This is a genomic window from Streptomyces sp. NPDC058092 (assembly GCF_042884935.1).
Classification (GTDB): Bacteria; Actinomycetota; Actinomycetes; order Streptomycetales; family Streptomycetaceae; genus Streptomyces.
Window position 1 is genome coordinate 1 of record NZ_JBHVSY010000022.1, and the last position, 57,671, is coordinate 57,671.

48 protein-coding genes and 1 pseudogene (1 of these 49 running past the window's edge) are annotated in these 57,671 nt (G+C 70.7%); 13 read left to right on the plus strand and 36 right to left on the minus strand.

All coding sequences use genetic code 11. The annotated features are described in order from the left end of the window. The 9 genes from ACFVV1_RS29685 to ACFVV1_RS29725 form a co-directional block, all read left to right on the plus strand. Nucleotides 1–1,713 (plus strand): peptidase C14 (locus tag ACFVV1_RS29685; protein WP_389995382.1); only part of this gene is annotated, 1,713 nt, incomplete at its 5' end. A 234-nt stretch (nucleotides 1,714–1,947) separates the two neighbouring features. Further along, entirely contained in the window at nucleotides 1,948–3,204 is a 1,257-nt protein-coding gene (locus tag ACFVV1_RS29690) for a Gfo/Idh/MocA family protein (RefSeq protein WP_389995385.1), read from the plus strand. A gap of 47 nt (nucleotides 3,205–3,251) precedes the next feature. Beyond that, nucleotides 3,252–4,508 carry an extracellular solute-binding protein gene (locus ACFVV1_RS29695; RefSeq protein ID WP_389995388.1) on the plus strand — a complete coding sequence of 419 codons (1,257 nt, stop codon included), beginning with the start codon at nucleotides 3,252–3,254 and terminating at the stop codon, nucleotides 4,506–4,508. Nucleotides 4,509–4,613: 105 nt separating this feature from the next. Further along, nucleotides 4,614–5,522 (plus strand): carbohydrate ABC transporter permease, encoded by a 909-nt coding sequence (locus ACFVV1_RS29700; RefSeq protein ID WP_389995391.1) that lies wholly within the window; start codon nucleotides 4,614–4,616, stop codon nucleotides 5,520–5,522. A gap of 2 nt (nucleotides 5,523–5,524) precedes the next feature. Next, nucleotides 5,525–6,472 (plus strand): carbohydrate ABC transporter permease, encoded by a 948-nt coding sequence (locus ACFVV1_RS29705; protein ID WP_389995394.1) that lies wholly within the window; start codon nucleotides 5,525–5,527, stop codon nucleotides 6,470–6,472. Nucleotides 6,473–6,478: 6 nt separating this feature from the next. Continuing rightward, entirely contained in the window at nucleotides 6,479–7,507 is a 1,029-nt protein-coding gene (locus tag ACFVV1_RS29710; protein ID WP_389995397.1) for an NAD-dependent epimerase/dehydratase family protein, read from the plus strand. 8 nt (nucleotides 7,508–7,515) lie between these two features. Further along, nucleotides 7,516–8,583: a dihydrodipicolinate synthase family protein gene (locus tag ACFVV1_RS29715; RefSeq protein ID WP_389995400.1), complete on the plus strand. Its 1,068-nt coding sequence runs from the start codon at nucleotides 7,516–7,518 to the stop codon at nucleotides 8,581–8,583. Beyond that, entirely contained in the window at nucleotides 8,567–9,589 is a 1,023-nt protein-coding gene (locus ACFVV1_RS29720) for a hydroxyacid dehydrogenase (protein ID WP_389995403.1), read from the plus strand. The genes ACFVV1_RS29715 and ACFVV1_RS29720 overlap by 17 nt, the downstream gene beginning before the upstream one ends. A gap of 213 nt (nucleotides 9,590–9,802) precedes the next feature. Continuing rightward, entirely contained in the window at nucleotides 9,803–10,651 is an 849-nt protein-coding gene (locus ACFVV1_RS29725) for a fumarylacetoacetate hydrolase family protein (protein WP_389995406.1), read from the plus strand. 13 nt (nucleotides 10,652–10,664) lie between these two features. Here ACFVV1_RS29725 and ACFVV1_RS29730 read toward each other — a convergent pair whose 3' ends face one another. The 5 genes from ACFVV1_RS29730 to ACFVV1_RS29750 form a co-directional block, all read right to left on the minus strand. Next, entirely contained in the window at nucleotides 10,665–12,371 is a 1,707-nt protein-coding gene (locus ACFVV1_RS29730) for a flavin monoamine oxidase family protein (protein ID WP_389995408.1), read from the minus strand. Between the two features lie 46 nt (nucleotides 12,372–12,417). Beyond that, nucleotides 12,418–13,215: a carbon-nitrogen hydrolase family protein gene (locus ACFVV1_RS29735; RefSeq protein ID WP_389995411.1), complete on the minus strand. Its 798-nt coding sequence runs from the start codon at nucleotides 13,213–13,215 to the stop codon at nucleotides 12,418–12,420. A gap of 313 nt (nucleotides 13,216–13,528) precedes the next feature. Further along, nucleotides 13,529–13,984: an Lrp/AsnC family transcriptional regulator gene (locus ACFVV1_RS29740; RefSeq protein WP_384456719.1), complete on the minus strand. Its 456-nt coding sequence runs from the start codon at nucleotides 13,982–13,984 to the stop codon at nucleotides 13,529–13,531. A gap of 111 nt (nucleotides 13,985–14,095) precedes the next feature. After that, entirely contained in the window at nucleotides 14,096–15,553 is a 1,458-nt protein-coding gene (locus ACFVV1_RS29745; RefSeq protein WP_389995415.1) for an aldehyde dehydrogenase family protein, read from the minus strand. 197 nt (nucleotides 15,554–15,750) lie between these two features. Further along, the gene (locus tag ACFVV1_RS29750; protein WP_389995418.1) at nucleotides 15,751–17,217 is read right to left on the minus strand and encodes a GuaB1 family IMP dehydrogenase-related protein; all 1,467 of its coding nucleotides are present in this window, start codon (nucleotides 17,215–17,217) and stop codon (nucleotides 15,751–15,753) included. Between the two features lie 307 nt (nucleotides 17,218–17,524). On the opposite strand from ACFVV1_RS29750, the pseudogene ACFVV1_RS29755 reads away from it, so the two are divergent. Then, a pseudogene (locus tag ACFVV1_RS29755) lies at nucleotides 17,525–18,546 on the plus strand (terpene cyclase). A 143-nt stretch (nucleotides 18,547–18,689) separates the two neighbouring features. On the opposite strand, the gene ACFVV1_RS29760 reads toward ACFVV1_RS29755, so the two are convergent. The 4 genes from ACFVV1_RS29760 to fmt all read right to left on the minus strand — a co-directional run bounded on the left by ACFVV1_RS29760 (nucleotide 18,690) and on the right by fmt (nucleotide 23,150). Further along, the gene (locus ACFVV1_RS29760; RefSeq protein ID WP_389995710.1) at nucleotides 18,690–19,730 is read right to left on the minus strand and encodes a sugar-binding transcriptional regulator; all 1,041 of its coding nucleotides are present in this window, start codon (nucleotides 19,728–19,730) and stop codon (nucleotides 18,690–18,692) included. A gap of 164 nt (nucleotides 19,731–19,894) precedes the next feature. Further along, entirely contained in the window at nucleotides 19,895–20,578 is a 684-nt protein-coding gene (rpe, locus tag ACFVV1_RS29765; protein ID WP_389995420.1) for a ribulose-phosphate 3-epimerase, read from the minus strand. Between the two features lie 133 nt (nucleotides 20,579–20,711). After that, a complete protein-coding gene (locus ACFVV1_RS29770) occupies nucleotides 20,712–22,145 on the minus strand; it encodes an RsmB/NOP family class I SAM-dependent RNA methyltransferase (protein WP_389995423.1) in 1,434 nt (477 codons plus the stop codon). 72 nt (nucleotides 22,146–22,217) lie between these two features. Next, complete coding sequence (gene fmt / locus ACFVV1_RS29775; RefSeq protein ID WP_389995426.1) at nucleotides 22,218–23,150, minus strand: methionyl-tRNA formyltransferase; 933 nt, start codon at nucleotides 23,148–23,150, stop codon at nucleotides 22,218–22,220. A gap of 387 nt (nucleotides 23,151–23,537) precedes the next feature. Between fmt and ACFVV1_RS29780 the strand changes: the two genes are divergently transcribed. After that, nucleotides 23,538–24,092, plus strand: a complete 555-nt coding sequence (locus tag ACFVV1_RS29780; protein ID WP_389995429.1) for a hypothetical protein — start codon at nucleotides 23,538–23,540, stop codon at nucleotides 24,090–24,092. 82 nt (nucleotides 24,093–24,174) lie between these two features. On the opposite strand, the gene ACFVV1_RS29785 is transcribed toward ACFVV1_RS29780, so the two are convergent. The 14 genes from ACFVV1_RS29785 to pyrR all read right to left on the minus strand — a co-directional run bounded on the left by ACFVV1_RS29785 (nucleotide 24,175) and on the right by pyrR (nucleotide 40,885). Then, nucleotides 24,175–26,319, minus strand: a complete 2,145-nt coding sequence (locus tag ACFVV1_RS29785) for a primosomal protein N' (protein WP_389995432.1) — start codon at nucleotides 26,317–26,319, stop codon at nucleotides 24,175–24,177. A 176-nt stretch (nucleotides 26,320–26,495) separates the two neighbouring features. After that, nucleotides 26,496–27,704 carry a methionine adenosyltransferase gene (gene metK, locus ACFVV1_RS29790; RefSeq protein WP_389995435.1) on the minus strand — a complete coding sequence of 403 codons (1,209 nt, stop codon included), beginning with the start codon at nucleotides 27,702–27,704 and terminating at the stop codon, nucleotides 26,496–26,498. A 242-nt stretch (nucleotides 27,705–27,946) separates the two neighbouring features. After that, a complete protein-coding gene (coaBC, locus tag ACFVV1_RS29795) occupies nucleotides 27,947–29,149 on the minus strand; it encodes a bifunctional phosphopantothenoylcysteine decarboxylase/phosphopantothenate--cysteine ligase CoaBC (protein WP_389995438.1) in 1,203 nt (400 codons plus the stop codon). A gap of 152 nt (nucleotides 29,150–29,301) precedes the next feature. Continuing rightward, nucleotides 29,302–29,574 carry a DNA-directed RNA polymerase subunit omega gene (gene rpoZ / locus ACFVV1_RS29800; RefSeq protein WP_003970369.1) on the minus strand — a complete coding sequence of 91 codons (273 nt, stop codon included), beginning with the start codon at nucleotides 29,572–29,574 and terminating at the stop codon, nucleotides 29,302–29,304. Between the two features lie 77 nt (nucleotides 29,575–29,651). After that, complete coding sequence (gene gmk, locus ACFVV1_RS29805) at nucleotides 29,652–30,269, minus strand: guanylate kinase (RefSeq protein WP_389995442.1); 618 nt, start codon at nucleotides 30,267–30,269, stop codon at nucleotides 29,652–29,654. A gap of 38 nt (nucleotides 30,270–30,307) precedes the next feature. After that, a complete protein-coding gene (locus ACFVV1_RS29810) occupies nucleotides 30,308–30,631 on the minus strand; it encodes an integration host factor (RefSeq protein WP_266702292.1) in 324 nt (107 codons plus the stop codon). A gap of 244 nt (nucleotides 30,632–30,875) precedes the next feature. Further along, nucleotides 30,876–31,715: an orotidine-5'-phosphate decarboxylase gene (pyrF, locus tag ACFVV1_RS29815; RefSeq protein WP_389995445.1), complete on the minus strand. Its 840-nt coding sequence runs from the start codon at nucleotides 31,713–31,715 to the stop codon at nucleotides 30,876–30,878. Further along, complete coding sequence (locus ACFVV1_RS29820; RefSeq protein ID WP_389995448.1) at nucleotides 31,712–32,821, minus strand: quinone-dependent dihydroorotate dehydrogenase; 1,110 nt, start codon at nucleotides 32,819–32,821, stop codon at nucleotides 31,712–31,714. Before ACFVV1_RS29820 ends, pyrF begins: the two co-directional genes overlap by 4 nt. Before the next feature lie 56 nt (nucleotides 32,822–32,877). Further along, nucleotides 32,878–36,186, minus strand: a complete 3,309-nt coding sequence (gene carB, locus ACFVV1_RS29825) for a carbamoyl-phosphate synthase large subunit (protein WP_389995450.1) — start codon at nucleotides 36,184–36,186, stop codon at nucleotides 32,878–32,880. Beyond that, nucleotides 36,179–37,321, minus strand: a complete 1,143-nt coding sequence (gene carA / locus ACFVV1_RS29830) for a glutamine-hydrolyzing carbamoyl-phosphate synthase small subunit (RefSeq protein ID WP_389995453.1) — start codon at nucleotides 37,319–37,321, stop codon at nucleotides 36,179–36,181. The genes carB and carA overlap by 8 nt, the downstream gene beginning before the upstream one ends. Further along, entirely contained in the window at nucleotides 37,318–37,899 is a 582-nt protein-coding gene (locus ACFVV1_RS29835) for a hypothetical protein (RefSeq protein WP_389995456.1), read from the minus strand. Before ACFVV1_RS29835 ends, carA begins: the two co-directional genes overlap by 4 nt. Next, complete coding sequence (locus tag ACFVV1_RS29840) at nucleotides 37,896–39,209, minus strand: dihydroorotase (RefSeq protein WP_389995459.1); 1,314 nt, start codon at nucleotides 39,207–39,209, stop codon at nucleotides 37,896–37,898. Before ACFVV1_RS29840 ends, ACFVV1_RS29835 begins: the two co-directional genes overlap by 4 nt. Nucleotides 39,210–39,211: 2 nt before the next feature. After that, a complete protein-coding gene (locus ACFVV1_RS29845; protein WP_389995462.1) occupies nucleotides 39,212–40,207 on the minus strand; it encodes an aspartate carbamoyltransferase catalytic subunit in 996 nt (331 codons plus the stop codon). 93 nt (nucleotides 40,208–40,300) lie between these two features. Next, the gene (gene pyrR, locus ACFVV1_RS29850; RefSeq protein WP_383753413.1) at nucleotides 40,301–40,885 is read right to left on the minus strand and encodes a bifunctional pyr operon transcriptional regulator/uracil phosphoribosyltransferase PyrR; all 585 of its coding nucleotides are present in this window, start codon (nucleotides 40,883–40,885) and stop codon (nucleotides 40,301–40,303) included. A gap of 221 nt (nucleotides 40,886–41,106) precedes the next feature. Here pyrR and bldD point away from each other — a divergent pair, with 221 nt between their 5' ends. Next, nucleotides 41,107–41,607, plus strand: a complete 501-nt coding sequence (gene bldD, locus ACFVV1_RS29855) for a transcriptional regulator BldD (protein ID WP_014157378.1) — start codon at nucleotides 41,107–41,109, stop codon at nucleotides 41,605–41,607. Between the two features lie 169 nt (nucleotides 41,608–41,776). Here the strand turns inward: bldD and nusB are convergent, their stop codons facing one another. From nusB to ACFVV1_RS29920, 13 genes are all read right to left on the minus strand, one after another. Further along, nucleotides 41,777–42,208, minus strand: coding sequence for a transcription antitermination factor NusB (gene nusB / locus ACFVV1_RS29860; protein ID WP_266745094.1), 432 nt, complete (start codon nucleotides 42,206–42,208; stop codon nucleotides 41,777–41,779). A gap of 2 nt (nucleotides 42,209–42,210) precedes the next feature. Continuing rightward, nucleotides 42,211–42,777 (minus strand): elongation factor P, encoded by a 567-nt coding sequence (efp, locus tag ACFVV1_RS29865; protein WP_389995467.1) that lies wholly within the window; start codon nucleotides 42,775–42,777, stop codon nucleotides 42,211–42,213. Between the two features lie 50 nt (nucleotides 42,778–42,827). Then, nucleotides 42,828–43,934: an aminopeptidase P family protein gene (locus ACFVV1_RS29870; protein WP_389995470.1), complete on the minus strand. Its 1,107-nt coding sequence runs from the start codon at nucleotides 43,932–43,934 to the stop codon at nucleotides 42,828–42,830. A gap of 102 nt (nucleotides 43,935–44,036) precedes the next feature. Next, nucleotides 44,037–44,852: a Pro-rich N-terminal domain-containing protein gene (locus tag ACFVV1_RS29875; protein WP_389995474.1), complete on the minus strand. Its 816-nt coding sequence runs from the start codon at nucleotides 44,850–44,852 to the stop codon at nucleotides 44,037–44,039. A 351-nt stretch (nucleotides 44,853–45,203) separates the two neighbouring features. Next, complete coding sequence (gene aroQ, locus ACFVV1_RS29880; RefSeq protein WP_389995477.1) at nucleotides 45,204–45,644, minus strand: type II 3-dehydroquinate dehydratase; 441 nt, start codon at nucleotides 45,642–45,644, stop codon at nucleotides 45,204–45,206. Beyond that, the gene (gene aroB / locus ACFVV1_RS29885) at nucleotides 45,641–47,287 is read right to left on the minus strand and encodes a 3-dehydroquinate synthase (protein ID WP_389995480.1); all 1,647 of its coding nucleotides are present in this window, start codon (nucleotides 47,285–47,287) and stop codon (nucleotides 45,641–45,643) included. Before aroB ends, aroQ begins: the two co-directional genes overlap by 4 nt. After that, nucleotides 47,284–48,468: a chorismate synthase gene (gene aroC / locus ACFVV1_RS29890; protein WP_389995484.1), complete on the minus strand. Its 1,185-nt coding sequence runs from the start codon at nucleotides 48,466–48,468 to the stop codon at nucleotides 47,284–47,286. The genes aroB and aroC overlap by 4 nt, the downstream gene beginning before the upstream one ends. A 147-nt stretch (nucleotides 48,469–48,615) precedes the next feature. Further along, nucleotides 48,616–49,443 carry a shikimate dehydrogenase gene (locus ACFVV1_RS29895; protein WP_389995486.1) on the minus strand — a complete coding sequence of 276 codons (828 nt, stop codon included), beginning with the start codon at nucleotides 49,441–49,443 and terminating at the stop codon, nucleotides 48,616–48,618. Continuing rightward, entirely contained in the window at nucleotides 49,440–51,212 is a 1,773-nt protein-coding gene (gene mltG, locus ACFVV1_RS29900; protein WP_389995489.1) for an endolytic transglycosylase MltG, read from the minus strand. Before mltG ends, ACFVV1_RS29895 begins: the two co-directional genes overlap by 4 nt. Before the next feature lie 95 nt (nucleotides 51,213–51,307). Beyond that, a complete protein-coding gene (ruvX, locus tag ACFVV1_RS29905) occupies nucleotides 51,308–51,781 on the minus strand; it encodes a Holliday junction resolvase RuvX (RefSeq protein WP_389995713.1) in 474 nt (157 codons plus the stop codon). 8 nt (nucleotides 51,782–51,789) lie between these two features. After that, nucleotides 51,790–54,459 (minus strand): alanine--tRNA ligase, encoded by a 2,670-nt coding sequence (alaS, locus tag ACFVV1_RS29910; protein WP_389995492.1) that lies wholly within the window; start codon nucleotides 54,457–54,459, stop codon nucleotides 51,790–51,792. Next, nucleotides 54,459–54,821 carry a DUF6167 family protein gene (locus ACFVV1_RS29915; RefSeq protein WP_389995495.1) on the minus strand — a complete coding sequence of 121 codons (363 nt, stop codon included), beginning with the start codon at nucleotides 54,819–54,821 and terminating at the stop codon, nucleotides 54,459–54,461. Before ACFVV1_RS29915 ends, alaS begins: the two co-directional genes overlap by 1 nt. 7 nt (nucleotides 54,822–54,828) lie before the next feature. Beyond that, nucleotides 54,829–55,278, minus strand: a complete 450-nt coding sequence (locus tag ACFVV1_RS29920; protein WP_389995716.1) for a DUF948 domain-containing protein — start codon at nucleotides 55,276–55,278, stop codon at nucleotides 54,829–54,831. A gap of 219 nt (nucleotides 55,279–55,497) precedes the next feature. Here ACFVV1_RS29920 and ACFVV1_RS29925 point away from each other — a divergent pair, with 219 nt between their 5' ends. Next, nucleotides 55,498–57,671: the 5' portion of an ATP-binding protein gene (locus ACFVV1_RS29925; RefSeq protein WP_389995497.1), read on the plus strand. The gene runs 31 nt beyond the window's last position; the window shows 2,174 of its 2,205 coding nt (coding positions 1–2,174); its start codon is at nucleotides 55,498–55,500; its stop codon lies off the right edge, out of view.

Below are 57,671 nucleotides of genomic sequence, written 5' to 3' on the forward strand. Positions count from 1 at the left end.
ATTCACCGCATCGAAGCCCACACCGACCTCCTCTTCACCAAACGCCACCTCTTCAACCGCTCGAACATCGAACTCGACTTCGGCGGCCACCGCATACGCACCGAAGGCATCGAGAAGAACACCCACGACAACCCCTTCGGCGCCGTCCTCTCCTTCCGCGGCACCGTCACCGACACCACCGTCGAACACGCGCTGAGCGCGGCGATGCCGGATCTCTCGGATCTCTTCGAGGTCGGCGACTCGGCGAAGTTCTCCGTCGGCCAGTGGTGGGCCGTGGAGATCAACGCCCTGTCGGGGAAGTACGAGAAGGAGATCCAGCGTCTCGTCCAGGTCACCGATGTCGTCGACGCGACGCACATCCGGGTCAACTACCAGATCGGCTGGGACCTGGCCGCCGGCCGCACCCTCACCTGGACCCGCGTCGAGCCCGTCGACCGCGCCCATGTCCGCAACCTCGTCTTCGAGGGCTGGGGCGAGGACGAGATGACCGGCTCGCACCCGGTCGCGTACGAGTACGCGGTGCGCTGCGACGTCTCCGGGATCGAGGCCATCGGCACCTTCTGGCCGGTGGTAATGCGCCGCTGGTGCACGTACTACCGCACCGAGCAGTGCTCGCTGACCAACCCCAAGTCCGTCACGTACGGCGGCGCGGGCTATCTCACCCAGCAGATCTACTGCCTGTACGGGCACGTCGAGGACTGTCACACCTCCAACGCCCGTCATCTCAACGACTTCACGGCCTCCGCCTACTGCTACGTCACCAACTGCCACGGCGACGGTGACGACGAGGGCCCGTTCGTGACGCACGGACAGTTCGAGCACGACCTCGTCTACACCGGCAACTCCGGCCTGATGACGTTCGCCAACTCCGGTGCCGCCTGGGGCGGCAGGGCCAAGCGGATCACTGTTCGCAGGCACGCCTGCTCCTGGTTCGTGGCCCGCGTCAAGATCACCGATCTGACGCTGGAGGACGTCCTGGTCATCGGCAAGAAGTCCCTGGCCGGCTCCGGCATGCTCTGGGTCAACGCCGACGGGGTGCAGATGCGCGGCTGTACGGCCACCGGTCCGCTGATCGTCTCCCGGGCCTCGGACCTGTCCGCCCGCCCCAATGTGATCGCCGACTCCTCGTTCGCCTTCGCGGCGGGCGCGGAGATAACCCAGGCCAATGTGACCGTCCCCCTCACCCTCCAGCGCAACACGCTGAAGGGCGTCGACGGCGCGGTCTTCAACGGCACCGGGCCGCTCGTCATCGACCAGTGCACGCTGACCGGCTCCAAGGACACCGCCCCGGTCTCGCTCGCACACGCCGACGTCACCGTCCTCGGCGGCGAACTCCGCGACACCGGACTGAAGCTGACCTCGGCGAAGGACCAGCGGCTGCGCATCGACGGCACACGTCTGTCCGGCACCAACAAGGACGGCGCCCTGCTCGCCCGTACCGGCTCCGCACGGACCGTCGACTGGCAGCTCACCGGCCTCGACTCGACCGCGCCCAAGGGCACCGCCCATGTGCTGGTCGCCGAGGGCCCCAACCGCTACCGGGCCACCGGCTCCACCTTCACCGGCGGCCGGCTCGAACTGCGGCCCGCGGCGTTCGGCGGCACCGCCAGCCATCTGCTGCACACCGGCTGCGTCGAGGACGGCACCGAGCGCACCGCGCTGCCGGACGAGGGCGACCGCGTCGCCCACACCGCCGCCACGCTGCGCTTCTGACCACCTTGGGACCTCTCGTTCGGATCATGCCGGGCTCGCGGGGTCCGGCACGCACGCTCGCGGCGTTGTCGTCGGTCGTCATGGCTCCTTCCCCAAGCTCTCGGCTCCGCTCGGGCAGGGGAGGCCCCATCTGACTGCCTCCTCCGCCTTGCGATCGCACGCACCAGACCCCGCTCTCCGATCCGGCCTGATCCGAACGAAAGGCCCCAACCCATCGAGCACCAGGGATTCCCCGTGTCCACGCATACCCCGATCACCGGCCGGCCCGTACGGGTCGCGCTCGTCGGCGCCGGCAACCGCGGTCTGACGTACGCCGAGTGGATCAAGGCGCACCCCGAGCGCGCCGAACTCGTCGCCGTCGCCGATCCGCGCCCCGCGGCGCGGGCCGCCGCCGGTGCGCCCGTCGAGTTCGACGACTGGCGTCCGCTCGTCGACAACCGCATCGCCGACGCCGTCGTCGTCGCCACCCAGGACCGTTTCCACGTGGAGCCGGTGCTGGCCCTGGCCGAGGCCGGATACGCGATCCTCGCCGAGAAGCCCCTCGCCCCGACCGAGGACGAGACCCGGCGGATCGTCGAGGGTGTGGAGCGGGCCGGAGTCCTCTTCGCGGTGTGCCACGTCATGCGGTACACCCGGTACACCGACCTGGTGAAGGAGGTCGTGGACTCCGGCGTGCTCGGTCAGCTGGTCTCCCTCGATCATCTGGAGCCGGTCGGCTGGTGGCACTACGCCCACAGTTATGTGCGCGGGCCGTGGCGCAGCGAGAAGGACTCCTCCCCGATGCTGCTCGCCAAGTCCTGCCACGACCTGGACTGGATCACGTACGTCTTGGGCGGCCGGATCGAACAGGTCACGAGCTTCGGCGGGCTGAAGCACTTCCGGCCGGAGAACGCCCCGGCCGGGTCGGCCGACCGCTGCCTCGACTGTGCGGCCGAGTCCGGCTGCCCGTACAGCGCGCTGAAGCTGTACATGCCGACGCTGCGCGAGAAGGGTGCGGTCTGGCCGGTCACCCATGTCACGGAGGCGACCGACGAGGCCGGGCTGGTGCAGGCGCTGCGCGAGGGGCCGTACGGGGTCTGCGCGTACCGCAGCGACAACGACGTGGTCGACCACCAGGTCCTCGCGATGCAGCTGACGGACGGGGTGACCGCGACCTTCCAGATGGTGGCGTTCACCGAGCAGACGCACCGGCAGACCCGGATCTTCGGCTCGCACGGCTGGCTCATCGGTGACGGTGAGCGGGTCACCGTGCAGGACTTCCGGACCGGTGAGTCCACCGTCCATGAACTCGGCGCGTCCGGTTCGAACGCGGCCGACGGGCACGGCGGCGGGGACGCCGCGCTCGTCGAGGCGTTCGTCACCGCCGTCGCCACCGGCGACGCCGGGGCCGTCCGCTCCGGTCCCGCCACCTCGCTCGGCAGTCATCTCGCGGCGTTCGCCGCCGAACGTGCCCGGCACACCGGCACCGTGCAGACGGTCCCGGCCCAGTGACACCCCCCTTTCCCGGCCCCACCCTCACGTCCTCGGAGGACCACCTCATGTCCCGTCTTCTCACCCGCCGTTCCAGAGTCCGTGCCGTCGCCGCGCCCGTCCTGGCCACCGCGCTCGCCGCCGGTGTGCTGGCCGGCTGTTCCGGCAGCGGCAGCGACGACAACACCGTGACCATGTGGACCTACCCGGTCATCTTCGACGAGGCCAAGAACAAGGCGTACTGGGACGGTCTCATCAAGGCGTTCGAGAAGGAGCACTCGGGCGTCAAGGTGAAGGTGGAGACCTTCCCGTGGGCCAACCGCGACACCGCGCTGGCCACCGCGATCGCCTCCGGCAAGGGTCCCGACGCGGTCTACCTGATCCCGGACCAGCTGCCGAAGTACGCCAAGAGCACCATCCCGGCCGACGACTACATGCCCGCGGACGCCACGTCGGACTACACGGACTTCGCGCTGAAGTCCGTCACGGTCGACGGCAAGGCCCTCGCCACCCCGATCCTGACCAGCGCCAACCCGCTGATCTGCGACAAGCGGGTGTTCGCCGCGATCGGTGAGAAGAGCTACCCGACGAGCTGGGCGGACCTTCAGGCGCTGGCCCCGAAGCTGAAGAAGAAGGGCTACCACGCCACCACCTACTACGGCGACACCCAGCAGACGCTCAACATGACCTTCTACCCGCTGCTGTGGCAGGCCGGCGGCGACGTCTTCTCCGAGGACGGCAAGAACGTCACCTTCAACGACGCGGCCGGCGTCAAGGCCCTGACGTACCTGAAGACTCTCGTCGACGGCGGCTACACCGACAAGGACCTGGTCACCACCACGCCCAAGCTGGAGCAGACCCCGACCGCCAAGGGCAAGATCGCCTGCACCTGGCAGAACACCCCGGCCGACGTCGAGCCGTTCTGGGGCAAGGAGAACATCGTCGTCCAGCCGCCGCTGAAGGACGTCAAGTCGGTCGGCTACGGCACCGTGGGCGCCCTGTCGATGCTGAAGGGCGCCGACAAGAAGAACACCGGCGACTGGCTGAACTTCGTCGCCGAGTCGAAGAACGCGGCCGGTCTGCAGAAGGCCGCGGGCTACTTCCCGGCCCGCAAGTCCGGTGGCGACCTGTACCCGGGCGACGCGCTGCAGACGGCCGTCGGCGCGACGCTGCCGAGCATGACCGTGGGCCCGCTCCAGGACAAGGCCCGTGAGGTCCAGGGCGTGCTCGCACCGGAGATCCAGGCGGCGCTGCTGGGCAAGAAGAGCCCGCAGGAGGCGTTGAACGCCGCGCAGAAGGCCGCGCAGGCGATGCTCGGCCGCTGATCACGTGCGGGGCCGGGGTCCGGCCGCACCCGGACCCCGGCCCCGCACCCCTGGGGGGATTCCCCCCGACCTCCCGCAATTCCCCCGTACCGCAAGGAGATCCCCGTGGCAGTCGTCGCGGAACCCACCCGCCGCCGGGGCCGTCGCAGCGGGCCGCAGGCGCGCCGCGAAGCCCGGATCGGCCTGCTCTTCGTCCTTCCGTGTTTCCTGCTCTTCCTGGCCTTCCGGTTCGGCCCGGGTCTCGCCGGTGTGCTGATGAGCTTCACCGACTACTCCCTGACCGGCGGCGGCAGCTTCGTCGGACTGGACAACTTCACCCGCCTGTGGGACGACCCGCTGTTCTGGCAGGCGCTGAAGGTCACGGTCCTCTACACCGTGCTCGCCGTGCCGGGCACGCTCATCGCGTCGGTGTCCCTGGCGCTGATCACCCGCCGCGCGTTCCGCGGCGCGAAGTTCTTCCGCTCGGTGTTCTTCCTGCCGGTCGTCACCTCGCTGGTGCTGGCCGCGACCGTCTTCGTCTGGATCTTCTCGACCGGCGGCCCGTGGTCCACGCTGATGGGCTGGTTCGGCATGTCCGAGGGCTCCTGGCTCTCGGACGACGTGCTGGTGCTGCCGGCGCTCGCGATCGTCGGCGTGTGGTCCCGCTTCGGGTACGGGATGCTCATCCTGCTGGCCCGGATGCAGGACATCCCGCGGGAGCTGGAGGAGGCGGCGCTCACCGACGGCGCGGGCCCCTGGCAGCGGTTCCGGTACATCGTGCTGCCGCAGCTCAAGCCGGCCCTGTTCTTCCTCGCGGTGATCGAGACGACGGCCTCGTTCCAGGTCTTCGACGCCGTCTACACGATGACCGGCGGCGGCCCCGCAAACGCCAGTTACACGCTCGTCTTCCAGCTCTACGACGCGGGCTTCAAGTACTTCGACCTGGGTTACGCCTCCGCCATCGGTGTCGCGCTCTTCGTGCTGACCGTGGTCGTCGCCATGATCCAGCGGCTCGTGATCGGGAAGGACCAGTGACCATGACCGCAGCACCCGTAGAGACCGAGACCCCTGCGGCGAGCAAGGCTTCCGCGGCGCCCGACCGGGCCGCGCGCCGGGCCGAACGCAAGCTGCGCAAGCTCTCGGAGCAGGACACCGTGCCGCACGGCATGCGCGCCACCCCGGCCGGCCGGATCGCGCGCGCCGCGCTGCTGACGGTGGCCGCGATCGTGACGATCTTCCCGTTCTACGCGATGGTCGTGCTCTCGCTGAAGCCGTCCGCGGCGGTCGAGTTCCCCGGCAGTCTGCTGCCGTGGCCGCTGACCGGCGAGGCGTACGGCACCGTCATGAACTCCCAGGACGTGCCGCGCTGGCTGGTCAACACCCTGCTCTACTCGGTCGTCTCGGTCGTCGGCGTGCTGCTGCTCGCCTCGCTCGCCGGGTACGCCTTCGCCAAGAAGCGCTTCCCGGGCCGGGAGACGATGTTCTGGTCGTTCCTGTCGATGGTGATGGTCCCGTACCACGTCACGATGATCCCGACGTTCGCGATGATCGCGAAGCTGGGCGGCGTGGACACGTACTGGGGTCTGATCGTGCCGACCCTGGCCAACGCCCAGGCGGTTTTCCTGATGCGCCAGTTCATCCAGGGGCTGCCGGACGAACTCTTCGAGGCGGCCCGGCTCGACGGCTGCAACGAGTGGCAGATCTTCTACCGGATCGTGCTGCCGCTGCTGAAGCCGATCCTCGCCACGCTCGGCGTCTTCGTCTTCCTGTGGCACTGGAACGACTTCCTGTGGCCGCTGGTCATCGGCCAGTCCACCGACATGCGCACCCTCACTGTCGGCATCGCCTCGCTCCAGCAGCAGAACGTGCCGCTCAATGTGGTGCTCTCCGGCTCCGTCATCGCGTTCGTGCCCATCTTCGCCGCGTACATGGTGGGCCAGCGCTACTTCACCGAGGGCGTCACCGCGTCCGGAATCAAGGGATAGCAACGAATGTTCACCGATGAGGCCGCTCTCGAAGAGCGGCTCGCCACCCCCTCCCCCGCGCTCGTCGCCGACCTCGGCCGGCTCGAAGGCGATCTGCTGGTGCTCGGCGCGGGCGGCAAGATGGGCCCCAGCCTGTGCCGGCTGGCCCGCCGGGCGCTGGACGCCGCGGGCCGTACGGATGTGACCGTGTACGCGGTCTCCCGCTGGTCCGACAGGTCCGCAGCCGACGAGCTGGAGACCGCCGGGGTCTCCACCGTCGCCTTCGACCTGATGGACCCGGCCGCCGATCCGGCCGAACTGCCGGACGCCGGGAACGTGATCTTCATGGTCGGCGCCAAGTTCGGTTCCGCCGGGGCGCCTTCGCACGCCTGGGCCGTGAACGCCGCGCTGCCGGACCGGGTGGCGCGCCGCTGGCCGGATTCGCGGATCGCCGCGTTCTCCACCGGCAATGTGTACCCGCTGGTGCCGGTCTCCTCCGGCGGCTGCACCGAGTCCGACCCGGTCGGCCCGGTCGGCGAGTACGCCATGTCGTGCCTGGGCCGGGAGCGGATCTTCGGCCACGCGGCGCTGACCCGTGGCACCAGGGTCGCCAACATCCGCCTCAACTACGCGGTCGACCTGCGCTACGGCGTCCTCGCCGACATCGCCTACCGCGTACAGGCGGGCGAGCCCGTCGATGTGACGACCGGTCATGCCAATGTGGTGTGGCAGGGGTACGCCAACGAGGTCGCCCTGCGCTCGCTGCTGCACGCCACCGACGGCGAGGCGTTCACCCTCAACCTCACCGGCCCGGAGACCGCCTCGGTGCGCCGCATCGCCCAGTGGTTCGGCGAGGAGTTCGGCAAGGAGCCCGTCTTCGAGGGCGAGGAGGCGCCGACCGCGCTGCTCTCCGACGCGAGCCGCTGCCATGCTCTCTTCGGGTACCCGGATGTCGCTCTGCGCACCCTCGTCGAGTGGCAGGCCGACTGGCTGCGCCGCGGGCTGCCGCTGTCCGGCAAGCCCACCAGGTTCCAGGTCCGTGACGGAAGGTTCTGATCCACCCCATGTCCACTCCCTCCCTCCCGTCCGCCCCCGCCCGGTCCGGCGCGCTGGACGCACTCGCCCACGGTGCCGTGATCCCCGCGCACCCGCTGGCCCTGCACGCCGACGGCTCCTTCGACGAGCGCCGGCAGCGTGCGCTGACCCGCTACTACCTCGCCTCGGGCGCGGGCGGGGTCGCCGTCGCCGTACACACCACCCAGTTCGAGATCCGTGAGCCGGAGGTCGGACTGTTCCGGCCGGTTCTGGAGCTCGCCGCCGAGACGATCGACGCCGAGGCCGGCCGCCCGTTCATCAAGGTCGCCGGGGCCTGCGGATACACGGCGCAGGCCGTCGCCGAGGCCGAGACCGCCGCCGGGCTCGGCTACGACGCGGTGCTGCTCAGCCCGGCCGTGCCCGGTGCGGACGAGAAGGGTCTGCTGGAACGGGCCCGGGCGGTCGGCGAGGTGCTGCCGGTGATCGGCTTCTATCTCCAGGAGGCCGTCGGCGGACGGTACTTGTCGCCGGGCTTCTGGTCCGCGTTCACCGATCTGCCGAACACGGTCGCGGTGAAGATCGCCCCGTTCGACCGGTACCGCACCGCCGATGTCGTACGGGCGGTGGCCGCCGCGGACCGCGCCGACGAGGTGGCGCTGTACACGGGCAACGACGACGACATCATCGGTGATCTGCTCACCCCGTACGAGACGGCGGGCGGCACACCGCGCTGGTTCGCGGGCGGCCTCCTCGGCCAGTGGGCCGTGTGGACGAGCTCCGCGGTGACCCTCCTCGACGACGTCCGCAAGGCGCGCGGCGGGGACCACCAGGCGATGGTGCGCTGCCTGGCGCGCCGCTCCGAGCTGACCGATGCCAACAGCGCGGTCTTCGATGTGCGCGGCGCGTTCCGCGGCTGCATCGCCGGGGTGCACGAAGTGCTGCACCGCCAGGGACTGCTGGCGAACATCCGGTGCCTGGACCCGGCCGAGACGCTCTCCCCCGGACAGGCGCAGGAGATCAGCCGGGTGGCCGCGGCCTACCCTTGGCTGACCGATGACGCCTTCGTTGCGGAGCACCTCGATGCCTGGCTGTCCTGATCCTGCCGACCGTTCCCGGGTGGTCGTCGCCGTACCGCCGCGCCTGCGGGCCCAGTTCTTCACCGCCGAGGTGTGGCGGGAGCTGGAGCGGGCGGCGGAGCTGACGGTCCTGGACGACCACCGCGACCGGGCGGCGGTGACGGCGGCGCTGCCCGGGGCCCGGGCGCTGATCACCTCCTGGGGCGCGCCCAGGGTGGACGCCGGACTCCTCGCCTCGGCCGACCGGTTGGAGCTGGTGGCGCACACCGGTTCGGCGGTCGCCCCCTATGTCACCGAGGAGGTGTTCCGGCGGGGCATCCTGGTGACCCAGGCCGGGGACGAGATGGCCCGCCCGGTCGCCGAGGTGGCGCTCGCGTTCACGCTCTCGCTGCTCCACCGCATCCAGCGCTTCGACCACGCGCTGCGCGGCGGGCTGGAGTGGGCGGCGGCGAGCGAGGCCCCGCCGCGCCACGAGATCCACGGCAGCGACATCGGCGTGATCGGCGCCTCCCGCACCGGGCGCGCCTACATCGCCCTGGTCCGGGCGATGGGGGCGCGGGTGAGTGTCACCGACCCGTACCTCTCCGATGCGGACGCCGAGGCGCTCGGCGTGCAGTCCGTACCGCTTCGGACGCTGCTGTCGCACAGCAGGATCGTCGCCGTGCACGCGCCGGTCACCGAGGAGACCCGTCGGATGATCGGCGCCGAGCAGCTGGCGCTGATGCCGGACGGGGCGGGCCTGGTGAACACCGCCAGGTCATGGCTGGTCGACGAGGGCGCGCTCCTCGCCGAGGTGTCGTCGGGCCGGCTGGACGCGGCGATCGATGTCTTCGACGCCGAGCCGCTGCCCGCCGGCCACCCGTTCCGCTCCCTGCCGAACGTGCTGCTCACCCCGCACCAGGCGGCGGGCAGCGTCGAATGCCGGCAGCGGCTCGGCATGAGCGCCGTCAACGAGGTGCTGCGGCTGCTCGTAGGACGCCCCCCGGTCCACGCCGTCACCGCCGACGCCCTCACCCGTCTGCACTAAGACCGACCGGCAAATGGGGGGTGGGAGAAGGAGCGGGGTTGGGTGCGTGCAGCTGCAAGGCGGAGGATTGAGGCATGGCGGAGCCATGGTGATTGACGACAACGCGGCAGATGTGCGTGCCCAGCCCCGCGACGCCGCCCTCCATTTGCCGGTCGGTCTAAGACCGGAACGGCCGCACCCCCAACCCCTTCACCTGTCAGGAGAGTTCCCCTCATGCGACTGATGCGCATCGGCGAACCGGGCCATGAGCGCCCCATTGCCATCTGCCCCGAAGGCCGGCACCACGACCTGTCCGGCATCACCGCCGACATAGACGGCGCGTTCCTCGCCGCGCTCGCCGACAATCCGCGCCTGATCCCCGCCGAGCCGGCGCTCCCCGCAATCGACATCACGGGTCAGCGGGTCGGCGCCCCGGTGGCCCGGCCCTCCGCGCTGCTCTGCATCGGCCAGAACTACGCGGCCCACGCGGCGGAATCGGGCAGCGAGCCGCCCGAGCAGCCGATCCTCTTCTACAAGTCGCCGAACACGATCGTCGGCCCGTACGACGACGTGCTGATCCCGCGCGGCTCGAAGAAGACCGACTGGGAGGTGGAACTGGCCGTCGTCATCGGCCGCCGCGCCTCCTACCTGGACTCCCCCGCCGACGCCGCCGCGCACATCGCGGGCTACGCCGTCAGCAACGACGTCTCCGAGCGCGCCTTCCAGCTGGAGGAGTCGGGCGGTCAGTGGTCCAAGGGCAAGAGCTGTGCCACGTTCAACCCGTTGGGCCCGGTGCTGGTGACGGCCGACGAGGTCGGTGACCCGCAGCAGTTGCGGCTGCGCAGCTACGTCAACGGGGAACCGCGGCAGGACTCCAGCACCGCGGACATGATCTTCAGCGTGGCGCATCTGGTGCACCATCTGTCGCAGTACCTGGTGCTGGAGCCCGGCGACGTCATCAACACCGGTACTCCGCAGGGTGTGGCGTTGTCCGGCCGCTTCCCCTACCTGGGTCCGGACGATGTGATGGAGGTCGAGATCTCGGGCCTGGGCCGGCAGCGCAGCGTCTGCCGACCCGCGTAGCACCGAACCGGTCTCAGTCCTCCGGGAGTTCGACCGGGGCGATGTCGTCGAAGACATCGCCGGGGCCGGGGTTCGTCGCATCAGTCGCGCCGCCGCACTGGGTCATCACGCCCCAGACGGCGTTGAGCGCGGTCTGTACGGCGCCCTCGGCCCATCCGGCCGTCCAGGAGATGTCGTCGCCCGCGAGGAACAGCCCCCGCCGGTCGGCGGGCAGCCGGTCCTGCATGAAGTGGGTGAACAACCGCCGCTGGTAGCGGTAGTGGCCCGGCAGGTTGGCCTTGAACGCCCCCATGAAATAGGGCTCGTTCTCCCACGAGACCGTCACCGGGTTGCCGATGATGTGCTTCCTGATGTCGACGCCCGGATAGATCTCGCCGAGCGACTTGAGCATGACGTCCATGCGCTCGTTCGGGGAGAGCGGCAGCCACTTCAGGCTGTCGTCGCACCAGGTGTACGAGAGGCAGATGACGGCGGGGCGGTCGGGGCCGTCGTCCAGGAGATACGTCCCCCGGGTCATCCGGTCGGTGAGCGTCATCGACATGACGTCCCGCCCGGTCGGCACCCCCCTGCCGTCGACGGCCTTGTCCAGCCAGAACGGCCGGTCGACGGGGACGAACAGCTTCGACGACTCCATGTAGTGGGTGCGCTCCATCGCCGTCCAGTGGTCGATCGGGAAGAGCGCGTCGTCGCAGTCGATCTTCGAAAGCAGCAGCCAGGACTGCCCGGTGAAGATGGCGGCCGGGTAGGTGCGGATGTCGCCGGTGGCGTCGGTGACGGTGATCCGGTTTCCGGCGGTGCGGTGCAGCCGGGTCACGGCGGGGCGCGGTTCGCCTCCGTGCAGCGAGGACAGCGACGTGCCGAGCGGCCAATGGACGATCTTCCGCGGTTCGCGGTCCCAGAGCCGCAGCGGGAGCTGCTGGCTGCCGCCGACGATGGACCGGTGGTGGTCGTCCGCCTCGGTGTAGACGACGCGCAGGATCTCCAGGATGGAGTTGGGGAAGTCGGTGTCCCAGCCGCCGGTGCCGAAGCCGACCTGGCCGAAGATCTCCCGGTGGCGGAACGACTTGAACGCGTCGGAGTCGCAGAGGAATCCGTAGAAGGTCTGGTTGTCGAGCTTGTGGACGAGCTCCGCCCAGATCTCCCGGATGCGCGGCACATCGCGTTCGCGCATCGCCCGGTTCATGTCGGAGAAGTCCGCGCCCTCCTCCAGACACCGGTTCCAGGCGTCCATCACCTCGCGGTAGACCTGCGGCAGATCGTCGACGGTCCGCGCGTAGTGCGAGGCGCCCTTGAGGTCGACGACGGTCGACGGGGTGGCCGGGGAGAGCGGGTTGGGGAACGGCTTCGTCTCCAGACCGACCAGATCGATGTAGTGCTGGAGCGCGGTGGAGGACGGCGGGAAACGCATCGCGCCCATCTCGGCGGTGAGTTCGGGACCGCAGCCGTCGAATCCGACGGTACGCAGCCGGCCGCCGATCTCGTCCGCTTCGTAGACGACGGGCCTGAGCCCCATCTTCATCAGCTCGTACGCGGCGACGATGCCGGAGAGCCCGCCCCCGATGACGGCGACCTCGGTGCCGTGCCCGGTCGCCGGTATCTGCCCGATGCCCGCGGGGTGCGCCAGGAAGTCGTCGTACGCGTAGGGGAAGTCCGGCCCGAACATGGTGATCGGCTCGGTGGCGTCGGTGTGCTGGACGGCGTTGGGCACCGTGGACGTCATGGGGTACGGACTCCTTGCGCAAAAGGACGGAACGGGGGCGACGGGCTCAGACGAGGGAGCCGTACAGACCGGGGCGGCGGTCGCGCAGATACGGGTTGGCGGCGCGCGAAGCGCTCAGGAACGCGGGGTCGACCTCACCGATGACGAGCTCCTCACCACGTCCGGCGCGGGCGCGGACGGTGCCGTCGGGACCGGCCAGGCAGCTCAGCCCGGCGAACTCGAACTCGCCTTCCGGGCCGGTCCTGTTGACGTACGCCACGTACAGCTGGCTCTCGAAGGCGCGCACCGGCACGACGGACTCGGCGACGAACTGGAAGGGGTGCATCACCGCGGTGGGCACCAGCAGCAGACCGGTGCCCGCGAGGGCGTGCGCACGGACGTTCTCCGGGAACTCGACGTCGTAGCAGATCATGATCCCGATCCGGACGCCGTCGAGTTCGGCCTGGACGACGGGCTGCTCGCCCGGGGTGAACCACTCCTGCTCGAAGCAGCCGAAGAGGTGGGTCTTGCGGTAGTTGGCGAGCGCCGCGCCGTCCGGCCCGATGAGCTGTGCGGCGTTGAAGATATCCTCGCCCGCGCGCTCCGGGTAGCCGTAGAGGACCGCGAGCCCGGAGCGTGCGGCGATCTCGGCGACCGCCCGGGCGGAAGGACCGTCGGCCGGCTCGGCCAGCCGGGGGACATCGGCCCCGATCGCGTACCCGGTCAGGAACAGCTCGGGGCAGACCAGCAGCCGGGCCCCGGCGTCCGCCGCCCGCTGCGCCGCTCCGTCGAGCACCTTGATGTTCTCGTCCACGTGCCCGGGTCGTCCGGAGCTCTGGAGCAGGGCGGTGCGCAACGGCGGCATGGCTGACCTCGGACGGTGCGGGCGGGGCGGGGACGTAGGAGAGTGCTGAAGATCTTGGCCCGGCCAAGATCTCCAGGATCCTCCTAGACGGTACGGTCCACCGCGCGGGCCCGACAAGGCGCGACCGTTGCGCGCACACCATCGATCCATTGCGCGCCGACGGCCGGTGGCGGCGATTCATTGCGCTCGACGTCTTCGCAGGTCAAGCAGGTGACACAGGTCTCGGCCCGCCCGGCAGATCAAGGCCGCCCGGCACATCGAGCCCGTCCGGCGATCGAGGACGGAGCAGCCACCGGACGCCCGCCCGGCACCTTTACTCGGGCGCCCCCGACGAGTACCGCCTGAGCAGCGGCGAAAGCACCAGCACGGACTTCGTCCGCTCCACGTACGGCTCGCCCGCGATCCGTTCCAGCACCTGCTCGAAGTGGCGCATGTCCGCGGCGAAGACCTGCACGATCGCGTCGGCCTCCCCCGTCACCGTGGAGGCCGAGGCGATCTCCGGATACCGGGCGAGCCCCCGCTTGATCGCCTCCGGCGACGTGTTCCGGCTGCAGTAGATCTCGATGAACCCCTCGGTCTCCCACCCCAGCGCCGCCGGGTCCACCCGCACCGTGAAGCCGGTGATCGCGCCCTCGGCGCGCAGCCGGTCCACCCGGCGCTTCACGGCGGGCGCGGACAGGCCGATGATCGCGCCGATGTCCGCGTAGGAGCGCCGGGCGTCTTCGGCGAGGGCGTGGACGATGCGTTCGTCGAGGTCGTTCAGGCGCACTTCGGGCGGTTCACTTCTCTGCGATGGCCGGTGTCGGGGGCGGCAGAAGCCGCCCCCGAAGTAGACCATGGCGCCGCCCCGCAGGGCGCGCTCACCGCAGCCGGTGACCGGTCAGAACGGGAACTGCGAGCGGCCGTGCTGCACCGAGATCCACTTCTGCGTGGTGAAGGCATCGACCATCGAATCGCCGTTCAGGCGGCCGAGGCCGGAGCTCTTCTCGCCGCCGAACGGGACGATCGGCTCGTCGTGGACCGTGCCGTCGTTGATGTGGATCATGCCGGTGTGGACGCGCTGCCCGATCCGTACACCGCGCTCGATGTCGCCGGTGTGCACCGCACCGCTCAGGCCGTACGGGGTGTCGTTGGCGATCCGTACCGCCTCGTCGTCACCGTCGAACGGCACGAGGAGTGCGACCGGCCCGAAGATCTCCTGGGAGAGGACGGGGGAATCGGCGGCCAGCCCGGTCAGCACGGACGGGCTCACCAGGTTGCCGTCGGCCCGGCCGTGCAGCAGGGCGGTCGCACCGGCCTCGACGGTCTGGTCGACGAGCGTGGAAATGGCCTCGGCCTGCGAGGAGTTGATCAGCGGGCCGATCACGGTCTCCGGGTCGGCCGGGTCACCGACCCGCAGCGACGCGACCTTGGCGACGAACTTCTCGGTGAACTCCTTCTCCACCGCCCGGTCGACCAGGATCCGGTTCGCGGCCATGCAGACCTGGCCCTGGTGCACGTACCGGCTGAAGACGGCCGCGTCCACGGCGTAGTCCACATCGGCGTCGTCGAGGACGATGAGCGCGCTGTTGCCGCCGAGTTCGAGCACGGCACGCTTGAGGTTCGCCGCGCACACCGTGGCGACGTGCCGTCCCACCTTGTCCGAACCGGTGAAGGAGATGACCTGCGGAATGGGGTGCTCCAGCAGTGCGTCACCGATCTCGGCGATGTCGGTGACCACGACGTTCAGGAGACCGGCCGGCAGCCCCGCCTCCTCGAACACCTTCGCCACCAGCGTGCCGCCGCAGACCGGGGTGTTCTGGTGCGGCTTGAGCACCACCGCGTTGCCGAGCGCCAGGGCGGGAGCGACGGACTTCAGCGACAGCAGGAACGGGAAGTTGAACGGGCTGATGACGCCCACGACACCGGCGGGCACCCGGTAGACGCGGTTCTCCTTGCCCTCGGTCGGCGAGGGCAGAATCTGTCCGGTGGGCCGCAGCGCGAGCTGGATCGACTCCCGCAGGAACTCCTTGGCGAGATGCAGTTCGAAGGCCGCCTTCAGCCGGGTGCCGCCCAGTTCGGCGACGATGGCGTCACTGATCTCGGGTTCGCGTTCCTCGACGACGCGCAGCGCCCGCTCCAGCACCAGCCGCCGGGCGTACGGGTTGGTGTCGCCCCACGCCCGCTGCGCGGCCTCGGCGGACCGGTAGGCCTGGTCCACCTCGTCGGCCGTGGCGACCGTGATCGAGGCGAGCTTCTCCCCGTTGTACGGATTGAAGTCGATGATGTCCCAGGACCCCTTGCCCGGCCTCCACTCGCCGTCGATGTACTGATGGGCCAGATCGGTGAAGAAGGACATGAGATCCCTTACCACAGAGGAACGGGCGGCTGATTGGGCTTCATATTACTTACATTCCAACGAGGTTGAGGCGGATCACGGCGGTATCCGGGGGTCGGAATCGGACATCCGTGCCACCCGCGAGGACACCCGGAAACGCCGTTGCCCCCCACGGCTCGAACGGCCGTGAGGGGCAACGGTGTTGCGGGATTACGGGATCAACTCCAGCTGGCGTGCAGCGGCTTGCCCTCGGCATAACCGGCGGCGCTCTGCACCCCGACGACCGCCTTCTCGGCGAACTCCTCCAGGGAGGCCGCACCGGCGTAGGTGCAGGAGGAGCGGACGCCCGCGATGATCGAGTCGATCAGGTCCTCGACGCCGGGCCGGGCCGGGTCGAGGAACATCCGCGAGGTGGAGATGCCCTCCTCGAAGAGCGCCTTGCGGGCCCGGTCGTACGCCGACTCCTCCGACGTACGGTTCTTCACGGCGCGGGCGGACGCCATGCCGAAGGACTCCTTGTAGAAGCGGCCGTCGGCGGACTGCTGGAGGTCGCCGGGCGACTCGTACGTACCGGCGAACCAGGAGCCGATCATCACGTTGGACGCACCCGCGGCGAGTGCCATCGCGACATCGCGCGGGTGGCGGACACCGCCGTCGGCCCAGACGTGCTTGCCGTACTTCTTCGCCTCGGCGGCGCACTCCAGGACGGCGGAGAACTGCGGCCGCCCCACGCCCGTCATCATCCGGGTGGTGCACATGGCGCCCGGTCCGACACCGACCTTGATGATGTCCGCGCCGGCCTCGACGAGGTCGCGCACGCCCTCGGCGGCGACGATGTTGCCCGCGACGACGGGCACCTGCGGGTCGAGCCCGCGAACGGCCCGGACCGCGTTGATCACGGACTCCTGGTGGCCGTGGGCGGTGTCCACGACGAGCGTGTCGATGCCCGCGTCGAGGAGCTGCTTGGCCTTGCCCGCGACATCGCCGTTGATCCCGACGGCGGCGGCGATCCGCAGCTTGCCGCCGGCGTCGGTGGCCGGGGTGTACAGGGTGGCGCGCAGTGCGGCCTTCCGGGTGAGGATGCCGACGAGCCGCCCGTCCGCGTCGACCGCGGGGGCGAGCTTGCGGTGGGCGCCGTCGAGCTTGTTGAACGCGTCGCGCGGGTCGATGTCCGCGTCGAGCAGCACCAGGTCCCTGGACATGATCTCGGAGAGCTGGGTGAAGCGGTCGACGCCGGTCAGGTCGTGATCGGTGACGACGCCGACGGGCCGCTGCTCCTCGTCGACGACGACACCGGCGCCGTGCGCGCGCTTGTGCAGCAGGGACAGGGCGTCGGCGACCGTCTGGCCGGGGGCCAGCACGATCGGCGTGTCGAGCACCAGATGGCGCGTTTTCACCCAGGAGACGACGTCGGCGACGACCTCGATCGGGATGTCCTGCGGGATGACCACGAGCCCGCCGCGGCGGGCGACCGTTTCGGCCATCCGGCGGCCCGCGATGGCCGTCATGTTCGCCACGACGAGGGGGATGGTGGTGCCGCTGCCGTCGGGCGAGGAGAGATCGACACCCTGGCGGGATCCGACCGCCGAACGGCCCGGGACCATGAAGACGTCGTCGTACGTGAGGTCGTACGGGACCGAGGGGGAGTCTGTGTGGCGACCGGTGCCGGGCTCAAGAAAACGCATAACACTCATTTTTTCACACGAAACGGAGCAGGTCGCCTCCACGAAGGCACAGCAAATACCCCCCGCGTTCGTACGTTCCCCCAAGGAACCGGGCGGGAGTCCCGGGCAGGTGGAACCTGCCGTGCCGACGGACCCTACCCGAGCTGCGTCCGAATCATTCGCGATCACCTTCCCTGGACCTGGCAACAAGGGGTCAGCTGGCTTCAAAATCCGCAGGTCCCGTGGGTCGCCACGTCGCCCCGGAGGAACATGCGGAAGGGTCACAACTTCCGTCACCCGTACGACCGGAGAGGATCACGACCCACCCGTGGAGAGCGAACTGCCGGACATCTACTGCCCGTTCCCCAGCGCACGAATCCGCACGTCGGGCACGCCAGAGTCCATCTCGACGACTGGATCCGCAACACCGGTCTGGTGCACCGCGCTTCAGCCAGGGAACGCTTCGAGCAGGCTGACTTCGGGGCGTTCGTCGGCATGGTGTACCCGACCGCCGGCGGCAAGAATCTCGACCTCGTCGCCGACTGGTTCGTGTGGCTGTTTCTCGTCGACGACCAGCTCGACGACGGTCATCTCGGCCGCAGCCCGGAGCGGGTGCGGGACGTGGTCGCGGTGATGCGGTCCGTGATCGAGGGCAACGGTACGGGCGGCCGGGCGGACGAGGAGCTCCCCGCCGCCGTGGTCGCCCTGGTCGATCTGTGGGAACGGACGACGCCGACCGCGGCCCCGCACTGGCGCGCCCGGTTCGGCCGGCACCTGATCACGTATCTCACGACGGCCACCACCTGGGAGGCCGGGAACCGGGCCGCGGGTGTGGTGCCGCCCGAGGAGACGTACATCGCCAAGCGCCGCCACACCGGCGCGATACATGTCTGCATGGACCTGATAGAGATCGTGGCCGGGATCGAGGCGCCCGAGTCGATCCACAACGACTCCCGGTTCATCACCGCACTGGAAGCCTCGTGCAACGTCGTGTGCTGGGCCAACGATGTGTACTCCTACGAGAAGGAGCAGGTGCTCGGCGAGATCCACAATCTCGTCCACCTGGTCCGCCACCACCGCGGTTACGGCAAGCAGCAGGCGCTGGAACACGTCTGCGCGGAGATCGCCACGGAGACGGAGCGGTTCCTCGCCGCCGAGACCGAGCTGCTGGCCGCGTACCCGCAGCTGTCCTGGATGCTCACGCCGTACCTGGACGGGATGCGGAGCTGGATGCGCGGCAACCTGGACTGGTCCCGGCAGACCCCCCGCTACGACCCGGCCGATGTGAGCCAGTACGAGGAGCCGGAGCAGTACCTGGAGGCCACGGTCCTGGGCGTGGCCCAGGACTGAACCGCCGGGCCGGACAACGCCCGGGCAGCGCACCCGCTGTCCGGGCGGTTCACTCGCCGTCACCCGCACGGCTCGGCCGCGTCCCGGCCCGTGCGAGCCCGTCCGGCGTCCGAGGACGGAACGACCACCGGGCGGACCCGGTATCAGTCACCGTCGCCCGCACCCGCTCGGACGCCGTCCGGATCCGACCGCTCCAGCGCCGGCCGCCGCGGCACCGCCGACTCGGTCAGCAGGTAGTCCGCCGCCGCCGTGTCCGTCACCAGGCTGGTGACCAGACCGGACCGCAGCACCGCCCCGATCGCCGCGGCCTTGCGCTGGCCGCCCGCGATCGCCACCACCTCGGGGATCCGGCGCAGCCGGTCGGCCTCGACCGTGATGCAGCGCTCCCCCAGGTCCCGGCCGACCCGGCGTCCCTCCGTGTCGAAGAGGTGCGCGGACATCTCGGCGGCGACGCCGAGCGACGCGTAGTGCGCACGCTCCTCGTCCGTCAGCATGTCGTGCACGGTGGAGATGCCCGGCTCCCAGGAGCCGATGGACACCGCGGCGACCGTCACCTTGTCGAAGTACTCGAAGGCGCGGGCGATACCGGTCTGGTGGCGCAGCGCGGCGGCCGTGGCCGGGTCGGGCAGCAGCATCGGGGCGTAGATGGGGTGGGCCTCACCGCCGGCCACCTGGGCGGCCCGGCGGACCGCCTCGACCGATCCGCGCTCGGCCGTCCCCGCGTCGTACACCCCGGTGAGCTGCACGACCGTGCACGGCGGCAGCCGGTCGAGGGCCGCCGCCATGTGGATCGTGGAACGGCCCCAGGCCAGGCCGAGCACATCGCCCTCGTTCACCAGTTCGCCCAGGAGATCGGCCGCGACCTCCCCCAGGTTCTCCGGGTCGGGTGCGTCGTCCTGCTCCTCCGCGGGGGATTCGACGACGACCGCGTGACGCAGCCCGTAGCGGGCCCGGAGCGCGTCGGAGCGCTCGGCGTCCAGCTCGGCGGGGACCCGGATCTCGATCCTCACGAGGTCGCGTTCCAGTGCCGTCTCCAGGACCCGGGCCACCTTGAAGCGGCTGACGCCGAACTCCTCGGCGATCTGGATCTTCGACTTTCCTTCGAGGTAGAAGCGGCGGGCCATGGCCGCCGCCTGCACCAGCTCCGCGGGCCCCATCCGCAGGGCGGACCGGCCCGCCGACATTGCAGACACCGCGATCTCCTCACTGCTGTTCACACTCTCGATACGCCGTTCATCCTGTCAGATCCGGCGATCCTTGATCGGTCCCGTCGGACCACGTTCATCTGCCCTTGGCCGGGCCGACCCGCAATCGGGGGCCGGAGCGGCTGCCGGCTCCGCTTCCGGGTTCAGTGGCCGCACGCCCAGGCCGCCGATGCGGTGGCCGCGTCGGCCCTGGCCCGCAGTGCGCGCACCGCTTCGGCCGGGTCCGTGGCCCCGTACACGGCCGAACCCGCGACGAATACGTCGGCACCGGCCTCGGCGCACCGCTCGATGGTGGACTCGGAGACGCCGCCGTCGACCTGGAGCCAGAGTTCGAGGCCGTGCTTGGAGATCAGCTCACGGGTGCGGCGGATCTTCGGCAGCATGATGTCCAGGAACGCCTGGCCGCCGAAGCCCGGCTCCACCGTCATGATCAGCAGCATGTCGAGCTCGGGGAGCAGGTCCTCGTACGGCTCGATGGGCGTCGCGGGCCTGAGCGCCATGGAGGCGCGGGCGCCCTTGGCCCGGATCTCCCGCGCCAGCCGTACGGGCGCTGCCGCCGCCTCGACGTGGAAGGTGACGGAACCGGCGCCCGCCTCGACGTACTGCGGCGCCCAGCGGTCCGCGTCCTCGATCATCAGATGGCAGTCGAGCGGGGTGTCCGTGGCCCGGCTGAGCGATTCCACGATCGGCACGCCGAGCGTCAGATTGGGCACGAAGTGGTTGTCCATCACGTCGACGTGGAGCCAGTCGGCGCCTTCGACCGCCTTCGCCTCCTCGGCGAGACGGGCGAAATCGGCGGACAGGATGCTGGGGCTGATCTGGGCCATGTGCCAAGCGTGCCATGCTCCGCGCCACTTCCCCGCCCCGGTGCGGGCCAAAGCCTCACGGGATCATTACAGTTCGCTCGATCCGGACCGCCCACTCCGCGCGATCCGGGCGTTTCCGCCCGGGTCGGACCCGTCAGGCGGTGCGCCGCAGCAGTGCCAGGTACATCGCGTCCGTGCCGTGCAGATGCGGCCACAGCTGGACGTCGGGGCCGTCGCCGAGCGCGGGCACGCCGGGCATCAGCGGGCGGGCGTCGACCCACTCCGCCTCGACCGGCTCTCCGCCCCGCCCCTTGAGCACGTCCTCGACGACGACCCGGGTCTCCGCGAGATGCGGCGAGCAGGTCGCGTATCCGACGATGCCGCCGACCCGTACCGCCTTCAACGCCTCGCGCAGCAGCCCGCGTTGCAGCGGTGCGAAGCTCTCCAGGTCCTCCGGGCGGCGCCGCCAGCGGGCCTCCGGGCGGCGGCGCAGCGCGCCGAGTCCCGAGCACGGCACGTCCATCAGGATCCGGTCGAAGGCACCGGGCCGCCACGGCGGGCGGGTGCCGTCGGCGACGATCACCTGGTACGGGCCGGGGTTGCCGGCCAGCGCGCGCTCGACGAGGCGGGCCCGGTGCGGCTGCTTCTCGGCGGCGAGCAGGGCGGCGCCGCGTTCGGCGGCGAGGGCGGCGAGCAGGGCGGCCTTGCCGCCGGGCCCGGCACAGCCGTCGAGCCAGCGGGTGTCGCTGCCCTCCACCGGCGCGTTGGCGAGGGCGGCGGCCACCAGCTGGCTGCCCTCGTCCTGGACTCCGGCGCTGCCCTCCTGCACGGCCGTGAGGGCGCCGGGCTCGCCGCCCTCGCCCATCCGTACGGCATGGGGCGACCAGCGGCCGGGCAGGCCGTTCCCGTCGCCGAGTGCGGTGAGCAGCTCATCGGTGGTGGAGCGGCCGGGGCGGGCGACCAGCGTGACCTCGGGCCGTTCGTTGTCCGCTTCGAGGAGGTCCTCGATCCCGGCGCGGCCGCCGCCCAGTGCGTCCCAGAGGGCGGACACGATCCACCGCGGATGCGAGTGCACGACCGCGAGGTGGTCCTCGGCGTCCTCGTCGTACGACGGGGCGACGCGCGCCACCCAGCCGTCGAGATCGTCCGCGGAGACCTTCCGGAGGACGGCGTTGACGAACTTGGCACGCCCCTCGCCGAGCACCACCCGGGCCAGCTCCACACTGGCGGAGACGGCGGCGTGGGTGGGGATGCGGGTGCCGAGCAGCTGGTGCACGCCCATGTCGAGCACATCGAGGACCGGCGGGTCGACCTCGCGCAGCGGCCGGTCGATGCAGGCGGCGACGATCGCGTCGTACGTCCCCTGGCGGCGCAGGGTCCCGTAGACCAGCTCGGTCGCCAGCGCCGCGTCCCGGCTGTCGAAGTCGCCCTTGGCCCGGGCCTTCTTCAGCAGCGGGGGAAGGACGAGGTTGGCATACGCATCGCGTTCGTCGACGGCCCTGAGCGCTTCGAAGGCGAGGAACCGGACGGGGTCCTTCTTGGGCCGGCGATGCGGCTTGGCGGGACGGCGACGCTGCTGGTCGTTCACGTGAAAGGTGCTCCGCTGATGGTGAGAGGGCGAACCCTCCCAGCCTACGTCGCCGCCCCGGTCCGTATGGCGCTAGATCCCCAGCAGCTCGCCGTGGACGATGCGCACCCCGCGGGCCCAGTCCGCGGCCCGCATCGGCTTCTTGCCCTGCGGCTGGACCCAGAGCAGCTCGACGGCGTGCGATCCGGTGCCCACGTACACGTTGCTCTTGGCCGCCGACAGTTCGCCGGGGGCCAGGTCGGCGCGGTCCAGTACGGGCACCGCCTGGATCAGCTTCAGCCGTTCCCCGCGAAACAGCGTCCACGCCCCCGGAGCGGGTGTGCAGCCGCGCACCACCCGGTCGACCCGCAGGGCGGGGGCGGACCACCGCACCTGGGCGTCCTCGACGGTGATCTTCGGTGCGAGGGTGACGCCTTCGGCGGGCTGCGGCACGGCGTGCAGCGTGCCGTCCTCGATGCCGTCCATGGTCGCTACGAGCAGCCCCGCACCGGCGAACGCCAGCCGGGTGAGCAGGTCTCCGCTGGTGTCGGTGGGCCGCACTTCTTCGGTGAGGACGCCGTACACCGGGCCGGAGTCGAGCCCCTCCTCGATCAGGAAGGTCGACGCTCCGGTCACCTCGTCCCCGGCCATGATCGCGTGCTGGACGGGGGCCGCGCCGCGCCAGGCGGGCAGCAGCGAGAAGTGGAGGTTGACCCAGCCGCGGGCGGGTACGTCGAGTGTGGTCCTGGGCAGCAGCGCCCCGTAGGCGACGACGGGACAGCAGTCCGGGGCGATCTCCCGCAGCCGCGCCAGGAAGTCCTCGTCGCGCGGGCGGGCGGGCTTGAGCACCTCGATCCCGGCCTCCTCTGCCCGCTCGGCGACGGGGCTGGCGACCAGCCGGCGGCCTCGCCCGGCGGGGGCGTCGGGCCGGGTGACGACGGCGGCCACCTCGTGCCGGCCGGAGGCGATCAGGGCGTCCAGGGCGGGTACGGCTACCTCGGGGGTGCCTGCGAAGACGAGCTTCATGGGTGGCTGACTGCCTCTCAGGCCGAAACGTACGGTGACGAGCAACACATGGGAGCGACCGGCGCGCGTGGGGCGGGAGAAGGGCGGGGCTGGGTACGTGCAGCTGCAGGACGGAGGATTGCGGCATCGCGCGCCATGGTGATGGACGACAACGCCGCAGGTGTGCGTGCCCAACCCCGCGACGCCGCCCCCATGCGCCGGTCGGTCCAAGTCTAGGGGCCGGGCGCCCGGGGGGCGTACGCACCACTGCGCGCCCCTTGGATATGCGTACGCGCCCCTCCAGCGTGACCAGATCCACAGCTGATGCGTTGGTCAAGAGAGATTGACCGAAGCGAGCCGCCACGATGCGGCCCGATCCCTTTCAACGCCGGTTCGAGAGGCTTCTTCATGGCCGACCACGCAACCCACGACGCCCAAGCGAGGGCCAGCCTGCATCTGTTGGTGCGGGACATCGAGCGGGTCCGGCGGCAGGTGGACGCGCTGCGCACGCTCACCGCCCAACTGGGCAACGTCTACCGTCCGCGCCGCTCCGGCCCGTCCACGGGCTTCGTCGTCTACGGCCGGGCCCCGGCCCCCACCGTCAGACTGGCCCAGGAGCTGCGCGACAGCGTCGAGACCCTGGTCACCGCGGCAGTGGACTTCGACCGCTCGCTGGGCTTCTCCTGGGACGCGGTGGGCTCCGCGCTCGGGGTCACCAAGCAGGCGGTGCACCGCCGCTACGGCGCCCGCCGCAACGCCCCCCAGCCGGGGGCTGCGGCCGAGGCCGCCGCGGAGACCGCGGTGGCACACCCCCTGCCCATGGCACCCGGCTCCTCCTCCGGTACGCCGCCGCTGCCCGCCGTGCCCGCCGCACGTTCCATGCCTCCGCAGCCGTCGGTGGACCGCCCGTCACTGCGCGAGGACCTGCGCCCGGGCGCCTTCCCCGGCCCACGCAACGGCTGACCGCGCCACCCCGCCTCCTGCCCCGCCGCGCCCGACGCCCGGCGGGGCAGCCGCGTCTCCTCCCCCGGTCCCGCCCCCGCCGTCACCCGATGTCCGGCGGATCCACCCGGATCCGGACCTGCTCACCGCTCCCCCGGGCCAGCCGCGCCGCCTGCGCCGCCTTCAACGCGGCCGCCAGCGCCGCCCCGCTCCCCGGAGGCACCCTGAGCAGGGCCCGCTCCCACGACTCCCCCGGCGGTGCGTCCCCGGGCCTGCGGGGCCTGCCGGGTTCGGCGCCCGGCGCCGGGACCGGGCCGAGCACCTCGGCGTCCGGCGGCAGTTCGGCGGCCGTGAGGAACGCGGCGAGCGCCTCCGGCGAACCGGTCACCGAGGCCATCCGGGACACCGGCGGAAAGCCGAGCTCGGCCCGCTCCGCCAGCTCGCGGCGGGCGTGCCCGACCGGGTCCCAGCGCACCAGTGCCTGCACCGGCCGCAGGGTCGGCTCGGCAACGATCAACACCGTGCCGCCCTCCGGCTGCCCCCGCACCAGCGAGGCCGCGGCCGTCCAGCGGCGCAGCGCCTCCTCGCCGGCCCGCAGGTCGGGGCGGCCGACCATCGCCCACCCGTCCAGCAGCAGCGCGGCCGCGTAGCCGCCCTCGGCGACGGGTTCGGCGCCCGGGGTGCTGACGACCAGTGCGGGCACGTCCGGCACCGAGTCCAGGATGTGGTCGCGGCCCGACGTCCGGACCGGCACGGCCGGGAACGCCCGGCCGAGCTCCTCGGCGGTGCGACGGGCGCCGACGATCTGGGCCCGCAACCGGCCCCCGCCGCAGGCGACGCAGTGCCAGGCGGTCTCGGCCCGTCCGCACCAGGCGCAGTCGAGATCCCGCTGATCCGGTGCCTGGAGCGGGCCGGCGCAGTGCCGGCACCGAGCGGGTTCACGGCAGCGCTCGCAGGCGAGGCGGGGCGCGTATCCGCGGCGCGGCACCTGGACCAGGACGGGGCCCTCGCGCAGCCCGTCCCGTACCGTCTGCCAAGCCAGGCTGGGCAGCCGGGCCGCCCGCGCGGCCCCGTCCCGGGCCAGCTCCCCGTCGCCGACCGTACGCACCAGGGGCGCCGCCATCCGCAGCTGTTCCCGGTCCGCCCGCAGCGGGAGCGCCCAGCCGCTCTCCACCAGCTGGGCGGCCTCCACGGTGCAGTTCGTACCACCGAGCAGGAACGCGCACCGGCCGTACGCGGCCCGTAGTTCGAGCACCTCCCGGACGTGCGGGAAGGGGGCGTTGTCGTCGCTGTGGCTGGAGTCCCCGTCGTCCCAGACGGCGACCAGGCCGAGATCGGCGACGGGGGCGAACATCGCGGCCCTCGTCCCGACGACGGCCCGCACGGAGCCGCGCCGCACGGCGAGCCACTCCCGGTACCGCTTCTCCGGTCCGGAGTCGGCGGTCAGCAGGGCGTGGCGGCCCCGGCCGAGCAGTTCGGTGAGCGCGGCATCCACCCGGCCGGCGGCCCGGCCGTCGGGCACGACGACGAGTGCGCCGCGCCCGGAGGCGAGGGTCGCGGCCATGGCCCTGGCGATCTCCTCGGGCCAGTGCGGGCCGGGCAGCGCCGTCCAAACGGCCCGGGGTGCACCGCCCTCGGCCAGTGCCCGCAGGAACGCGGGTCCCTGTGCGTATCTCTCCCAGCTCCCCGCCGCCGGGGCGGGTGGCGGGGGCAGCGGCTCGGGCGAGGGCTTGGCCTCGGCCCGTCCGTTCCTGGGCGGCACGGCGAGCTGCAGCACATCGGCGAGGCTGCCCGCGTAACGGTCGGCGACGGCCCGCGAGAGGGCGAGCAGCTCCGGTCCCAGCACCGGTTCGGGGGATACGACATTGGCGAGCGCGGCGAGGGCACCCGGGTAGTCCGATTCGGCGAGCCGCTCCACGAGGAACCCGTCGATCAGCCCGCCGCCTTCGCGGCGGCCGCCGCGGACATTGCGCGCCCCGGCCCCGAATCGCACCCGCACCCGCACCCCGGGCTGTGCGTCGGCGTCGAGCTCCTCGGGGACGGCGTAGTCGAAGTACTGGTCGAGATGGAGCACGCCCTTGTTGACCAGCACCCGGGCGACGGGCAGCTCCTTGGCGAGTGCGGCGCCGCGCCAGGTCCGCGGCTTGGCCCGCGGCACCTTCGCCTTCCGTACCGTCTCCCGAATCAGCGCAAGCTGCTCCGGGGCCCCGCCCCCGGGGTCCTCGGATCGCTCGTTTTCGCTGCTCACAGCCAAATTCCTACCAGACTCCACTGACAGCGGCCCCGGCACGAGCGCACCGGCGGCCGCACGCACGGGGCCCGGACACCGCGTGCGGCGTCCGGGCCCCGGCGTTCAGACGGAGAGCAGCAGGCTTACGAGCCGGGAGCAACAGAGCCCGAGCGGGCTCTGTTCACCCCAGGTCGTTACAGCCCGGCCGCCGTGCGCAGCGCGTCCACGCGGTCCGTGCGCTCCCAGGTGAAGTCGGGAAGCTCGCGGCCGAAGTGGCCGTACGCCGCGGTCTGGGCGTAGATCGGACGCAGCAGGTCGAGGTCGCGGATGATCGCGGCCGGGCGGAGGTCGAAGACCTCCCCGATGGCGTGCTCGATCTTCTCGGTATCGACCGCGGCGGTGCCAAACGTCTCGACGAACAGGCCGACGGGCTCGGCCTTGCCGATCGCGTAGGCGACCTGTACCTCGCAACGGGCGGCGAGGCCTGCGGCGACGACGTTCTTGGCGACCCAGCGCATGGCGTACGCGGCGGAGCGGTCGACCTTCGACGGGTCCTTGCCCGAGAAGGCGCCACCACCGTGACGGGCCATGCCGCCGTAGGTGTCGATGATGATCTTGCGGCCGGTCAGACCGGCGTCGCCCATCGGGCCACCGATCTCGAAACGACCGGTCGGGTTGACCAGCAGCCGGTAGCCGTCGGTGTCCAGCTTGATGCCGTCCTCGATCAGCTGCCCGAGCACGTGCTCGACGACGAACTCGCGGATGTCCGGCGCGAGCAGCGAGTCGAGGTCGATGTCGCTGGCGTGCTGCGAGGAGACGACGACCGTGTCGAGACGGACGGCCTTGTCGCCGTCGTACTCGATGGTGACCTGCGTCTTGCCGTCCGGGCGCAGGTACGGGATGGTCCCGTTCTTGCGGACCTCGGAGAGTCGTCGCGAGAGCCGGTGCGCGAGGTGGATCGGGAGCGGCATGAGCTCGGGCGTCTCGTCGCAGGCGTAGCCGAACATCAGGCCCTGGTCGCCGGCACCCTGCTTGTCGAGCTCGTCCTCATCGCCCTCGACCCGCTTCTCGTACGCGGTGTCGACGCCCTGCGCGATGTCGGGCGACTGCGCGCCGATGGACACCGAGACACCGCAGGAGGCGCCGTCGAAGCCCTTCTTGGAGGAGTCGTAGCCGATTTCGAGAACCTTGTTGCGTACGAGGGTCGGGATGTCGGCGTAGGCCTTGGTCGTGACCTCACCCGCAACATGCACCAGACCGGTGGTGATCAAGGTCTCGACGGCGACGCGGGACCGGGGGTCCTCACGGAGCAGTGCGTCGAGGATGGTGTCGCTGATCTGGTCAGCGATCTTGTCGGGGTGGCCCTCGGTGACGGACTCCGAGGTGAAGAGACGGCGGGACACATCGCTCCCTGGGGTTGCAGCGGCTGCTGGCTGATCATTTGGCGGACGGCCGGGAGCTGCGCCCGACACGGTCCGCGGGCCAGTTTATCGGTCACTTCCGTTCGGCGGACAACGTGTCTCGCCCTTTGGTAGTTCTGTGACCTGCGGCACGCCCCGTGGCGGTAGCGAATTCGGCTGCCCAGAAAGCCATTTACGCCCATATTTCAAGGGTTTTCGCCTGCGCGAGACAGGAGAAAGGAATTTCATCCGAGCCGCGACGACACAAGATCCCAGACCGTGTCGGCGAGCGCCTCCTTGGGGCCGTGGGGCACCGGGGTCTCTCCGCCGTCGGCTGCGAGGACCACTGCTTCGTTCTCCTCGGAGCCGAATGTCCTGTGTTCCCCGACCTCATTGACGACGAGCAGATCGCAGCCCTTGCGGCGGAGCTTCTCACGGCCGTTGGCGAGGACATCATCGGTCTCGGCGGCGAAACCGACGACGATCTGGTCCGGGCGGGCGCGTTCACCGGCGACCTCGGCGAGGATGTCCGGATTGCGGACCAGTTTGATGGGCGCGGGCTCCTGGCCGTCCTTCTTCTTGATCTTCCCCGTCGCGTACTCCGCGGGGCGGAAGTCGGCGACCGCCGCAGCCATCACGACCACATCGGCGTCCGCCGCCGCCTTCAGCACCGCCTCGCGCAGCTGTATGGCGGTCCCGGCGTGCAGGACGTCGGCGCCGGCCGGGTCGGGCAGGCCGGTGTTGGCCTCGACGAGGGTGACCCGGGCGCCGCGGGCGACCGCGGTACGAGCCAGGGCGTAGCCCTGCTTGCCGGAGGAGCGGTTGCCGAGGTAGCGCACCGGGTCGAGCGGCTCTCGCGTACCACCCGCGCTGATCACGACGTGGCGGCCGGCCAGATCCGCTTCGACGGGTCCGCGGGCCAGCACCCGGCGGCAGACCTCGAAGATCTCCCCGGGGTCCGGGAGCCGGCCCTTGCCGGTGTCGACGCCGGTGAGCCTGCCGACGGCGGGCTCGATGACGACGGCGCCGCGGCGGCGCAGCGTGGCGACGTTCTCCTGGGTGGCGGGATGCTCCCACATCTCGGTGTGCATGGCGGGCGCGAAGACGACCGGACAGCGGGCGGTGAGGAGCGTGCTGGTGAGGAGGTCGTCGGCGAGGCCGTGAGCGGCCTTGGCGAGCAGGTCGGCGGTGGCGGGGGCGACGACGACGAGGTCGGCGCCCTGTCCGATCCTGACGTGCGGCACCTCGTGGACGTCGTTCCAGACCTCCGTGGAGACCGGGTGACCGGAGAGCGCCGACCAGGTGGCCGCCCCCACGAAGTGCAGCGCCGACCCGGTCGGGACGACGCGCACATCGTGACCGGACTCGGTCAGCCGGCGCAGCAGCTCGCACGCCTTGTACGCGGCGATGCCCCCGCTGACCCCAAGAACGACCTTCGGCTTGTCCACTGCGTCTCCCCGCACTCGGATACGAACACCCCCATGCTGCCTCACCGCGGCCGGTCCGCTGCTGTCGCCCCGGACACACCGCGGGCGTCCCGGACACACCACAGGCCCGGCAGCCATGGCCGCCGGGCCTGTGGTGAAGGTGCAAACCCTGCTTACTGCGCGGGGCCCTCGATGGCCTCGGAAGTGAGCAGGCCCGCGTTGATCTCGCGGAGCGCGATCGAGAGCGGCTTCTCGTGCACGTGGGTGTCGACGAGCGGACCGACGTACTCCAGGAGACCCTCGCCGAGCTGCGAGTAGTACGCGTTGATCTGGCGCGCGCGCTTGGCGGCGTAGATCACGAGGCTGTACTTCGAGTCGGTGGCCTCGAGGAGCTCATCAATCGGCGGGTTGATGATGCCCTCGGGCGTGGTGATGGAAGAGGACACTCTCTGCCTTCCGAAGGGGGTAAAGATCAAAGAAATCTTTGATAGTGCGGAGTTCCGTGATGCCTGTGCGCCGACCGTCAGTCGTTGTCGGCACGGTGGCCGGAAGCCTCCAGCATCAAGGCTAGCAGCTCACGGGCCACGTCCTCGACGGAGGTGTTGACCAGCGTCGTATCGAACTCGGACTCGGCGGCCAGTTCGATCCTGGCGGCGGCGAGCCGGCGCTCGATCACCTCGGCGGACTCGGTCCCGCGGCCGGTGAGCCGGCGGACCAGCTCCTCCCAGCTCGGCGGGGCCAGGAAGACGAGCCGGGCGTCCGGCATCGACTGCCGGACCAGCCGGGCACCCTGGAGGTCGATCTCCAGCAGCACCGGCTCGCCCGCTTCCAGGCGCTCGAGCACGGCGCGGCGGGGCGTGCCGTACCGGTTGCCCGCGAACTCGGCCCACTCAAGCAGCTCGCCGTTGGCGATCAGCTTGTCGAATTCGTCGTTGTCCACGAAGAAGTAGTGGACACCGTTGCGCTCGCCGGGGCGCGGCTTGCGGGTCGTCGCCGACACCGAGAGCCAAACCTCGGGGTGGGCCTTGCGCATATGGGCGACGACCGTGCTCTTGCCGACCCCCGAGGGGCCGGAGAGCACGGTCAGCCGCGGACGTACGTCCGGGGGTGCGGGGGACGTCCCCCGGGATGTTGCAGCCATGGAGCGATTATCCAGGTTCTCAGGAGTGCCTGAGAACGTCAGGCGGCGCTGCCGCCGAACTCACGCTCCAGGGATGCGATCTGGTTGGAGCCGAGGCCCCGGACCCGGCGGCTCTCGGAGATGCCGAGCCGCTCCATGATCTGCTTGGCGCGGACCTTGCCCACGCCCGGCAGGGACTCCAGGAGGGCGGAGACCTTCATCTTCCCGATGACGTCGTTCTCCCGGCCCTGCTTGATGACCTCATGGAGGGAGGCGCCGGAGTGCTTGAGTCGATTCTTGACCTCGGCCCGCTCCCGGCGAGCCGCGGCGGCCTTTTCGAGCGCGGCTGCGCGCTGTTCAGGGGTAAGGGGCGGAAGAGCCACGCCTACGTCACCTCGGATGTCGATCTGTCGGATACGGACCGGTGCGGAAGCTGGACGCTCCACACCAGGTGAGCGACGGACAACATGTGTACGTCGGCTCTCGACGGAGACTAGCGGCCAAGGCCGTCCGAGTCAGCGAGAACCAACGAAAAGTCCTGGTCAGCCTCAGCCGACCAGGACATTTCAGGCATAACAACCGAGTTTTTTGGTCAGGATTCAGTCAACACCCTGTTACGTGGCATGGTCATGTACGTGCGACGGCCGTCCGGACCTCGTCCGTGAGGCGATCGGCTGCCGCTCGCAGCCCCGCCATGTCCGGTCCCCGGCTCAGTACGCCGCGGCTCACACTGGGCACCACATTGCCCACCGCGTCGCCGAAGACACCGGGCAGATCGGCGGGCGTCGCGCCCTGGGCCCCGATCCCGGGGGCGAGCAGCGGGCCGTTGATGGCGAGATCCACACCCGCGTCCCCGAGCGTGGCACCGACCACCGCGCCGACGGAGCCGAGCGGGGTCACCCCCTCGTTCTCGGCGGCCATGTGGTCGAGCATCAACTGGGCCAGCGAACGCCCGTCGGCGGCGGTGGCGCGCTGCACCTCCGCCCCTTCCGGGTTGGACGTCAGGGCGAGCACGAAGACACCCGAGCCGGAGAGGACCGCCGCGTCGAGCGCCGGGCGCAGCGAACCGAAACCGAGGTACGGCGAGACGGTGACCGCGTCGGAGAACAGCGGCGAGTCCTTGTCCAGGTAGGTCGCCGCGTACGCGCCCATGGTGGAGCCGATGTCGCCGCGCTTGGCGTCCATCAGGACGAGCGCGCCGGCCGCGCGCGCCTCCTCGACGGCCTTCTCCAGGACCGCGATGCCGCGCGAGCCGAAGCGCTCGAAGAACGCGGACTGCGGCTTGAGCACGGCGACCCGGTCCGCCAGTGCCTCGACGACGGTACGGGTGAACCGCTCCAGGCCCGTGACGTCGTCGTTCAGGCCCCAGGCGGTGAGGAGCGAGGCATGCGGGTCGATGCCGACGCAGAGCGGCCCGCGGGTGTCCATGGCGTGGCGCAGACGTGCGCCGAACGGTTCCGGGATCATGCGGTGGCCTTCCTGGTTTCCGCGCCGACGGCTTCGGCGAGGGTGGCGTACGGGGATGCGGCCAGGCGCGCGGCCAGGCCCTTGTGGATCGCCCGGGCGTAGAACGGGCCCTCGTAGATGAAGGCGCTGTAGCCCTGGACGAGCGTGGCACCGGCGAGGATGCGCTGCCAGGCGTCCTCGGTGCTCTCGATGCCCCCGACACCGACCAGGGTGATCCGGTCGCCCACCCGCGCGTACAGACGGCCGAGGACCTCCAGGGAGCGTGCCTTGAGGGGCGCCCCGGAGAGTCCGCCGGTCTCCGCGACGAGGGACGGCGAGGACTTCAGGCCGAGGCCGTCCCTGGCGATGGTGGTGTTGGTGGCGATGATGCCGTCCAGTCCCAGCTCGACCGCGAGGTCGGCGACCGCGTCGACGTCCTCGTCCGCGAGGTCCGGGGCGATCTTGACGAGCAGCGGGACCCGCCGGTCGGTGACGGCCCGGTCGGCCGCCTCGCGCACGGCGCCGAGCAGGGGGCGCAGCGCCTCGGTGGCCTGGAGGTTGCGCAGGCCGGGCGTGTTGGGCGAGGAGACGTTCACGACGAGATAGTCGGCGTGGCGGGCGAGCCGCTCGGTGGACTTCACGTAGTCGCCGACCGCTTCGGCCTCCGGCACCAGCTTCGTCTTGCCGATGTTGACGCCGACCGTGGTCCTGAAGACCGGCCTGCGGGCGGCCAGCCGCTCGGCCACGGCCTCGGAGCCCTCGTTGTTGAAGCCCATGCGGTTGATCAGCGCGCGGTCCGCCACGAGGCGGAAGAGGCGCTTCTTGGGGTTGCCGGGCTGCGGCTCGCCGGTGACGGTACCGATCTCGATGTGGTCGAAGCCGAGCATCGACATGCCGTCGATCGCGACGGCGTTCTTGTCGAAGCCCGCGGCGAGGCCGAAGGGGCCGTGCATCCGCAGGCCGAGTGCCTCGGTGCGCAGCTCCTTGTGGCGGGGGGCGAGCACGGCGGCGACGAAGGTGCGCAGCACGGGGACGCGGGCCGCGAGGCGGATCCAGCCGAAGGCCAGGTGGTGCGCCTGCTCCGGGTCCATCCGCCTGAAGACCAGCTGGAAGAAGAACTTGTACATCGGGAGTGTCCTCACAGAGAGGGGGACACCGTTTCCGATGTCCCCCTGCCGGTCTGCTAGTCGCGGGCCGCGGTCAGATGCTCCGCGTGTTCCTGGAGGGAGCGGACGCCGACGTCTCCGTGGGTGAGCGCGTCGATGCCCTGGACCGCGGCGGCGAGCGCCTGGACCGTGGTCAGGCAGGGCACGGACCGGGCCACGGCCGCGGTACGGATCTCGTAGCCGTCGAGACGGCCGCCCGTGCCGTACGGCGTGTTGACGATCAGGTCGACCTCGCCGTCGTGGATCAGCTGGACGATGGTGCGCTCGCCCTGCGGGCCCACGCCCTCGGACTGCTTGCGCACGACCGTGGCGTTGATGCCGTTGCGCTTGAGGACCTCGGCGGTGCCGGAGGTGGCCAGCAGCTCGAAGCCGTGGGCGACGAGTTCGCGCGCCGGGAAGATCATCGAGCGCTTGTCGCGGTTGGCGACCGAGATGAACGCGCGGCCCTTCGTCGGCAGCGGGCCGTAGGCGCCGGCCTGCGACTTGGCGTACGCCGTGCCGAAGACCGCGTCGATGCCCATGACCTCACCGGTGGAGCGCATCTCCGGGCCGAGGACGGTGTCGACGCCGCGGCCGTGGATGTCGCGGAAGCGCGACCACGGCAGGACGGCCTCCTTGACGGAGATCGGCGCGTCGAGCGGCAGGGTGCCGCCGTCGCCGTTCGCCGGGAGCAGGCCCTCCGCGCGCAGCTCGGCGACGGTCGCGCCCAGCGAGATCCGGGCGGCGGCCTTGGCGAGCGGGACCGCGGTCGCCTTCGAGGTGAAGGGGACGGTGCGCGACGCGCGCGGGTTGGCCTCCAGGACGTACAGGATGTCGCCGGAGAGCGCGAACTGGATGTTGATCAGCCCGCGGACGCCGACGCCCTTGGCGATGGCCTCGGTGGAGGCGCGCAGCCGCTTGATGTCGTAGCCGCCGAGGGTGATCGGGGGCAGGGCACAGGCGGAGTCGCCGGAGTGGATGCCGGCCTCCTCGATGTGCTCCATGACGCCACCGAGGTAGAGCTCGGTGCCGTCGTAGAGCGCGTCGACGTCGATCTCGATCGCGTCGTCGAGGAAGCGGTCGACCAGGACCGGCCGGGTGGGACTGATCTCGGTGGACTCGGCGATGTACGAGGAGAGCCGCGTCTCGTCGTACACGATCTCCATGCCGCGGCCGCCGAGCACGTACGACGGGCGGACGAGGACGGGGTAGCCGATCTCGTCGGCGATCGCCTTGGCCTCGTCGAACGTGGTGGCGGTGCCGTGCTTCGGGGCCGGCAGCCCGGCCTCGGCCAGGACGCGGCCGAAGGCGCCGCGGTCCTCGGCGGCGTGGATGGCCTCCGGGGACGTACCGACGACCGGCACGCCGTTGTCCTTGAGCGCCTGCGACAGACCCAGCGGGGTCTGGCCGCCGAGCTGGACGATGACACCGGCGACCGGGCCCGCGAGGGTCTCGGCGTGCACGATCTCCAGCACGTCTTCCAGCGTCAGCGGCTCGAAGTACAGGCGGTCGGAGGTGTCGTAGTCGGTGGAGACGGTCTCCGGGTTGCAGTTGACCATCACGGTCTCGTAGCCCGCGTCGCTCAGCGCGAAGGAGGCGTGGACGCAGGAGTAGTCGAACTCGATGCCCTGGCCGATCCGGTTGGGGCCGGAACCGAGGATGAGCACCGCGGGCTTGGTGCGGGACGCGACCTCGGACTCCTCGTCGTAACTGGAGTAGAAGTACGGCGTCTTCGCGGCGAACTCGGCGGCGCAGGTGTCGACCGTCTTGTAGACCGGGCGGATGCCGAGGGCGTGCCGCACCTCGCGGACGACGTCCTCGCGCAGGCCGCGGATGTCGGCGATCTGGGCGTCGGAGAAGCCGTGCCGCTTGGCCTCGGCGAGCAGCGCGGGGTCGAGCTCTTCGGCGGCGGCCAGCTCGTCGGCGATCTCCTTGATCAGGAAGAGCTGGTCGACGAACCAGGGGTCGATCTTCGTGGCGTCGAAGACCTCCTCCTGGGTGGCACCGGCCCGGATCGCCTGCATGACGGTGTTGATCCGGCCGTCGGTCGGGCGGACCGCCTCGGCCAGCAGCTCGGCCTTGTCGCCGGGCTCACCGGTGAAGGCGAACTGCGAGCCCTTCTTCTCCAGGGAGCGCAGCGCCTTCTGGAGCGCCTCGGTGAAGTTGCGGCCGATCGCCATGGCCTCGCCCACCGACTTCATGGTGGTGGTGAGGGTGGAGTCGGCGGAGGGGAACTTCTCGAAGGCGAAGCGCGGGGCCTTGACCACTACGTAGTCGAGGGTCGGCTCGAAGGAGGCCGGGGTCTTCTCGGTGATGTCGTTCGGGATCTCGTCGAGCGTGTAGCCGACGGCCAGCTTGGCGGCGATCTTGGCGATCGGGAAGCCGGTGGCCTTCGAGGCGAGCGCCGAGGAGCGGGAGACGCGCGGGTTCATCTCGATCACGATGACCCGGCCGTCGGTCGGGTCGATGGCGAACTGGATGTTGCAGCCGCCGGTGTCGACGCCGACCTCGCGGATGATCGCGATGCCGATGTCGCGCAGCCGCTGGTACTCGCGGTCGGTGAGGGTCATCGCCGGGGCGACGGTGATCGAGTCACCGGTGTGGACGCCCATCGGGTCGAAGTTCTCGATGGAGCAGACGACCACGACGTTGTCGTGCTTGTCGCGCATCAGCTCCAGCTCGTACTCCTTCCAGCCGAGGATGGACTCCTCCAGGAGCACCTCGGTGGTCGGCGAGAGGGTGAGGCCCTGGCCGGCGATGCGGCGCAGCTCGTCCTCGTCGTGCGCGAAGCCGGAGCCGGCGCCGCCCATGGTGAAGGAGGGACGGACGACCACGGGGTAGCCGCCGAGCGTCTCGACGCCCGCCAGGACATCGTCCATGGAGTGGCAGATGACGGAGCGTGCGGACTCGCCGTAACCGATCTTCGCCTTGACGGCCTCGACGACACCCTTGAAGAGGTCGCGGTCCTCGCCCTTGTGGATCGCCTCGACGTTGGCGCCGATGAGCTCGACGCCGTACTTCTCCAGGACACCCTTCTCGTGCATGGAGATCGCGGTGTTGAGCGCGGTCTGGCCGCCCAGCGTGGGCAGGAGCGCGTCGGGGCGCTCCTTGGCGATGATCTTCTCGACGAACTCGGGGGTGATCGGCTCGACGTACGTGGCGTCGGCGATCTCCGGGTCGGTCATGATCGTCGCCGGGTTGGAGTTGACCAGTATGACGCGCAGGCCCTCGGCCTTGAGCACGCGACAGGCCTGGGTGCCGGAGTAGTCGAACTCGGCGGCCTGCCCGATGACGATCGGACCGGAGCCGATGACCAGGACGGACTGGATATCGGAGCGCTTAGGCACGCTGGCCCTCCATCAGGGAAACGAAGCGGTCGAAGAGGTACGCGGCGTCGTGCGGGCCCGCGGCCGCCTCGGGGTGGTACTGGACGCTGAAGGCCGGCTGGTCGAGGAGCTGGAGGCCCTCGACGACCTGGTCGTTCAGGCAGACGTGGGAGACCTCGGCGCGGCCGAACCCGGTGTCGGACACCTTGTCGAGCGGGGCGTCGACGGCGAAGCCGTGGTTGTGCGCGGTGACCTCGACCTTGCCGGTCGTACGGTCCTGCACGGGCTGGTTGATGCCGCGGTGGCCGTACTTCAGCTTGTACGTGCCGAAGCCGAGGGCGCGGCCCAGGATCTGGTTGCCGAAGCAGATACCGAAGAGCGGGGTCTTCCGCTCCAGAACGCCTCGCATCACGGAGACCGGGTGGTCGGCGGTGGCCGGGTCGCCGGGGCCGTTGGAGAAGAAGACGCCGTCGGGCTCGACCGCGTACACCTCCTCCAGGGTGGCGGTGGCGGGCAGCACGTGCACCTCGATGCCGCGCTCGGCCATCCGGTGCGGGGTCATGCCCTTGATGCCGAGGTCGATCGCGGCGACGGTGAACTTCTTCGTGCCGATCGCGGGGACGACGTACGCCTCCTTGGTGGCGACCTCGGCGGAGAGGTCGGCGCCCACCATCTCGGGGGCCTGCTGGACGCGGGCGAGCAGCGTGGCGTCGTCGGCGAGTGCGTCACCGGAGAAGATGCCGACGCGCATGGCGCCGCGCTCGCGCAGGTGGCGGGTGAGGGCGCGGGTGTCGATGCCGCTGATGCCGACGACGCCCTGACGCTCCAGCTCCTCGTCGAGCGAGCGCCGCGAGCGCCAGTTGGAGGGCACCCGGGCGGGGTCGCGGACGACGTAACCGGAGACCCAGATCCGTCCGGACTCGGGGTCCTCGTCGTTCACACCGGTGTTGCCGACGTGCGGGGCGGTCATCACGACGACCTGGCGGTGGTACGAGGGGTCGGTCAGCGTCTCCTGGTAGCCGGTCATGCCGGTGGAGAACACCGCCTCGCCGAAGGTCTCCCCCACGGCCCCGTAGGCACGGCCGCGGAAGGCGCGGCCGTCCTCCAGGACGAGTACGGCGGGAGCCTGGGCGGCTCCCCGGGTGGAGATCGTCATCGTGCGGTGCCTTCCGTAGTGCTGGTGAGATGGTTGATGGCCTCGACCCAGGCCGGGTGCTCGGCCGAATGGTCGGAGCGGAATCCGGAGTCGATCAGCTGGTCGCCGTGCGCCCAGGTGATGATCAGCAGGCCGCCCTCGGGGAGGACCTTGCCGGCGATGCCCTTGTCGAGCCGGGCCTCGCGCAGTGCGGCGGCCGGGACGAAGAAGTCGGCCGCTCCGGGGCGTACGACGTCGAGGCCCTGGTCGGTCAGGGTGAGTTCGACGCGGCTACGGGTACCGAGGCCGTGGGCGACGATCCGGTCGAGCCACTGCCCGGCAGTCGTCGAGGCGTGGTACCGGCCGGTCAGCGTCAGCAGCTTCTCGCCGTCCGCGAACCCCTCCGGGGTGGAGCCGAGTTCCGGCAGACCGGACTGGAGACTCCCCCGCCACTTCCATCCCTGGCGCATCAGCCAGTAGACGAAGGCGATGAGGACGATCAGTCCGATGACCCAGCTGATGCGAGCGGACCAGTCGGTCACTTCGGCCGACTTCTGCTCGGCGGCGAGCTGGAGGTACAGGGGGGTGAGTGATGTCACGCGAGCTTCCCGTCGACGACCGTGGCACGGCCCCGCAGGAAGGTGTGGGTGACTCGGCCCGGCAGCTCGCGACCCTCGTAGGGAGTGTTACGGCTGCGGGAGGCGAAGCCCGCGGGGTCCACCACACCACGGTATGCCGGATCGACCAGCGTGAGGTTGGCGGGCTCACCGGCCGAGACGGGCCGGCCGTGTCCGTCGAGACGGCCGATGGCGGCCGGACGGAACGACATCCGGTCGGCGACGCCCGCCCAGTCGATGAGGCCGGTGTCGACCATCGTCTGCTGGACGACGGAGAGCGCGGTCTCCAGGCCCACCATGCCCATGGCAGCGGCGGCCCACTCGCAGTCCTTGTCCTCGTGCGGGTGCGGGGCGTGGTCGGTGGCGACGCAGTCGATGGTGCCGTCGGCGAGCGCCTCGCGCAGGGCCATGACGTCGGCCTCGGTGCGCAGCGGCGGGTTCACCTTGTAGACCGGGTCGTAGGACCGTACGAGCTCGTCGGTGAGGAGCAGGTGGTGCGGGGTGACCTCGGCGGTGACGTTCCAGCCCTTGGACTTGGCCCAGCGGACGATCTCGACGGAGCCGGCGGTCGACAGGTGGCAGATGTGCACCCGGGAGCCGACGTGGGCGGCGAGAAGTACGTCGCGGGCGATGATCGACTCCTCGGCGACGGCGGGCCAGCCGCCGAGACCGAGCTCCGCGGAGACGACGCCCTCGTTCATCTGGGCGCCCTCGGTGAGGCGGGGCTCCTGGGCGTGCTGGGCCACGACGCCGTCGAAGGCCTTCACGTACTCCAGCGCGCGACGCATGATCACCGCGTCGTCGACGCACTTTCCGTCGTCGGAGAAGACCTTCACCCCGGCGGCCGAATCGTGCATGGCGCCGAGCTCGGCGAGCTTCTTGCCCTCCAGGCCGACGGTGACGGCGCCGATTGGCTGCACGTCGCAGTAGCCGGACTCCTTGCCGAGCCGCCAGACCTGCTCGACGACGCCGGCGGTGTCGGCGACGGGGAAGGTGTTCGCCATGGCGTGCACGGCGGTGAAGCCTCCGACGGCCGCCGCCTTCGTCCCGGTGAGGACGGTCTCGGAGTCCTCGCGGCCGGGCTCGCGCAGGTGGGTGTGGAGGTCGACGAGGCCGGGCAGCAGGATCCGGCCGGCCGCCTCGACGACGGTCGCGTCGCCGGCCTCGATGCCGGTACCACTCCAGTCGATTTCGCCCTGCCGGGCGGTGGCGGCGATGGTCTCGCCGTCGATCAGGACATCCTGGGGTTCGCCGCCGAGGATCTTCGCGCCGCGGATAAGGATCTTGCTCATGGTTACTTGTTCTCCTCGGTACGGGTGGCGGGCGACGGGTGGGCCGGGGCGGCGGGCTGGGAGCCGCCCAGCAGCAGGTACAGGACGGCCATGCGGATCGATACGCCGTTGGCGACCTGCTCGACGGCCGTGCACCGGTCGGAGTCGGCGACCTCGGCGGTGATCTCCATGCCGCGGACCATCGGGCCGGGGTGCATGACGACGGCGTGCTCGGGCATCTTCGCCATGCGGTCGCCGTCCAGGCCGTAGCGGCGGGAGTACTCGCGCTCGGTCGGGAAGTACGCGGCGTTCATCCGTTCGCGCTGCACACGGAGCATCATCACCGCGTCGGACTTCGGCAGCACCTCGTCGAGGCCGTAGCTGATGTCGCACGGCCACTGCTCGACGCCGACCGGGACGAGGGTCGGCGGGGCGACCAGCGTGACGTGGGCGCCGAGCGTGGTCAGCAGATGGACGTTGGAGCGGGCCACACGGCTGTGCAGGATGTCGCCGACGATGGTGATCCGGCGGCCTTCGAGGTCGCGGCCGAGACCGCTGTCGGCCCCGACGAGGCGGCGGCGCATGGTGAAGGCGTCCAGGAGGGCCTGGGTGGGATGCTCGTGGGTGCCGTCACCGGCATTGACGACGGCGCCGTCGATCCAGCCGGAGGTGGCGAGGCGGTACGGGGCACCGGAGGCGCCGTGCCGGATGACGACGGCGTCGGCGCCCATCGCCTCCAGGGTCAGCGCGGTGTCCTTGAGCGACTCGCCCTTGGAGACGGACGAGCCCTTCGCGGAGAAGTTGATGACATCGGCGGAGAGGCGCTTGGCCGCGGCCTCGAAGGAGATGCGGGTACGCGTCGAGTCCTCGAAGAAGAGGTTGACGACGGTACGGCCGCGCAGGGTCGGGAGCTTCTTGATCGGCCGGGCCGCGACCCGTGCCATCTCCTCGGCGGTGTCGAGGATCAGGACGGCGTCGTCGCGGGTGAGATCGGCGGCCGAGATGAGGTGACGCTTCATCTGGGTGTTCTCCGGAGGGCTGGAGGGTTCAGGCATGCGGGCGCGCGGAGGCGGACGTACGGGCTCGGGGTACGCCGTACGGGTGAAGTGCGGTTACTGCGCGCCCGCCGGGGCGGTCTGCTGGACACCGAGCAGCACGGCGTCGCGGCCGTCCTCCTCGGCGAGCTGGACCTTGACCGTCTCCCGCAGCGACGTGGGGAGGTTCTTGCCGACGTAGTCGGCACGGATCGGGAGTTCGCGGTGACCGCGGTCGACGAGGACCGCGAGCTGCACCGCGCGGGGCCTGCCGATGTCGCCCAACGCGTCGAGCGCGGCGCGGATCGTGCGGCCCGAGAAGAGGACATCGTCGACGAGGACGACCAGGCGGCCCTCGATGCCCTCGCCGGGGATCTCGGTGCGGGCCAGGGCGCGCGCCGGGCGCAGCCGGAGGTCGTCGCGGTACATGGTGATGTCGAGGGAGCCGACCGGCATCTTCCGGCCGGTGATCTCCTGGAGTTTTTCGGCGAGCCGGCGGGCGAGGAAGACGCCCCGCGTCGGGATGCCGAGGAGCACCACATCGTCGGCGCCCTTGGCGCGTTCGACGATCTCGTGGGCGATCCGGGTCAGTACTCGGGCAATGTCGGGAGCCTCGAGAACGGGGCGTGCCGCGTTGCCGGTGGCTTCGTGCTGTGCGTCCATAAGAAACGGACCTCCTTCTCCGCCTCACGGGACGGATCTTAAAGGACGTCTAAATTGCGTCATCAACGTTACCAGGGCTTGCGCCAGGCCCTGGTCGCACCCCCGGAAGGTGCCGGTCCGGACCATTCGGCTTGACGCAGCCAAGTAACGCTGCGTAACCTCACAGTGAGTTACCAGCCACGCGGCGGAGCCGCAGAATGTCCCAGCGTCCGGGGAGCCTTATGTCCAGCGAATACGCAAAACAGCTCGGGGCCAAGCTCCGTGCCATCCGCACCCAGCAGGGCCTCTCCCTCCACGGCGTGGAGGAGAAGTCGCAGGGCCGCTGGAAGGCCGTCGTGGTCGGTTCGTACGAGCGCGGCGACCGTGCCGTGACCGTACAGCGTCTGGCCGAGCTCGCGGACTTCTACGGGGTCCCGGTGCAGGAGCTCCTGCCCGGCACGACGCCCGGCGGTGCCGCCGAGCCGCCGCCGAAGCTCGTCCTGGACCTGGAGCGCCTCGCCCACGTCCCGCCGGAGAAGGCCGGGCCGCTGCAGCGCTATGCCGCGACGATCCAGAGCCAGCGCGGGGACTACAACGGCAAGGTGCTCTCGATCCGCCAGGACGACCTGCGCACGCTGGCCGTCATCTACGACCAGTCGCCGTCCGTGCTGACGGAACAGCTGATCAGCTGGGGCGTACTGGACGCGGACGCGCGCCGCGCCGTCGCCCACGACGAGGGCTGAGACCCCTTCGCAGAAACGTGCCGCCGTGTTGGCGCGGGCACCCTCCGGGTGCCCCGTCGGCACGGCGTTCTCGTTGTACGGCAACCGGGTGCGCGGCAAGCCGGCGCTCCATGACGAAGGGCCCACGGCCATCCGGCCGTGGGCCCTTCGTCGGCTGAACGCCGCCGAACTACTGCTCCCGGCGAAGGTTCGGCTTGAGGTCCTTGAACCGGGCGAGCAGCCCGTTCACGAAGGACGGTGAGTCATCGGTGGAGAACTCCTTGGCGAGCTGGACCGCCTCGTCGATCACCACCGCGTCCGGGGTGCCGTCCTCCCAGATCAGCTCGTAGGCACCGAGCCGCAGGATGTTCCGGTCGACGACCGGCATGCGGTCGATCTCCCAGTCCACGGCGTAGGTCACGATGAGGTCGTCGATCCGGTCCGCGTACTGCGCGTACCCCTCGACGAGCTCCATCGTGTACTCGGTGACCGGCGGCTGACGGGTGTCGGTCCGCGAGTGCCGCACCCAGTCCGCGAGGACCGTCTGCACGGACTCACCGCGCTGGTCGGCCTCGAAAAGGATCTGGAAGGCGCGCTTGCGGGCCTTGTTCCGGGCAGCCACGGTTAGCTGTTCACCCGGCCGAGGTAGTCGCCCGTGCGGGTGTCGACCTTGATCTTCTCACCCGTGGTGATGAAGAGCGGGACGCCGATCTCGTAGTCGGTCTCCAGCGTGGCGGGCTTGGTGCCACCGGTGGAGCGGTCGCCCTGGACGCCCGGGTCGGTGTGCTGGACGGTCAGCTCGACGGCGGCGGGCAGCTCGACGTAGAGCACCTCGCCCTCATGCTGGGCGACGGAGGCGGTGAAGCCCTCGATCAGGAAGTTGGCGGCGTTGCCGACAGCCTTGCGGTCGACCATGAGCTGGTCGTACGTGTCCATGTCCATGAAGACGAAGTACTCGCCGTCCATGTACGAGAACTGCATGTCGCGACGGTCGATGGTGGCCGTTTCGACCTTCACGCCGGCGTTGAACGTCTTGTCGACGACCTTGCCGGACAGCACGTTCTTGAGCTTGGTGCGCACGAAGGCCGGGCCCTTGCCGGGCTTGACGTGCTGGAACTCGACGACGGACCAGAGCTGGCCTCCGTCGAGCTTGAGCACCAGGCCGTTCTTGAGGTCGTTCGTGGAAGCCACGGTTGCGGAATCTCCTGGACTGAAGCTGGTGGAACGACCGAGGATGCGCGCTAGAGCGCGAGCAGCTCCTTGGTCGTAATGGTGAGTAGCTCGGGTCCGCCGTCCGCCTCGGGGCGCACGACGAGCGTGTCATCGATCCGGACCCCGCCCCGGCCCGGGAGGTGGACCCCCGGTTCGACGGTGACCGGTACACAAGCGTCCAGTTTACCCATGGCCGCAGGTGCCAGCTGCGGGTCCTCGTCGATTTCGAGCCCCACCCCGTGACCCGTCCACGGTGCGAGGCTCCGGCCGTGGCCCGCGGAGTCCAGGATGTGGCGGGCCGCGCGGTCCACATCGCGGTAGGCCGCGCCCGGTACGAGGGCCTCGCGCCCGGCCCTCTGAGCGGCGAAAACCAGGTCGTAGAGCTCGATCTGCCAGTCGGCGGGCGTCGTCCCGATGACGAACGTACGGCCGATCTCGCAGCGGTAGCCGCGATAGTTGGCGCCGAGGCAGACGGAGAGAAAATCCCCTTCCTCCACCCGTCGGTCCGAGGGGCGGTGGCGGCCCTGGCCGGAGTTCGGCCCGGTGGCCACGGAGGTGGCGAAGGCGGGGCCGTCGGCGCCGTGGTCCACCAGGCGGCGCTCCAGCTCCAGGGCGAGATGGCGTTCGGTGCGGCCCACCAGGATCGATTCGAGGAGTTCGCCCAGGGCCTGATCGGTGATCTCGGCGGCGATCCGCAGGCAGGCGATCTCCTCCTCGTCCTTGACGACCCGGAGCTGCTCGACGGTGGCTCCGAGATCGGCGAGCCGGAGCCGCGGGGCGACCGAGCCCATGGCCCGGTGGCGGGAGACCGTCAGATGGTGTTCCTCGACGGCCAGGGACTCCGCGCCGGAGGAACCGGCCAGAGCGGCGGCCGCGACCACCGGATCGCCGTCGCTGTCCGGCAGCGGGGACACCCGCAGCTGGTCGTCCGTGCGCCCGTCGGAGGGATCGTCGGCCGGGTCGCGGGGGCAGAGCAGCACGTCCTCGCCGGGGCCGAGCAGCAGCACGGCACCCGGGGGCGCTCCGCCCGCTAGATAGCGGACGTTGGCGGGGCGGGAGACCAGAGCGGCCGCGGATCCGACGGCGGCGCACCGGTCGCGGAGCTGCCCGCGGCGGACGGCGTACACGTCTGACATGTCACGAGCCTACGAGCGGTGGCGCGGGCCTGCTCGGTCAGCGCACCCGACCGGGGGCCGCGGCCTGCCCTCACCGGACCGGGAGCGCCGCCCCGTGATGGTTCACCAGGGCGGTGGGCTGGCTATGGAGCGGGCGAGTATGTCGTCGAGGACGCGGGCGGTGGTCTCCACGTCGTACGTCGAGTTGTCGATGATCGGCAGTCCGGAGCCGTACCACCCGGCCATCCGGCCGTGGATCCGGGCGACCTCCTCGTCCGAGAGGCGGCGGTTCCCGCTGCGGGCGGCATTGCGCTCCAGCACGACCTCCAGGCCGGGCAGCAGGACGACGGGCAGCAGTCCGGGACCGACATGGCGTTTCCAGCCGCCCAGGCCGACGACCGGCCGGTCCGGGAACACGGCGTCGTCCAGGATGCAGGAGATGCCGTTGGCGAGGAAGTTGCGGGCGGCGAAGCCACAGGTGCGGCGGGCGAGGCGGTACTGGGCCTCGGAGTGGTCGTTCCACCCGGTCTGGGGGTCGGCGAAGCCGGAACAGACCCATTCACGGACGTCGTCGAGGCTGACATGGGCCGTGGGAACCCGGCGGCGGCTGGCCCAGAGCTTGGCCACGGTGGTCTTGCCGGCGCCCGCGGGACCGATCAGCAGGACGGCGAGGGTCGCGCTGCCGGTGCCGGGCCCGGCGGGTGGCGCGGGCAGCGGGACGGGGCCGCCGGGCGGCAGCTGGACGTGCCCGGTGGTCTCCCTGGAGGCCGGGGCGTGCTGCGGGGCGGGGCCGCTCCAGCCCCGGGGCGTGGGGAGCGCGGGAGGGGTGGTGGGCGGCGGCCCCGGATGTCCGGGGTGCTGGGCCTGGTGCGTCCAGCCGACAGGTCCGCTTCCGGGGCCTTGGGGCGGCGGCAGCGGGGCCCCCACTGCGTGCTGCATCCGGTGCCACTCCGTCTCGTACAGGCAACTGGCGCTGGTGGAACGGCAACCGTACCGTCCCCGGCCGCCACTGAGGGAACGGCCGGGGACGGTCCACGGTGCCCGGTCGGCCAGGGTCTTTCGTTTGGATCAGGCCGGATCAGGGAGCGGCCCGCCGCGGAGCGGCTGATGTCACCGTGGTGCCGTGCATCGCAAGGCGGAGGAAGGAGCCCGATGGGGTCTCCCCTGCTCGAGCGGAGCCGAGAGCGGGGGAAGACCGACGACAACGCGGCGAGACGCGGTGCCGGGGCACGCGAGCCCGGCATGATCCGAACGAGAGGCCCTGGGCCGGCCGTCCGGTGTACGGGTCCGTCAGTCGGCCAGCTCGTCCGCCAGGGCACGCAGAGCGAGGCGGTAGGAACCGATCCCGAACCCGGCCACCGTCCCGGTGGCGACCGGTGCGACCACGGAGTTGTGGCGGAATTCCTCCCGTGCGTACGGGTTCGAGATGTGCACCTCGATCAGCGGGGCGGTGCGCTGGGCCGCCGCATCCCGCATGCCGTACGAATAGTGGGTGAAGGCCCCCGGGTTGAGAACGACCGGAATTGAACCGTCCGCGGCCTCGTGGAGCCAGCGGATCAGCTCGCCCTCGTCGTTGGTCTCCCGGACGTCGACGGCGAAGCCGAGCTCGTTGCCGAGCGCCTGGCAGGTCTCGACGAGCCCGGCATAGGACGTCGCGCCGTACACATCGGGCTCGCGGGAGCCGAGCCGGCCGAGGTTCGGCCCGTTGAGGACGAGGACCCGGCGGGTCACGCCGACACCTCCCCGTAGGCGGCGAGCAGCACGGCCGGATCGGGGCCCTCCAGCACGGTGGGCTTGCCGAGGCCGTCGAGGACGATGAAGCGCAGCAGGTCGCCGCGGGACTTCTTGTCGACCTTCATGTTCTCCAGCAGCTTGGGCCACTGGTCGCCGCGGTAGGTGAGCGGGAGTCCGACGGACGCCAGGACGGCGCGGTGCCGGTCGGCGGTGGCGTCGTCGAGGCGTCCGGCCAGCCGGCCCAGCTCGGCGGCGAAGACCATGCCGACCGAGACGGCCGCGCCGTGCCGCCACTTGTAGCGCTCGTTCTTCTCGATGGCGTGGGCCAGGGTGTGGCCGTAGTTGAGGATCTCGCGCAGCCCGGATTCCTTGAGGTCGCTGGAGACGACCTCGGCCTTGACCCGGATGGCCCGCTCGATCAGCTCGGCGGTGTGCGGCCCGGTGGGCGTACGGGCGCCTTCCGGGTCCGCCTCGATGAGGTCGAGGATCGCGGGGTCGGCGATGAAGCCGGCCTTGATGATCTCGGCCATGCCGCTGACGTAGTCGTGCACGGGCAGCGAGTCCAGCGCGGCGAGGTCGCACAGGACCCCGGCGGGCGGGTGGAAGGCGCCGACGAGGTTCTTGCCCTCGGCGGTGTTGATGCCGGTCTTGCCGCCGACGGCCGCGTCGACCATGGCGAGCACCGTCGTGGGTACGGCGATCCAGCGGACCCCGCGCAGCCAGGTCGCCGCGACGAATCCGGCCACGTCGGTGGTGGCTCCGCCGCCGACGCCGACGATGACGTCGGTGCGGGTGAAGCCGGTCTGCCCGAGCGCCTTCCAGCAGTAGGCCGCGACCTCGACGGTCTTGGCCTCCTCGGCGTTCGGCAGCTGGATCGCGATGGCCTCGTAGCCCTGCTCGGCGAGGTCCTGGCGGACCGCCTCACCGGTCTCGGCGAGTGCCTCGGGGTGCAGAACGGCGACCCGCTTGACGCGGTCGCCGATGAGCGTGGGCAGTTCACCGAGGAGCTGCCGGCCGATCAGCACCTCGTACGGGTCGGTGCCCGCGCTGCCGGCGATCTGGATACGGGTGGGGCCCTGCTCGGTCATACGTGTGTTCTCCCGGCCGGGGGTGACGGGGTCGTCCGTGCGCTCCGGCAGTTCCAGTGCGTCGAGGACCGCCTGGGCGACCTCTTCGGGGGTGCGCTCGTCGGTGGCGACGGTCACCCGGGCCACCTCGGTGTACAGGTGCCGGCGGGCGTCCATCAGCTCACGCCACTGCCGGCGCGGGTTGACGGCGAGCAGCGGGCGGGCGGTGTTCAGGCCGACCCGCCTGACGGCCTCCTCGACGTCCATCGAGAGATAGACGACGGGGTGGTCGGCGAGCAGCGCGCGGGTCGTCGCGTCGAGCACGGCGCCGCCGCCGAGGGAGAGGACGCCCGTGTGCTCGGCGACGGCCGCGTGCACGGCCTGTCGCTCCAGCTCGCGGAAGTGTTCCTCGCCCTCGTCGTAGAAGATCTCGGGGATCGGCTTGCCGGCCGTGGCGACGACGTCCGCGTCGGTGTCCCGGTAGGTGGTGCCGAGCCGGGCGGCGAGCAGTTCACCGACCGTGGACTTGCCGACGCCCATCGGCCCGACGAGGACGATCAGCGGGCCGCTCATCGGATCTGCAGGTGGTCGAGGTACGACTGCACGTTGCGACGGGTCTCCGCGACGCTGTCGCCGCCGAACTTCTCCGCGACGGCGTCGGCCAGGACCAGTGCGACCATCGCCTCGGCGACGATGCCCGCCGCCGGAACGGCGCAGACATCGGAGCGCTGGTGGTGGGCCTTGGCGGGCTCACCGGTGACGACGTCGACGGTGGCGAGCGCGCGCGGCACGGTCGCGATGGGCTTCATCGCGGCGCGGACCCGCAGCAGCTCACCGGTGGTCAGACCGCCCTCGGTACCGCCGGAGCGGCCGGAGGCGCGCTTGATGCCGTCCTCGGTGACCAGGATCTCGTCGTGCGCCTCGGAACCGGGGACCCGGGCCAGATCGAAGCCGTCGCCGACCTCGACCCCCTTGATGGCCTGGATGCCCATCAGGGCCGCGGCGAGCCGGGCGTCGAGGCGGCGGTCCCAGTGGACGTGCGAGCCGAGGCCGACGGGCACTCCGTACGCCAGCACCTCGACCACGCCGCCGAGGGTGTCGCCGTCCTTGTGGGCCTGGTCGATCTCGGCGACCATTTCCTTGCTCGCGGCGGCGTCGAGGCAGCGCACCGGGTCGGCGTCGAGCTTCTCGACGTCGGCGGGCGTGGGGTAGACACCGTAGGGAGCCTTGGCCGCGGCCAGTTCGACGACGTGGCTGACGATCTCGATGCCCGCGGTCTCCTTGAGGTACGACCGCGCGACGGCGCCGAGCGCCACCCGGGCCGCGGTCTCCCGGGCGCTGGCGCGCTCCAGGATCGGCCGGGCCTCGTCGAAGCCGTACTTCTGCATGCCCGCGAGGTCGGCGTGGCCGGGGCGGGGGCGGGTCAACGGGGCGTTACGGGCCAGCTTGGCCAGTTCGTCGGGGTCGACCGGGTCGGCCGACATGACCTGCTCCCACTTGGGCCACTCGGTGTTGCCCACCATCACGGCGACCGGGGAGCCCATGGTGAGACCGTGCCGCACCCCGCCGAGGAAGGTGACCTCGTCCTTCTCGAACTTCATCCGCGCACCGCGGCCATAACCGAGCCGCCGCCGGGCGAGTGCGTCCGCCACCATCTCCGTGGTGATCGGGACGCCGGCGGGAAGACCCTCCAGCGTCGCCACGAGTGCGGGGCCGTGCGACTCCCCCGCGGTCAGCCAGCGCAACCTGCTCAACGGTGCTCCTCATGCTCGCGCCTGGAACTGCGACGGCGCGACCGGGTGCGCGGCCCTGGCCCGCCGCCTTCGATCCTCCCACGGCCGGGGGAGTGAACCGGTCGCCGGTCCAGCAGACGGACGCCTTCCGTCGCGGGCGCGCGGGGGTCAGCGGGCGGCGAGCGCCGCTTCCCCGGCCTGCCGCATGGCCAGGAGCGGAGCGGGCGCGCGGCCGGTCATCTGCTCGACCTGGAGGACGGCCTGGTGCACCAGAAGGTCGAGACCTCCGACGACTGTGCCGTTACGAGCCGCCCAGGCGGCCGCGAGTCCGGTCGGCCAGGGCTCGTACAGCACATCGAAGAGCGTGCCCGGCCGGTCCGGCACGGCGCCGGTCAGCGCGTCCGTGGCACCGGCCGGAGTGGTGGCGATGACCAGGGGAGCACGCAGCGCTTGCTCGGCCTCTGCCCAGTCGGAGATCCGGACGTCGACGCCGAGTCGTTCGCCCCAGCCGCGCATCTCGACGCCACGTTCCCGACTGCGGACGTACGCCGTGACCGGTCCCGTACAGATCGCGGACAGCGCGGCGAGCGCCGAGGAAGCGGTCGCTCCGGCACCGAGCACGGCGGCCGAGTCGGTCTTCTCCACACCGCGTTCGCGCAGCGCGGCGATCATGCCGGGGATATCGGTGTTGTCGCCGGTCCTGCGGCCGTCCTCCGTGAAGACGACCGTGTTGACGGCTTCCACCGACGATGCCGTCTCGCTGACGGAGTCCAGCAGCGGGATGATCGCACGCTTGAGCGGCATGGTCAGCGAGAGCCCGGCCCAGGTGGAATCGAGCCCCGCTATGAAGGCGGGGAGGCCCGCCTCGTCGACGTCGAACCGGTCATACGTCCAGTGGGTGAGGCCGAGTTCGGCGTATGCGGCCCGGTGCAGGACCGGAGAGAGCGAGTGGGCGATGGGCGAGCCGAGGACGGCTGCCCGTCGGATGGTGCTCACTGGCCCGACCTCTCCTGTTCGTATTTCTTGCGATTCCGCTCGTGCTCTGCGTTGGTCACCGCGAACAGCGTCTTGTCCTCAGTCACCGACACGAAGTAGTACCAGGGGCCGGGAGTAGGCTTGATTGCCGACTGCAGCGCGGCATCACCGGGATTGTTGATCGGGCCCGGCGGCAAACCGTGGATGTAATACGTGTTGTACGGGTTCTTGAACTTCCGTTGGTCCGACACCGCGCCGATATCGAGTGTGCTCTGCTTCTTCGCGTAATTGACGGTGGAGTCGAAGTCGAGCAGGCCATTGGTCTCGGTGTTGTTGGGCTTGAGCCGGTTGTAGACGACGCGCGAGACCTTGTCGAAGTCGTGCTTGTACTTGCCCTCGGCCTGGACGAGGCTGGCGACCGTGATCAACTGCCAAGGGCCCTTGAGACCCAGCTTCTCGGCGTTGCCATCCAGGTCGACCTTGTCGTACTCCTCGTTGGCACGGGAGACCATCTTCTTCAGGACGGCCTCCGGCTTCATGCCCTTGGTAACCGGGTAGGCCGCCGGGTAGAGGAACCCTTCCAGAGGATCGAGGATGTCCGGGTGGTCGTTGGCCCAGTCCGGCAGACCCAGGCTGCCCGACTGTTTCTTGGCGACCCCGCTGGTCGTCCCGCTCTTGACGCCCAGCCTCTTGTCGATCGAGGCGTAGACGAGGCGGTTGGGTGTGCCCTCGGGAATCACCAGAAGATTCTGGCTCTTCGGGTCGAGCATCATCTTCACGGCCTCGGCCGCGGACATCTTCTCGTGGAGCAGATAGACGCCTGCCTGGATGGACTTGCCCTTGGGGTTGTCGTTCTGCGCGGCGACGAACGCGTCGACGCTCTTGACGACACCCTTCTGCTTCAGGATGTTGCCGATGTCGTAGCCGAAGGCGTTCTTCTGGATCTCGACCTCGACCTCGCCGGTGCCCGTGCCGGTGTAGTCGGGCGCCGCGCCGAATTTGGCCTGCCAGTACGAGTATCCGAGGTAGCCCACTCCCCCGAGGCCGCCGACCAGGACCACCGAGACGACCAGGCAGGCACAGCCGCTGCGGCTCTTCTTCTTGCCCTTGCCCCGGCGTTCGTTGCCGCCACGACTGCCGCGGCGTGACTCACGCGGGTCGTCGTCGTACTCGTCGTCCTTGTCGCCCCCGTCGTCCGCGCCCGTGAAGAAGGGGTGGGTCTCCTCCGGCTGGACCTCCGGGTCCCAGTCGGGACTCTGCGCGGGGGCCTGCTCGGGAACGTCCTTCCGGTGGCCCGGGGGCTGCGGCGGCGGATAGGCCTCCGGCGTGCCGTAGTAGTCATGCGTCTCGCCGTAACCGGGCTGCCGGCCGCCGTACTGGTCGGCCGACTGAGGGTCGTAGGGCATCCCGGCGGACTGCTGCCCGGTGTCCCAGCCACCGTTGTTGTACTGGGGCTGCCGGGGCTGCTGGGGCTGCTGGGGCTGCTGGGGCTGCTGGGGCTGCTGGGGCTGCTGCTGCGCATACGGGTCCTGCGGGACTCCGTACGCGGGCTGCTGCTGGTACGGCTGCTGCTGCGCGTACGGATCCTGCTGTGTGTACTGGTCCTGCTGCGGCTGCTGCGGCTGCGCGTAGGGGTCCTGCGGGTAGGGGTCCTGCGGGTAGGGCTGCTGCTGGCCGCCGTACTGGTTCTGGCCGTGGGCAGGCTGCTGCCCTCCCCATCCCTGGTCCCCGTACAAGGGGTCCTCGGGATGCCACGGTTCGGAGCCGGGGCCCCGGCCATACTCAGTCATCGATCCCCTAGAGCCGCGAGACGACATTCCGTCTCTTTGCTGTGCGGTGTTTGTTCGAACACCGCCGCATCGCGCGGAACGTTACCGTATCGCGATCAGAGAGCCACTTCGACGCCTTCGCCCGGGGCTTTACCCGAGGCCCGTTCGGACTCCAGAGCGTTCTGAAGGATCACCACAGCGGCAGCCTGATCGATGACGGAACGGCCTTTCTTGGACTTCACGCCCGAGGCGCGCAGTCCTTGACTGGCCGTCACTGTGGTCATCCTCTCGTCCACCAGCCGCACCGGAATGGGTGCGACCGAGCGGGCGACCTCCTGGGCGAAAACGCGGACCTTGGCAGCGGCAGGGCCTTCACCGCCGCCGAGGGACCGCGGCAGGCCGATGATGATCTCGATCGGCTCGTACTCCTGGACGATCTGTCCGAGCCGCCGGTGGGCCGCCGGGACATCGCGCCCCGGAACGGTCTCCACCGGCGTGGCGAGGATTCCGTCGGGGTCGCACGAGGCGACCCCGATCCGGGCGTCCCCGACGTCGATCGCGAGCCGACGGCCGCGGCGCATCTGCGTCATCCCCGCCGTCACGCAGTCTCGGTGACGAGGCGTTCGACAGCGGCCACGGCGGCGCCGATGGCCTCGGGGTTCTGGCCGCCGCCCTGGGCGACGTCCGGCTTGCCGCCGCCACCGCCACCGAGGGTCTTGGCGGCCATACGGACCAGGTCGCCGGCCTTGAGTCCGCGCTCGCGCGCGGCCTCGTTGGTGGCGATCACGGTCAGCGGGCGGCCGTTGGCGGTGGCGAACAGGGCCACGACGGCCGGGCGGCCGCCCTGGATGCGGCCGCGGACGTCGAGGACGAGCCTGCGCAGGTCGTCGGCCGAGGTGCCGTCGGGCACCTGACCGGTGACGAGGGCGAGGCCCCGTACGTCCCTGGCCGAGTCGGCCAGTCCGGCGGCGGCCTGGAGGACCTTCTCCGCGCGGAACTTCTCGATCTCCTTCTCGGCGTCCTTCAGCTTGCCGAGCATTCCGGCGATCTTCTCCGGGAGCTCCTCGGAACGGCCCTTGACCAGCTCCTGGAGCTGGGCGACGACCGTGTGCTCCCTGGCGAGGAAGTTGTACGCGTCGACGCCGACGAGGGCCTCGATGCGGCGCACACCGGAACCGATGGACGACTCGCCGAGCAGCTTCACCAGGCCCAGCTGGGCGGTGTTGTGGACGTGCGTACCGCCGCAGAGCTCCTTGGAGAAGTCGCCGATGGTGACGACCCGGACCCGCTCGCCGTACTTCTCGCCGAACTCGGCGATGGCGCCCTGCTTCTTGGCCTCGTCGATCGACATGACCTCGGCCTGGACGTCGAGTTCGCGGGCGAGGACCTCGTTGATCTTCTGCTCGACGTCGGTGAGGACCGTGCCGGGTACGGCGGCGGGCGAACCGAAGTCGAAGCGGAAGCGGCCCGGCGAGTTCTCCGAACCGGCCTGGGCGGCCGTCGGGCCCAGTGCGTCGCGCAGCGCCTGGTGCGTGAGGTGCGTGGCGCTGTGGGCCCGGGCGATGGCGCGGCGGCGGGTGGTGTCGATGGCGGCGTAGACGGAAGCTCCGACGGTCACCTCGCCGACCTGCACCGAACCCTTGTGGACGGAGACGCCCGGGACGGGCTGCTGGACATCGCGGACCTGGATGACGGCGCCGCTGTCGAGCCGGATCCGGCCCTGGTCGGCGAGCTGGCCGCCGCCCTCGGCGTAGAACGGGGTGCGGTCCAGGACGACTTCGATCTCGTCGCCCTCGGTGGCGGCGGGCGACGGCACGCCGTCGACGAGCAGGCCGACGATCGTCGACTCGCCCTCGGTGGCGGTGTAGCCGGTGAACTCGGTGATGCCGGAGTTGTCGGCGACCTCGCGGTAGGCGGACAGGTCGGCGTGGCCGGTCTTCTTGGCCTTGGCGTCGGCCTTGGCACGCTCCCGCTGCTCCTTCATCAGGCGGCGGAAGCCGTCCTCGTCCACGGCGAGGCCTTGTTCCGCGGCCATCTCCAGGGTGAGGTCGATCGGGAAGCCCCAGGTGTCGTGGAGCAGGAACGCCTTGTCACCGGCGAGCACCTTGCCGCCGGCGGCCTTGGTCTCGGTGACGGCGGTGTCGAGGATGTTGGTGCCGCCCTTGAGGGCCTTGAGGAAGGCGGCCTCTTCGGCGAGGGCGACGGTCTCGATGCGCTTGCGGTCGGTGATCAGCTCCGGGTACTGCTGCCCCATCGTGTCGATCACGACATCGACCAGGTCCTTGACGACGGGTCCGGTGGCACCCATCAGGCGCATGTTGCGGATGGCGCGGCGCATGATGCGGCGCAGCACATAGCCGCGGCCCTCGTTGCCGGGGGTGACGCCGTCACCGATGAGCATCGCGGAGGTACGGATGTGGTCGGCGACCACGCGGAGCGAGACGTCCGAACCGTGGTCGGCGCCGTACTGGACACCGGTCAGCTCGGTGGCCTTGTCCATGACGACACGCAGGGTGTCGGTCTCGTACATGTTCTGTACGCCCTGCAGGATCATGGCGAGGCGTTCCAGGCCCAGACCCGTGTCGATGTTCTTCGACGGCAGGTCACCGAGGATCGGGAAGTCCTCCTTGCCGTCACCGGCGCCCCGCTCGTACTGCATGAAGACCAGGTTCCAGATCTCCACGTAGCGCTCGTCGTTGACGGCCGGGCCGCCCTCGACGCCGAACTCGGGGCCGCGGTCGTAATTGATCTCGGAGCAGGGGCCACAGGGACCGGGCACGCCCATGGACCAGAAGTTGTCCTTCTTGCCCAGACGCTGGATGCGCTCGGCCGGTACACCGATCTTGTCGCGCCAGATCTGCTCGGCCTCGTCGTCGTCGAGATAGACCGTGATCCACAGCCGCTCGGGGTCGAGACCGAAGCCGCCGTCCGCCACGGAGCTCGTCAGAGCCTCCCAGGCGTAGCTGATGGCGCCTGCCTTGAAGTAGTCGCCGAAGGAGAAGTTGCCGCACATCTGGAAGAACGTGCCGTGCCGGGTGGTCTTGCCGACCTCCTCGATGTCCGGCGTACGGACGCACTTCTGCACGCTGGTCACGCGCGGGGCGGGCGGCTTGACCTCGCCGAGGAAGTACGGCTTGAAGGGGACCATGCCCGCGGGGACCAGCAGCAGAGTCGGATCGTCCGCGATGAGCGACGCCGAAGGGACGACGGTGTGACCGCGCTCCTCGAAGAAGCTCAGCCAGCGGCGACGAATTTCAGCCGACTCCATCAGTGGTCCTCATTCCGGTTGTACGAGTTGTAGGGGAGCGTGCGGTAGTGGGTGCCTTCGAGGGGCCGGTCCGGTCCGACGGACTCGGCCGCCTCGACGGCGAAGTGGCGCCGTACGGGGAGCTCGGGGTCGACCGGTGCCTCCAGGCCCAGCGCCTCGCCCAGTTCGGCCTCGCGCCGGGCCATGGACTCACGGACGTCCAGAGCGAAGTCCTTGAGCTTGTGGCCGGTCTCGATCGCCTTGTCGGCAGCCTGCGCCGCGAGGCTCTCGGGGGTCAGCTGCCTGAGCTTGCGGTTGACCTTGGTGGTGGCCCAGACACCGGCGGCGGCGCCGGCGGTGAACCAGAACGTACGGCGGAACATCGCTGCGTCAGTCCTTCGATCCGCGGGAGTTTCTGCCGCTGCGCTTCCTGCCGCGCGCGGACGGAACGGTACGGCCGACGATCACCGTACGACGGGACGGCCGGCGCGCAGGTTCCGCTTCCGGACTGGTCTTGCGGCCGATGGCCTGGCGCACCCCGTAACCGAACGCGGCGACCTTGACGAGCGGGCCGCCGAAGGTCGAGGCGACGGTGGTGGAGAGCGCCGAAGCGTTGGAGGTGACTTCCTGGACGTCCGTGGCGATCGCGTCGACCTTGTCGAGCTGGGTCTGCGCGGAGCGCACGGTGGCGGAGGCGTCGGCAAGCAGCGGGACCGCCTGCTCGGTCACGTCCGCCACGAGCTTGGTGGTCGCCCTGAGCGTCTGGGCCAGCCTCACCAGCACGACGGCGAGGAACGAAACCAGGATCGCCCAGAAGACGGCCACCAGGATCCCGGCCACCTCTCCACCGGACACAGTGCACCGCTCTCTAGCTTGTCGCTGTCTCTGTACTGTCTGTTCTCTGCTCGGTCCGCCGACCGCTGCCGCAGCAGCCAGTCGTCGTCACCCGAGCCTATCGCGCCGGTGGGCGCGCCCCGTACCGCATTACCGGCGGCAAGGACCGCAGTTGGCCTGAGGAGATTGTACGGAGAGCTCCGGCGCCAGTACTCTGCGTGTTTCATGCGACGCCCCCAGCGCCCCTTTCCGTCCCCCCACGATCCGGGTTGCTCCGGAGCCGCCCCCGGCAATCTGCCCGCGGAACTGAACAGATTCGTCGGGCGGGAGGACGAACTGGCCGATCTCGGCCGGCTGCTGAACGAATCGAGGCTCGTCACCGTGGTCGGGGTGGGCGGGGTGGGCAAGACCCGCTGCGCCACCAGGGTCGCGGCGCTCACGGAGAAACGGTACTGCGACGGTGTCCGGATGGTGGAGCTGTCCGCCATCCACGACGCCGAGCTGCTGGAACATGCGCTGATAGACGCCCTCGGACTCACCGATCACACCAGCAGACCGCCCCGCACGACACTCCTCGAACACCTTGCCGGACGCCAACTCCTCCTGGTGGTCGACGGTTTCGAGCATCTCGTGGACGCCTGCGCCGAACTCGTACGTGAACTGCTGCGCCGGGCCCCGCAACTACGGGTGCTGGCCGCCGGGCGGCTGCCCCTGGAGCTGGACGGCGAGCTCACCTTCCCGCTCGCGCCGATGACGGACGAGGACGCGATGCTGCTCTTCGCGGAGCGGGCCGCCGCGGTGCGGCCGGAGTTCCGGCTGACCGACCACCATCACGCCACCGCGCGGGAGCTGTGCCGTCGGCTGGACGGGATCCCGCTCGCGCTGGAACTGGCTGCCGGACGGCTGCGCGCCCTGTCCACCGAGCAGGTGCTGCAGCGCCTGGACGACCGCTTCCGGCTGCTGACCGGCTCCAGCCGGAGCGCGCCTGCGCGCCACCAGACGCTCCGTACGGCCATCGGCTGGAGTCATGAACTCTGCGTTCCGGAGCAGCGGCTGCTGTGGGCGCGGCTCTCGGTGTTCGCCGGGCAGTTCGATCTGGAGGCCGTCGAATACATCTGCAGCGGTGCCGATCTGCCGGCCGGGTCGGTGCTCGATGTGCTCTCCGGGCTGCTGACACAGTCCGTCGTCGTGCGCGAGGACTCGGCGGCAGGCACCCGCTACCGGATGCTGGACACGGTCCGGGAGTACGGGGCCGAGTGGCTGGAGGCCACCGGTGACACGGACCGGTTGCGACGCCGCCACCGGGACTGGTTCCTGGGTCTTGCCACCTGGTGCGAGCTCGACTGGTTCAGCCCGCGGCAGGGTGAGGTGGCCGCCCGGGTCGAGAGCGAGCTGCCGAATCTGCGGCGGGCGATGGAGTGTTCGCTGGAGAGCCCGGGCGAGGCCCACCTCGCGACGTATCTGGCGGGCACTCTCTGGTTCCTCTGGGTGGGCTGCGGACGCCTCTCGGAGGGCCGGCACTGGCTGGGCCATGTGCTGGAGGAGGAGACGCCGTGCGACTCCTCGCGGCTCAAGGCGCTGTGGGTGCTCGGGCATGTGGCTGTCCTGCAGGGCGACCCGGTCGGCGCGATCGCCGCACTGCAGGAGTGCCGGGACGAGGCGGAGCGGGCCGACGACGCCACGGCGCTCGCGTACGCGGTGCACCGGATGGGGTGTCTGGCACTGGTCACGGACGACATGGTCAGGGCGCAGGAGCTGCTGGCCGAGGCGCTCGGCCGCTACCAGGAGCTCGGCGAGCTGAACAGCAACGTGCTGATGGCCCGGATCGAGCTGGCGATGGCGGTCGGGTTCCACGGCGATCTGGACGGCGCGGCCGCGATCTGTGAGGAGGTCAGGGAGATCTGCGAGGACCACGGGGAGCGGTGGGCCCTCTCGTACGCGCTGTACGTACTGGCCTTCGCGGCGCTGCAACGGGGCCGGCCCGACCGGGCCCGGGAACTGCTCGGGGAGTCCCTGGCGATCGGCCACGCCTTCCACGATCTGCTCGGCTCGGTGCTCGCCCTGGAGCTGCTGGCTCTGGTGACGGCGGTCGAGGGGGACGCGGCGGAGGCGGCGGTGCTGCAAGGGGCCGCCGACCGGATCTGGCCGTCGGTGGGACTGCCGCTGTTCGGTTCGGCGTACTACGGGCAGCCCCGGGCCCGGTGCGAGGAGCTGGCCCGCCGGGAGCTGGGCGACGGCCCCTACGAATCGGGGCTGCGCGCGGGCGGGCGGCTCGATCTGGACGCGGCGGTGGCCAGGGCGCTGGCGAGCGGACCCGCGGACCGGCCGCGGACGCCGGGGCGTTCTCCCGGGCCGCCGACGGCCCCCGGGAGAACGCGGCGGCCCGCCGCCTCCCGTAC

Excerpts from the sequence above, each read along its gene's own strand:
- ACFVV1_RS29760 (WP_389995710.1), bottom strand. The coding sequence starts at position 19,730 with ATGTCGGCGGGCCGGTCCGCCCTGCGGATGGGGCCCGCGGAGCTGGTG.
- gmk (WP_389995442.1), bottom strand. The coding sequence starts at position 30,269 with ATGGCTGCAACATCCCGGGGGACGTCCCCCGCACCCCCGGACGTACGT.
- ACFVV1_RS29715 (WP_389995400.1), top strand. The coding sequence starts at position 7,516 with ATGTCCACTCCCTCCCTCCCGTCCGCCCCCGCCCGGTCCGGCGCGCTG.
- ACFVV1_RS29750 (WP_389995418.1), bottom strand. The coding sequence starts at position 17,217 with ATGCGTTTTCTTGAGCCCGGCACCGGTCGCCACACAGACTCCCCCTCG.
- ACFVV1_RS29875 (WP_389995474.1), bottom strand. The coding sequence starts at position 44,852 with ATGCAGCACGCAGTGGGGGCCCCGCTGCCGCCGCCCCAAGGCCCCGGA.
- ACFVV1_RS29745 (WP_389995415.1), bottom strand. The coding sequence starts at position 15,553 with ATGTCCTTCTTCACCGATCTGGCCCATCAGTACATCGACGGCGAGTGG.
- ACFVV1_RS29845 (WP_389995462.1), bottom strand. The coding sequence starts at position 40,207 with ATGAAGCGTCACCTCATCTCGGCCGCCGATCTCACCCGCGACGACGCC.
- pyrF (WP_389995445.1), bottom strand. The coding sequence starts at position 31,715 with ATGATCCCGGAACCGTTCGGCGCACGTCTGCGCCACGCCATGGACACC.
- ACFVV1_RS29730 (WP_389995408.1), bottom strand. The coding sequence starts at position 12,371 with ATGACGTCCACGGTGCCCAACGCCGTCCAGCACACCGACGCCACCGAG.
- ACFVV1_RS29915 (WP_389995495.1), bottom strand. The coding sequence starts at position 54,821 with ATGTTCCGCCGTACGTTCTGGTTCACCGCCGGCGCCGCCGCCGGTGTC.
- rpe (WP_389995420.1), bottom strand. The coding sequence starts at position 20,578 with ATGGCCCAGATCAGCCCCAGCATCCTGTCCGCCGATTTCGCCCGTCTC.
- mltG (WP_389995489.1), bottom strand. The coding sequence starts at position 51,212 with ATGACTGAGTATGGCCGGGGCCCCGGCTCCGAACCGTGGCATCCCGAG.
- ACFVV1_RS29780 (WP_389995429.1), top strand. The coding sequence starts at position 23,538 with ATGGCCGACCACGCAACCCACGACGCCCAAGCGAGGGCCAGCCTGCAT.
- ACFVV1_RS29705 (WP_389995394.1), top strand. The coding sequence starts at position 5,525 with ATGACCGCAGCACCCGTAGAGACCGAGACCCCTGCGGCGAGCAAGGCT.
- ACFVV1_RS29725 (WP_389995406.1), top strand. The coding sequence starts at position 9,803 with ATGCGACTGATGCGCATCGGCGAACCGGGCCATGAGCGCCCCATTGCC.
- ACFVV1_RS29840 (WP_389995459.1), bottom strand. The coding sequence starts at position 39,209 with ATGAGCAAGATCCTTATCCGCGGCGCGAAGATCCTCGGCGGCGAACCC.
- bldD (WP_014157378.1), top strand. The coding sequence starts at position 41,107 with ATGTCCAGCGAATACGCAAAACAGCTCGGGGCCAAGCTCCGTGCCATC.
- ACFVV1_RS29735 (WP_389995411.1), bottom strand. The coding sequence starts at position 13,215 with ATGCCGCCGTTGCGCACCGCCCTGCTCCAGAGCTCCGGACGACCCGGG.
- aroB (WP_389995480.1), bottom strand. The coding sequence starts at position 47,287 with ATGAGCGGCCCGCTGATCGTCCTCGTCGGGCCGATGGGCGTCGGCAAG.
- ACFVV1_RS29820 (WP_389995448.1), bottom strand. The coding sequence starts at position 32,821 with ATGTACAAGTTCTTCTTCCAGCTGGTCTTCAGGCGGATGGACCCGGAG.
- ACFVV1_RS29695 (WP_389995388.1), top strand. The coding sequence starts at position 3,252 with ATGTCCCGTCTTCTCACCCGCCGTTCCAGAGTCCGTGCCGTCGCCGCG.
- ACFVV1_RS29720 (WP_389995403.1), top strand. The coding sequence starts at position 8,567 with ATGCCTGGCTGTCCTGATCCTGCCGACCGTTCCCGGGTGGTCGTCGCC.
- fmt (WP_389995426.1), bottom strand. The coding sequence starts at position 23,150 with ATGAAGCTCGTCTTCGCAGGCACCCCCGAGGTAGCCGTACCCGCCCTG.
- ACFVV1_RS29710 (WP_389995397.1), top strand. The coding sequence starts at position 6,479 with ATGTTCACCGATGAGGCCGCTCTCGAAGAGCGGCTCGCCACCCCCTCC.
- carA (WP_389995453.1), bottom strand. The coding sequence starts at position 37,321 with ATGACGATCTCCACCCGGGGAGCCGCCCAGGCTCCCGCCGTACTCGTC.
- alaS (WP_389995492.1), bottom strand. The coding sequence starts at position 54,459 with ATGGAGTCGGCTGAAATTCGTCGCCGCTGGCTGAGCTTCTTCGAGGAG.
- ACFVV1_RS29870 (WP_389995470.1), bottom strand. The coding sequence starts at position 43,934 with ATGTCAGACGTGTACGCCGTCCGCCGCGGGCAGCTCCGCGACCGGTGC.
- pyrR (WP_383753413.1), bottom strand. The coding sequence starts at position 40,885 with ATGGACGCACAGCACGAAGCCACCGGCAACGCGGCACGCCCCGTTCTC.
- ruvX (WP_389995713.1), bottom strand. The coding sequence starts at position 51,781 with ATGACGCAGATGCGCCGCGGCCGTCGGCTCGCGATCGACGTCGGGGAC.